The sequence below is a fragment of the Streptomyces sp. NPDC058464 genome, from assembly GCF_042721035.1.
In the GTDB taxonomy this organism is placed as follows: domain Bacteria; phylum Actinomycetota; class Actinomycetes; order Streptomycetales; family Streptomycetaceae; genus Streptomyces.
Map to the genome: position 1 here is coordinate 186,615 of NZ_JBHXMA010000012.1, position 57,504 is coordinate 244,118.

A 57,504-nucleotide genomic window follows, 5' to 3' on the forward strand; every position below is an offset into this window, starting at 1 on the left:
CATCCGAAGAACACAGGAGCCTCATGCGTTCGTCGTGCACGTCATCAGCCGGCAGCGGGGCCCCCCCAGGCGGGGGGGGGGGGGGGGGGCCGAACCCCCGCCCCCCCCGCTTCCTCGTCCCCGGACGAGCTCGTCATCTCCGGAAGAGCTCGTTCAGATCCGTCTGCGAGATCTGGTGCTCGGCGTACGAGAAGGTCCCCCGCTCCGCCAGCTCCCGCGCCGCGCCCAGCAGCTGCGCGTACATCGCCCGCGCGATACTCCCGCCCACCGTGACCCGGCGCACGCCGAGTTCACGGAGGTCGGCCAGGGACAGAGCGCCGCCCGTCAGCCCCATCACCACGTTCAACGGCCCGTCGATCTCCCTGACCAGCGTGCCGATCGTCGCCGCGTCCGCCGCGCCCGGCACGAACGCGCAGTCGGCGCCCGCCGCGAGGTAGGCGTTGGCCCGGCGCACCGCCTCGTCGAGGGGGCCGCCGGTGAGCAGCACGTCGGTCCGGCCGACCAGGGCGAACGGCTCGCCGGCCGCGTCGATCACCTCGCGCGCGGCGCGGATCCGGTCGGCCGCCAGCTTCGGGTCGTACAGCGGCTGTGCGCGGTCGCCCGTGAAGTCCTCGATGTTGCCGCCCGCGGCTCCGGCGCCGAGGGTCATCGAGATCGTCTCGGCCACGGTCTCGGGGGACTCCCCGAACCCGTCCTCCAGGTCCGCGCTCACCGGGATCCGCACCTCGGCGGCGATGTCCCGGATCCGCTCCACCATCGTCGCGCGGTCGACCCGGCCGCCGCCGTAGTCGTGGTCCGCGCGGCCCAGCGAGAAGGCGATGCCCGCGCTGGTGGTGGCCACGGCCGGGAACCCGGCCGCTTCCAGGATCCGGGCGCTTCCCGCGTCCCACGCGTTGGGGAGCAGGAAGCAGCCTTCCCGGTGCGACTCGACGAAGCGTGCGGCCAGTTCACGGCGTTGGGTGTCCACGTCGACGAGTGTGTCAGCCGGCACTGACAATCACGCGTCAGCTGCTCCCGGTGAGGTCCAGGGCGATGTCCGTGATCATGTCCTCCTGCCCGCCGACCAGCTTGCGGCGGCCCACCTCGACCAGGATGGCGCGGGTGTCGAGGCCATGGCGCCGGGCGGCGGCCTCCGCGTGCCGCAGGAAGCTGGAGTACACGCCCGCGTAGCCGAGGGTGAGGGTCTCGCGGTCCACCCGTACCTCGCGGTCCTGCAGCGGTCGTACGACGTCGTCCGCGGCGTCCATCAGCGGGAACAGTTCGCAGCCGTGCTCCCAGCCCATCAGGTCGGCGACCGCGACGAACGCCTCCAGCGGGCAGTTGCCCGCCCCGGCGCCCTGCCCGGCGAGGGAGGCGTCGACGCGGGTGACGCCGTTCTCGACGGCGACGACCGAGTTGGCCACGCCCAGGCCGAGGTTGTGGTGGGCGTGGATGCCGAGTCCGGTGGCCGGGTCGAGGACGTCCCGGTAGGCGCGGACCCGGTCGCGGACGCCGTCCATGGTCAGGCGGCCGCCGGAGTCGGTGACGTACACGCAGTGCGCGCCGTAGGACTCCATCAGCTTGGCCTGGCGGGCGAGTTCGGCGGGTTCGGCGAGGTGGGACATCATCAGGAACCCGGCCACGTCCATGCCCAGTTCCCGCGCGGCGGCGATGTGCTGGGCGGAGATGTCGGCCTCGGTGCAGTGGGTGGCGATGCGGACCGAGCGGATGCCCAGGGAGTGGGCCTGCTTCAGGTCGTGGACCGTGCCGATGCCCGGGAGGAGGAGAGTGGTGGGGATCGCCTGGTGGACGGCGCCCACGACCGCCTCGATCCACTCCCAGTCGGTGTGCGCGCCGACGCCGTAGGTGACGCTGGAGCCGGACAGGCCGTCGCCGTGGGCGACCTCGATGGCGCGGACTCCTGCGGCGTCGAGGGCGGCGGCGATGGTGCGGGCCTGGTCGACGGTGTAGCGGTGGCGGACGGCGTGCATGCCGTCCCGCAGGGTGACGTCCTGGACGTACAGGCGGGGACCGGTCATCGGGAGGCCACCTCCGGGGTGCGGTGGGCGGCCATGCGCTCCGCGGTGCGCAGCGCGGCCGAGGTCATGATGTCGAGGTTGCCGGCGTAGGCGGGCAGGTAGTGGGCGGCGCCCTCCACTTCGAGGAAGACGGAGACCTTCACGGCGTCGCCGGGAGCCAGGGTGCGCAGGGGGTCGTCGGCGGCCACCCGCTCGAACTGCACCTTCTGCTTGAGGCGGTAGCCGGGGACGTACGTCTGCACGCGCGCGACCATCTCCTCGACCGAGGCCGTGACCGCCGCGTCGTCGCAGTCGCCGACCAGGCAGTGCACGGTGTCCCGCATGATCAGGGGCGGTTCGGCCGGGTTGAGCACGATGATCGCCTTGCCGCGGGCCGCGCCGCCGACCTTCTCGATGGCGGACGCCGTGGTCTCGGTGAACTCGTCGATGTTGGCGCGGGTGCCGGGCCCGGCGGAGCGGGAGGAGATCGAGGCGACGATCTCGCCGTAGTGGACGGGTGTCACGGCGTTCACCGCGGCCACGACCGGGATGGTGGCCTGGCCGCCGCAGGTGACCATGTTGACGTTCGGGGCGTCCAGGTGGGCGTCGCCGTTGACGGGCGGGACCACGTACGGGCCGAGCGCGGCGGGGGTGAGGTCGACGACCGTACGGCCGAGGGCGCGCAGCACCTCGTCGTGACGGCGGTGGGCGCCGGCGGAGGTGGCGTCGAAGACGGTCGAGACGTCCTCGAACTCGTCCAGGCCGACCAGCCCGTCCACGCCCTCGTGGGTGGTGGCCACCTTGAGGCGGCGGGCGCGGGCCAGGCCGTCCGAGTCCGGGTCGATACCGGCCATGGCGGCGATCTCCAGGGACTCGGAGAGCCGCAGGATCTTGATCATCAGGTCGGTGCCGATGTTCCCGGACCCGATGACGGCGACCTTCGTGGTCATGCTGCTCCCTCGGTGGCGAAGGTGACCCCGACCGTGCCGAGGCCCTCGATGCGGGCGGTGAACTCGTCGCCCTCGGCGGCGACCGCCATCGGGCCGAGCGCTCCGGTCAGGACGATGTCGCCGGCCCGCAGCGGGTCGCCGAGCCCGGCCAGGGTGGCGGCGAGCCAGCGGGCGGCGGTGAGCGGGCTGCCCAGGCAGTCGGCGCCGGTGCCCTGCGAGACGGTCTCGCCGTTCTTGGCCAGGGTCATCCGGACCCCACGCAGGTCGACCCGGTCCAGCGGGACCGGTGTGCCGCCGAGGACGAACAGGCCGCTGGAGGCGTTGTCGGCGACGGTGTCGACGATGGTGATGTCCCAGTCGGCGATCCGGCTGTCCACGATCTCCAGCGCGGGCAGCGCGAAGGCGGTGGCCCGCAGCAGGTCGGCGACGGTCGGGTCGCGGTGCGGCAGGTCGGTGGCGAGGACCAGGGCGACCTCGGCCTCCACCTTGGGCTGGAGGAGCCGGCCGGCCGCGACCGGCTCGCCCTCGGCGACCGCCATGTCCGCGAAGAGGGCCCCGAAGTCGGGCTGTCCGACCCCGAGCTGCCGCTGCACGGCGGGCGAGGTCAGCCCGATCTTGCGGCCCACCAGCCGGCGGCCCGCGGCCATGCCACGCTCGACGTGCAGCCGCTGCACCGCGTAGGCGGTCTCGATGTCGTCCTCGGGGAGGAGGGCGCGCACAGGGGCGCAGGGGATGCCGGTGCGGGTGGCTTCGTCGAGGACGTCGGCCACCTTGGTGACGAGGTCAGGGCTCATGCCGACAGGTATAGGCGGGCGCCGGGAAACGAGGCAAAATATGTTCCGTGGTACGGAACAGCAATCAGGGAAACATGCTCGACAAGGCCGTGGCGGTCCTGGACTGCTACCGACCGAACGGCGGCGCGTTCCGTCTGACGGAACTGGCCGAGCGGTCCAAGCTGCCCAAGACCACCGTGTTCCGGCTCTGCGCCGAGCTGGTCCGGCTCGGCCTGCTGGAGCGGGACGCGGACACCTACCGGCTGGGCGGCGCCCTCTTCGAGCTGGGGTCGCTGGTGCCGCGCCGACAGGATCTGCGGGAGGCCGCGCTGCCGTTCCTCCAGGACCTGTTCGAGGCCACCCACGAGACCGTGCACCTCGGGGTGCGCGAGGGCCACGAGGTGGTCTACGTCGAGCGCATCCACGGCCACGACGTGCTGCGGCTGCCGTCCCGGATCGGCGGCCGGCTCCCGCTGACCTGCACCGGGGTCGGCAAGGCCCTGCTGGCGTTCTCGGGCGCCGAGCTGGTCGAGGAGGTGCTGGCGGCGCCGCTGCCGCGGTTGACGGCCCGCTCGATGACGGAGCCTGCGCGGCTGCGTACGGCAGTGGAGCAGGCGCAGGTCGCCGGGCTGGCGTACGAGGAGGAAGAGGCCGCGGAGGGGGTCAGCTGTATCGCGGCGCCGGTTTTCGACGGGCCGACGGCGGTGGCGGCACTGTCGGTGGCCGTGCCGTGCGGGCGGTTTCGGCCGGCGCAGCTGGCACCGGCGGTGCGGACCGCTGCGCTGGGCCTGTCGCGGGCGTTGCGGTCAGGTCGGTGAGTTGTTGGGGTAGGGAGACGTTCGCCTAGGGGGGTGGGGGTGTTCGCGGACGGCGGGTGCGGGTTTGTCCTTGGCTGGTCGCGCAGTTCCCCGCGCCCCTTTGGGGCGCGCCCCTGGCCGGGGTCGTAAGGTGGGTGCCGCAGCTGGTTCGCCCTGTCCGCCAGGCGGGGTGTCGTAAGAGGGAACCCGGTGTGAGTCCGGGACTGCCCCGCAGCGGTGAGTGGGAACGACCGCCGTCATACGCACTGGATCCACCGGATCCGGGAAGCGACGGCCAGTAGGGGTCTCGTACGGCCACGAGACGCGCCCGCGAGTCCGAAGACCTGCCAACTGCCCGTGTGCGAACCACTCGTGCGCGGACATCCCGGTGACCTCGTGGGCGGGTCGGCGTGCACATCGGACGGACGGTCGTATACGACCGCCGCCGTCCGGTTCGTCATCCCTTCGCGCTCTCGTCCCGTCACCGGGATCTCAGGGAATCGTCTCGCGAAGGAGATCTCCGTGACAGCCAAGTCCGCAGCCGCGGCAGCCCGGGCCACCGTGTACGGCTACCCCCGCCAGGGGCCGGCCCGGGAACTGAAGAAGGCGATCGAGAGCTACTGGCAGGGCCGGGTCACCGCCGGCGCCCTGCGGGCCACCGCCGCCGAACTGCGCCGCTCCACCTGGCGGCAGCTCGCCGAGGCCGGCCTCCACGAGGTGCCGACCGGCGACTTCTCGTACTACGACCACGTCCTCGACACCACCGTGATGGTCGGCGCCGTCCCCGAGCGGCACCGCGCCGCCGTCGAAGCCGATGCCCTGGACGGCTACTTCGCCATGGCCCGCGGCACCCAGGACAGCGCGCCGCTGGAGATGACGAAGTGGTTCGACACCAACTACCACTACCTGGTGCCGGAGTTGGGTCCCGACACCGTCTTCGCCGCGAACTCCGCCAAGCAGGTGGACGAGCTGCGGGACGCGCTGGCCCTCGGGCTCGCGGCCCGGCCGGTGCTGGTCGGCCCGGTCACCTATCTGCTGCTCGCCAAGCCGGCGCCCGGTGTGCCCGCCGGCTTCGACCCGCTCATCCTCCTCGACCGGCTGCTCCCGGTGTACGCCGAGGTACTCGCCGACCTGCGGGCGGCCGGGGCCGAGTGGGTGCAGCTCGACGAGCCCGCCCTGGTCCAGGACCGCACCCCGGGCGAGCTGGCCGCCGTCGCCCGCGCCTACCGCGACCTGGGCGCCCGCACCGACCGGCCGAAGCTCCTGGTCGCCTCCTACTTCGGCCGGCTCGGCGAGGCCCTGCCGGTGCTGGCGAAGGCCCCGGTCGAGGGGCTCGCCCTGGACTTCACCGGGGCGGCGGCCGCCAACCTGGACGCCCTGGCCGCCGTCGGGGGGCTGCCCGGCAAGCGGCTGGTCGCCGGTGTCGTCGACGGCCGCAACGTCTGGGTCAACGACCTGCCGGCGTCCCTCACCACCCTCGGCACCCTGCTGGGCCTCGCCGGCCGGGTCGACGTCGCCGCCTCCTGCTCCCTCCTCCACGTGCCACTGGACACGGCCGCCGAGCGGGACATCGCTCCGCAGGTCCTGCGCTGGCTGGCCTTCGCGAAGCAGAAGACCGCCGAGATCGTCACCCTCGCCAAGGGGCTCGCCCAGGGGCCCGACACCATCGCCGCCGAACTCGCCGCCAACCGGGCCGACCTGGCCTCCCGGGCGGGTTCACCGATCACCTGTGATCCCGCGGTCCGTGCCCGGTGCGCCGCCGTCACCCCGGCCGACGTCCGCCGCGCCCAGCCGTACCCCGACCGCGCCGCCGCCCAACGCGCCCACCTGCGGCTGCCGTTGCTGCCGACGACGACCATCGGCTCGTTCCCGCAGACCGGCGAACTGCGCACCGCACGCGCGGACCTGCGGGCGGGCCGGATCGACACGGCCGGCTACGAGGAGCGGGTCAGGTCCGAGATCCGGGAGGTGGTCGCCTTCCAGGAGAAGGCCGGCCTGGACGTCCTGGTGCACGGCGAACCCGAACGCAACGACATGGTCCAGTACTTCGCCGAGCAGTTGACGGGGTACCTGGCCACCCGGCACGGCTGGGTCCAGTCGTACGGCACCCGGTACGTGCGCCCGCCGGTCCTGGCCGGTGACATCTCCCGCCCCGAGCCGATGACGGTGCGCTGGACGTCGTACGCCCTGTCCCTCACCGACCTCCCCGTCAAGGGCATGCTGACCGGGCCGGTGACCATGCTGGCCTGGTCGTTCGTCCGCGACGACCAGCCGCTCGGCGACACCGCCCGCCAGGTCGCCCTCGCCCTGCGCGACGAGGTCGACGACCTGGAGAGGGCGGGCACTTCGGTCATCCAGGTCGACGAGCCCGCGCTGCGCGAGACCCTGCCGCTGCGGGCCGCCGACCGGGACGGGTACCTGGCGTGGGCGACCGAGGCGTTCCGCCTGACGACCGGCGGAGTCCGTCCGGAGACCCAGATCCACACGCACATGTGCTACGCCGAGTTCGGTGACATCGTCCGGGCCATCGACGACCTCGACGCGGACGTCATCAGCCTGGAGGCGGCCCGCTCGCACATGCAGGTCGCCCGCGAACTCGCCGCGCACGGCTATCCGCGCGAGGCGGGACCCGGGGTCTACGACATCCACTCGCCCCGGGTGCCGAGCCCGGCGGAGGCCGCCGACCTGGTGCGGACCGGCCTGCGGGCCATCCCCGCCGAACGGCTCTGGGTCAACCCCGACTGCGGGCTGAAGACCCGCGGTTGGCCTGAGGTCCGGGCCTCCCTGGAGAACCTCGTCGCGGCGGCACGCTCGGTGCGCGCGGAGCTCTAGCCGGGTCCTGTGGCGGGTGCCGGACGGCGTACTGTCGGGGGGCGCGGGGGACCCCCCACCCCACCGCCGGGGCCCCGCACCGCCGCCGGCGCGCGGGGGCGCCACGCTGGGGGCGCGCGGAGCGCTCGCGGGGCCCTGGGGGGGGTGCCGCCCGGCGTACTGTCGTGCGCGTCCGGCACCCGCCGTCACCACCGCCGTCACCCGTCACCGCCGCCGTCACCCGTCGCCGCCACGACCAGACACCGCCCGACATCGCCAGACTCCGCCCGACACCGATGGACGACCATGGAGGAACCGCCCCGTGACCTGCCGAGTCATCCTGATAGCCCCGGCCTTCACACCCTCGCTGCGGCGGGCCCGCTTCTACGACGGTGACTCGATCGAGAACCCCGGGAAGGTCGCGCTGTCCCTGCCGGCCGCGGGCGAGGTCGTCCACTCCCCCGGCGTGCGCTGCCGGGAGACGGCGGCCGCGCTGGGCCTGGACGCCTCGGCGGAGCCCGAGCTGTCGGGCCTGGACGCGGGCCGTTGGCGGGGCCGGGCGCTGGACGAGATCGGCGCCGCCGAACCCGACGCGCTGCTCCAGTGGCTGACCGACCCGGGCGCCGCGCCCCACGGGGGCGAGTCGGTAAGGGAGTTGTGCGCGCGGGTCACCGGCTGGCTGGACCGGACGGGCCTGACCATCGGCAGGACGATCGCCGTGGTGGAGCCGGAGGTGGTGCGGGCCATGGTGCTGCACGTGCTGGGGGCGCCCGATACCGCGTTCTGGCGCGTGGACACCCCGCCGCTGTCGGCGACGGAGATCACGGGCGGGCCCGGTCGCTGGAACCTGCGGCTCGGCCAGGTCGGCGGGTAGCACCGGAGGGGCGCCGGAAATGCGGTGGAGCGGTGCGCCCCGTCCTGCCTAGGGTCGCGCCATGACCACCCGCACCTTCCGCGTCACCGTCCGCGGCGTCTTCGACGGCCTCAGCGCCGCGCAACGCGCCGAACTGCTCTCCCGGGCCGCCGAACACGACGTACTGCGCGCGGCCTTCACGCCCGAGGGCCACCTCAGTTACGACATCGACGCCCGTCCCGCCTTCACCTTCCGCTTCCAGGACAGCGGGGAGGACGAGGAGGACATCCTGGAGGCCACCGAGCGTGCCGAGGAGGCAGCCAGGGCGTGGCTGGCCGAGCGCGGCTACGGCTACAAGAACCTCCGGTCCAGCGCGGAGGACCTCTCCCAGGCACCCCTCGGCAAGCGGCAGCGCCGGGCGGCCGCGCAGCAGCAGGGCTGACCCTTCGCGGAAACGGCCACGGCGGCCTGAAGTCGCCGTGGTTCAGGTCACGTCGGGATGTGACCTGATTGTGGAGTTCCTATGCCGGAGGCGTGGCATGCTCGGGGCCACATCGAGTTACCGACCAGTTCTACCCATCGGTAACAAAGTCGGTGTTCCTTCGCGACCCCCCACCCTCAGGACCGACCTTGCGCAGACGCACGAGGCCAGGGCATGCCCTCATGCCCGCCTTCGCCGTGACCGCCCTCATCCTCGCCGCCGGCTGCTCCTCGCCGCAGCACCAGACCTCCGCCGGCGACCACGCCCGGGAGACCGCCCGGGTCTCCGACGGGGGCCTCCGCCGCCGCCCGCACGGACGGACAGTCGCTCGCCGTCGCCGCCGCACCCGCCGCCACCGCGACCACGGCCGCCGGCTCGGCGGGTGCGGGCCGACCGGCCCACCGCACCGCGCTCACCGTCAGCTCGTACGACAGCAAGACCCGACGGGCCGTCATATCCGGCGCCACGAAGGGGAGTTCTCCGGGCAAGGGCAGTCCGGCCGCCCCGACGGTCTCCCCCACCCCCTCGCCATCGGTCTCCGCCTCGGCCGCCGCCCGCCAGGCCGCCGTCGGTGACGTCATCGCCAGCACCCCCGCGCCCGGCGCCCCGGACGGACTGCTCGCCAAGGTGACCAAGGTGCTCGGCGAGACCGACGCCGGCACCGAGGTGCAGACCGAGCCCGCCACCCTCGACGCCCTCCTCGGCGACGACACCGCCAAGGGCACCGCGCCCGTCGACCCGGCCGCCTTCGACGTCGACAAGCTGCTGCCCGACGTCAAGGTCTCCTGGTCCAAGGCCGGTGACGTACACGTCGGTCCCGAGGGCGCCCACGTGCCGCTCGGCAGCCTCCGGCTGGACGTCAGCACCGAGATACCGACCGCCGAGGGCGCCCCGGCGTCCGCAGCGGCCTCGGTCTCCGGCTTCGTCCAGGTCGCCCCGCAGGTCGACTTCGCCTACGGCGGCGCGGGCACCGGCAGCGCGCCCGGCTCCGCCTACCTCGGCGTCTCCGGCGACTGGGACTCCGGCTGGGCGGTCAAGGGGCGGGCGGCGGCCACGGCCACCCCGCTGCGCATCCCGTTCGCCAAGCTGCACGCCGACCCCGTGCTCCAGGTCGGCGCGGTCCCCGTCGTCGTCAACCTCGACCTGACCTGCTACCTCCAGGTGAGCGGCGACGGGAAGATCTCCGTCGACGTGGAGCAGAACCTGAAGGGCGACTTCAAGGCGGGCGGCACCTTCGGCACAACCCAGGGCTGGACGCCGGTCAGCAGCTCGACCATGACGAGCACGCCGGTGCGCACCTCGGTGACCACCGCGGGCGGCGTCAGGACCACGCTCGGCGCCGAGGCCTCCGTCGGCCTCTACGGCAGCGTCGGTGTCACCGCCGACCTGGCGCCGTACCTGCGCGGTGAGGCGACCGGCACGGTCACCGCCACCTCCGCGACCCCGGGCGCGGACGTCCAGGGCGACTGGAGCCTGTACGGCGGGGTCGACCTCTCCGGCACCCTGCGCCTCCAGCTGTCGGTCTTCGGCACCCCGGTGCTGGAACGGGGCATCCCACTGGGCGCCCTGCACCGCGAGTGGAAGCTGGCAGGCGGCAGCCTCTGACCCCGGGTCAGGCCGCGCCGCCCGGTCTCCAGCCCTGGCCGCGCAGCACCGCCGACACGTCCGGCGCCCGGTAGTGCTCGCCCTTGAGCACCTTGCCGTCGGCCCGGCGGGCCACCTGCCCGTCGGGCCCCAGCTTGCTCATGTTGGACCGGTGGATCTCGGCGAGGACCGCGTCCAGATCGATCCCGTGCACCAGCGCGGTGCCGTACGCCACGTAGACCACGTCCGCCAGCTCGTGCGCGAGCCGGTCGAGGGGCCCTTCGACCGCGACCTCGGCGACCTCCGCGGCCTCCTCGGCGAGCAGCTCCCCCCGGTGCGCGGCCAGTTCCGGGGACACCTCGGTCGGCGTGGTGCGGGCGTCCAGGCCGAAGGCGTGGTGGAACTCCCGGACGAGGCGGGCGGGTGAGGTACCGGTCGGGGCACCGGGGACGGAACTGGTCATGCGAACGACTCTAGCCGCCGCCACTGACAGTCCGGGGCCGCCGCCCTGCCCCCGGCCCCGGCCGCCTCCCCTGGCCAGGACCCTGCCCTGCTGGCAGGATCGCGCGCATGCCCAAGGTCTTCCCCCGTATCGGCAGGCGCCGCGCGCTCCAGGGCGCAGCCGCCTGCTTCGTCGCGTCCGGCCTGCTGCTGTGGTGGCTGCTGCCGCTGGGCGAGAAGCCGCCGACCGGGACGATCACCTTCAGCACCGGGACCCTGCGCGGCGTCTACCAGGAGTACGGCGAACGGCTGCGCACCGAGCTGGCCAGGGACATGCCCGGGCTGAAGGTGAAACTGGTGCAGAGCAACGGCTCGTACGAGAACGTGCAGCGGGTGGCGACCGGCCGGGCCGACTTCACCATCGCGGCGGCCGACGCGGTGGAGACGTACGAACTGAACGACGGAAAGGGCGCCGGAAAGCTGCGCGGGGTGGCCCGGCTCTACGACGACTACGTGCAGCTGGTCGTGCCCAGCGACTCCGGGATCACCAGCGTCGCGCAACTGCGGCACAAGAGGGTGGCGATCGGGCTGCCCGACTCGGGGGTCCGGCTGATCGCCAACCGGGTGCTCAGGGCCGCCGGGGTGGACCCGGCGAAGGACATCACCCCGGTGTCCGAGGGCATAGACACCGGCCCGGACCAGCTGCGGAAGGGCAGGATCGACGCCTTCTTCTGGTCCGGCGGACTGCCGACCAAGGGGCTGCTGGACCTGGCCGAGAAGTTCAGCTTCACGTTCGTGCCGATCAGCGGCAGCCTCGTCACCAAGCTGCACACCGAGAGCGAGGCCGCGCTCTACTACCGGGCGACCAACATGCCGGAGTCGGCGTACCCGTCGGTGCAGCAGGGCACGGCGGTGCCCACGATCGCGGTGTCCAACGTCCTGATGACCCGCAAGGACATGGACCCGCGCCTCACCGAATGGGTGACCCGCACGGTCATCAAGAGCCGCGACGACATCGGCAACCACGTCCACTCGGCCCAGCTGGTGGACCTGCGCACGGCGATCTACACGGACCCGCTGCCGCTGCAGGAGGGGGCAAGGCGGTACTACCGCTCGGTGAAGCCGTAACCGCGAAGCGCCCCACCTGCAGCGCCCCGCAGGGGCGCGGGGCTGTATCGACCTGCGGCTCCGCCGCGTGGGCGCGACCAGCCTCCACCCAACCGCACCGAACACACAACCGCAGCCCCCGCTCTCACCCACCCCGCGGCACAGACACAGTCACCCGCAACCCCCGCGGCTCACCGTGCTCGTACGACAGCGACCCCCCACCCGTCGCCAGCAACGCCCGCGTGATCGACAGCCCCAGCCCCGACCCCTTCACGTTCTGGTGCCGTCCGCTCCGCCAGAACCGGTCCCCCACGCGCACGAGCTCCTCGTCCGTCAACCCCGGTCCCGTGTCGGTCACCACGACCGTCGACACGTCACCGGCGGCGGTCACGGTCACCGTCACCTCGCCCCCCTCCGGCGAGAACTTCACCGCGTTGTCGATCACCGCGTCCAGCGCGCTGGACAGTGTGACCGGGTCGGCCCACCCGGTGGTCGGCGCGCAGTCCCCCGTCAGCCGGACCCCCTGCGCCGCGGCGGCCGGTGCCCACGCGGTGATCCGCTCCTCGGCCAGCCGTCCGATGTCGGTCAGCATCAGGGACGCCTCGGCGTGCTCGGCCAGCGCCAGGTCGAGCAGGTCGTCCAGGACCTGCGCGAGCCGCTTGCCCTCGGTGCGGACCGAGGCGATCTCCTCGTTGCCCTCGGGTAGTTCGAGGGCGAGCAGTTCGATGCGGAGCAGCAGCGCGGAGAGGGGGTTGCGCAGCTGGTGGGAGGCGTCGGCGACGAACGCCCGCTGCTGCTCCAGCACGTCCTCGACGTTGTCCGCCATCTCGTTGAACGCCCGGGCCAGCCTTCTGAGTTCCGGCGGACCGCCGGCCGCCGCGACCCGGGACTTGAGCCGGCCGCTGGCGATCGCGTGCGTGGTGGCGTCGAGCACCCGTACCGGCCGCAGCACCCACCCGGTCAGCCGCAGCGCCGCGCCGACGGCGAGCAGCATCGCCGCGCCCTCGCCGGCGCCGATGAGCAGCCAGCCCCGCAGGGTGCGGGAGCGCATCGGCCCGGTGGGCGAGTCGGTGACCACCACGGCGACGACGTCACCGTCCCGGATCACCGGCGAGGCCACCACCAGTCGGCTGCGCTGCCAGGGCCACACCTGCTCCGGGTCGTGGCTGCGCCGGCTGAGCAGGGCCTCCTCGAAGGCCTCGCGGACCTCGCCGCCGGTCGGCAGCACCCAGTCGTCGGGCGCGTTGGCCATGGAGGAGGCGTTCCGGTAGAAGACGCCCGCGCGGATGCCGTAGACGCCGTAGTAGCTGGCCAGTTCGCGGCGGAGGGTCTCCAGGCGGTCGTCCGTGCGCATGGGGCGCGCGGTGGTGGACGTGTCGGTCACGAACTGGGCGAGGGCCGCGAACCGCGCGGTGTCGTCGATGCGGTCGACGACGACCTTCTGCTGCTGCGCGGAGGCCGTGCTGACGGCGAGCGGAACGCCGAGCGCGAGCAGCACGGCCGCCATCAGGACGATGAGCAGCGGAAGGAGACGTGTGCGCACCCGTCCCCGCTACGCGGCCGGGGCGACGAGCCGGTAGCCGACGCCGCGTACGGTCTCGATGAGCGCGGGCATGCGCAGCTTCGCACGCAGGGAGGCGACGTGCACCTCCAGGGTGCGGCCGGTCCCCTCCCAGCTGGTGCGCCAGACCTCGCTGATGATCTGTTCCCGGCGGAAGACCACGCCGGGGCGCTGGGCGAGCAGTGCCAGCAGGTCGAACTCCTTGCGGGTGAGCTGGACGACCTTGCCGTCCACGCTCACCTGGCGGGTGGGCAGTTCGATGTGGACGGGGCCGAGCCGCAGCGCGCTGTCGCCGGCCGGGCCGTCCTCGTGGTGGGTGCGCCGGCTGACGGCGTGGATCCGGGCGAGGAGTTCCCCGGTGTCGTACGGCTTCACCACGTAGTCGTCGGCGCCGAGGTTGAGGCCGTGGATGCGGGAGCGGACGTCGGAGCGGGCCGTCACCATGATCACCGGGGTGCTGGTGCGCTTGCGGATCTTGCCGCAGACCTCGTAGCCGTCCTGGTCGGGCAGGCCGAGGTCGAGGAGGACGACGTCGTAGCCGTCGCTCTCGGGGACGAGGGCCCGCAGGGCCTCCTCGCCGCTGCGGGCATGCGTGACGGAGAACCCGTGCCGGGCCAGGACCGCGGAGAGCGCGGCGGCGACATGGTTGTCGTCCTCAACGAGCAGCAGTCTCATCCGTCCCCCTCCGGTTCAGCGGTCGTACGGTCGTCGTTCGTCGTCGGATCGTTCATGGAAAACCCGCGCATTATAGAAGACGCGTGCCCGCGCGGGTGCACGAGGGCAGTCACGCTGATGGACGCCGACGGCGTCAAGTGGGTTCCGGCGACGCGCGGTTTCCGTTACGCGGCCGAAACGCGGACGGCCGGTGGCGCTACGACTTGTGGCCGACTGCTACCGGATCGTGATCCTCAGATCTCGCTCAGATGTAATGACGCCGGTCATCCACGAAAAATACATTCCTCCGCAACCGAGGAGGACGGAGCCCGAAAGCGATGACCGAAGTATCGGTGGCCAAGGAGGACTTGGCCGCGGTCGACGAACTGGTCGCCCTGAAGAGCGTCAACAAGCACTTCGGCGCGTTGCACGTGCTCCAGGACATCGACCTGACGATCGCCCGCGGTGAGGTCGTCGTGGTGATCGGACCCTCCGGGTCCGGCAAATCCACCCTGTGCCGCACCATCAACCGCCTGGAGACCATCGACTCCGGAACGATCACGATCGACGGCAGGGCGCTGCCCCAGGAGGGCAGGGAGCTGGCCCGGCTGCGCGCCGACGTCGGCATGGTCTTCCAGTCCTTCAATCTCTTCGCGCACAAGACGGTGCTCGAGAACGTGATGCTCGGGCAGGTCAAGGTCCGCAAGGCGGACAAGAAGCAGGCCGGGGAGAAGGCGCGCACCCTGCTCGACCGGGTCGGCGTGGGCAGCCAGGCCGACAAGTACCCCGCGCAGCTCTCCGGCGGCCAGCAGCAGCGTGTCGCGATCGCTCGGGCGCTGGCGATGGACCCGAAGGTCATGCTCTTCGACGAGCCGACCTCGGCCCTGGACCCCGAGATGATCAACGAGGTCCTGGAGGTCATGCAGCAGCTGGCCAGGGACGGCATGACGATGATCGTCGTCACCCATGAGATGGGCTTCGCCCGCTCGGCCGCGAACCGGGTCGTCTTCATGGCCGACGGCCGGATCGTCGAACAGGCCACGCCGGACCAGTTCTTCAGCAACCCGAGCAGCGACCGGGCCAAGGACTTCCTGTCGAAGATCCTGCACCACTGATCCCTGATCCGCACAGCGATCCGCGTCGCGTCACCCGTCCCGCACGGACCTCGTCTTTCACCACGCAAAGGATGTTCATCATGCAGCTCCGCAAGGTCACCGCCGCCTCTGCCGCCGTGCTCGCGCTCGCCCTGTCCGCCACGGCGTGCGGCAGCGGCGACAAGGACGACAGCGGTTCCTCGGGCGGCGACAAGATCAAGATCGGCATCAAGTACGACCAGCCGGGTCTCGGTCTCCAGGAACCCGACGGTTCCTTCTCGGGCTTCGACGTGGACGTGGCCACCTATGTCGCCGGGCAGCTCGGCTACAAGCCGAACCAGATCGAGTTCGTGCAGACCAAGAGCGCCGACCGGGAGACCGCCCTCGCGCGCGGTGACGTGAAGTTCATCGCGGCCACCTACTCGATCAACGACGAGCGCAAGGCGAAGGTCGACTTCGCCGGCCCGTACCTGCTGGCCCACCAGGACCTGCTGGTCAAGAAGGACTCGACCATCGCCAAGGGCACGGACCTCAACGGCAAGAAGCTGTGTTCCGTGACGGGTTCGACGTCGGCGCAGAACATCCAGCAGACGATCGCCCCGAAGGCCAACCTCAAGGTGGTCAGCACCTACTCGGAGTGCATCGCCGGCCTCCAGAGCGGCTCCGTCGACGCGGTGACCACGGACGACTCGATCCTCGCGGGCTTCGCCGCACAGGACAAGTACAAGGACCAGTTCAAGCTCACCGGCCTGAAGCTGAGCAACGAGAACTACGGCATCGGCGTCAAGAAGGGCGACTCCACGACCGTCGACAAGATCAACAAGGCGCTGGAGAAGATGGTCAGCGACGGTTCCTGGCAGAAGGCCGTCGACAAGAACCTCGGCCCGGCGAACTACAAGAACGAGCCCGCTCCGAAGATCGGCGTGATCGTCAAGTAAGGCATCAGGTAAGGCGGAACCCGCGCGTATCGCACGTATCTCACGTATCGCGGAATTCCGCAGACGCAGGAATCCGGCAGGTTTTCGCACGGTTCCTCGGGCGCGCCGCCCGTCACCGCTTCCCCGGCGGCGGCGCGCCATGCCCTCCACGTACGCCACACACCCGGAAGCGCGGGAAATCGTGTTCGACTTTCTTCAAGGCTACGACGTCCTAGGGGCGTTCTGGACGACGGTGAAACTGACCGTCTTCTCCGCCGTCGGCTCCCTGGTCTGGGGCACCCTGCTGGCCGCGATGCGGGTCAGCCCGGTTCCGCTGATGCGCGGGTTCGGCACCGCCTACGTCAACATCGTCCGGAACATCCCCCTGACCGTCATCGTCATCTTCACCTCGCTCGGCCTCGCCGACATCTTCGGCGTGACGCTCGGTGCCTCCGACTTCAAGGTCCAGGGCTTCCGCCTCGCGATACTCGGCCTGACCGCCTACACCGCGGCCTTCGTCTGCGAGGCGATCCGCTCCGGAATCAACACCGTGCCCGTGGGACAGGCCGAGGCGGCCCGCGCGATCGGGCTGAACTTCACCCAGACCCTCCGGCTGATCGTGCTGCCGCAGGCCTTCCGCGCGGTGATCGGTCCGCTGGCCAACGTCCTGATCGCACTGACCAAGAACACCACGGTGGCGGCGGCGATCAGCGTCGCCGAGGCCGCCGCCCTGATGAAGACGATGATCGAGAACGAGGCCCAGACGCTGGCCATCGGCGCGGTCTTCGCCTTCGGCTTCGTGGTCCTGACCCTCCCGACCGGCCTGCTCCTGGGCTGGCTCGCCAAGCGCCTGGCGGTGAAGCGATGAGCTCCGTCCTGTACGACACACCGGGGCCCCGCGCCAAGCGGCGCAACCAGTTGCTCTCCGTCGTCTTCCTCCTGTTCCTCGCCCTGCTGGCCTGGTGGGTCTGGCAGCGGCTGGACGACAAGGGCCAGCTGAAGTGGGACCTGTGGCAGCCGTTCACCACCTCCGAGGCATGGAGCACGTATCTGCTGCCGGGCCTCGGCAACACCCTCAAGGCCGCGGCGCTCGCCATGGTGATCGCCCTTCCGCTGGGCGCGGTCTTCGGCATGGCCCGCATGTCCGACCACGCCTGGGTGCGGATCCCGGCGGGCTGGGTCGTGGAGCTCTTCCGCTCGATCCCGGTCCTGCTGCTGATGCTGTTCGCCCAGGAGTTCTACGTCCGCTCCACCGACGTCGGCAGCGACGAACGGCCGTTGTACGCGGTCGTCACCGGCCTGGTGCTCTACAACGCCTCGGTGCTGGCCGAGGTCGTACGGGCCGGCGTCCTCGCGCTTCCCAAGGGGCAGACGGAGGCGGCGTACGCCATCGGGCTGCGCAAGGGGCAGACGATGACGGGCATCCTGCTGCCGCAGGCGGTCACCGTGATGCTGCCGGCCATCGTCAGCCAGCTCGTGGTGGTCGTGAAGGACACCGCGCTGGGCGGTGTGATGCTGCAGTTCACGGAGCTGCTCACGGCACGCGGCACGCTGGCCGCCAACTACGCCAACGTCATCCCGAGCTTCGTCGTCGTGGCGGTCATCTTCATCCTGCTGAACCTCGCGCTCACCACGTTCGCCTCCTGGCTGGAGGGCCGGCTGCGGCGCAGCAAGCGGGGCACGGGCGCGATCCTCGGCCCCGACGTGGACGACATCAACGCGGGCGAGATCGCCGGCACCTTCGCCACGGGGGCGGGCGGCGCCAATCCCTGACCCCGGGTCAACCCGGATGACGGACACGGAGGCAGCGGTCGTACGGCCGCTGCCTCCCCCTTTTCACCCGGGTTCCGGGGCCCGCGCGCCCGCCATGCTGACGTGTCCCCGGGTGCGCCGCTTGACCGGGTGGCGCCCAGTCTGTTGCATACGTTCTGTGATCGTGCACCCTGCTCCACCCACCTGTTCACCCATCTCCGCCGGGACTTGCGTACGGGCAGGGGGCGCCGCGCCGTGGACCCGGTGATCATCGTCGGAGCGGGGCCCGTCGGGCTCACGCTCGCCCTGGCGCTGGCCCGCCAGGAGGTGCCGTCCGTCGTCCTCGACGAGGGTCCGGGCAAGGACGAGCCGCGCCCCGCGCGCACGGTGGTGCTCCGCGAGGACACCGCCGCCCTGCTGGCGCGGCTGAGCGGCGCGCCCCTGGACGACCTGGGCGCCCGCTGGACCGGCTGGCGGTCGATGCGGCGCCGTCAGGTGATGCGCGAGGTCGTCTTCGGCGACGCCGGCGAGCCAGCCCCGCTGCACATCGCCCAGCACGTGCTGACCAACGCCCTGCGCGCCGCGATCGCCGACGAACCGCTGGTCAGACTCGTCACTGACAGCCGCCTGGACACCGTCGAGCAGGAGCGCTCCGGAGTCACCGCGCACACCCGGGGCCCGAAGGCCACCTGGTGGCGCGGCAGCTACCTGGTGGGCTGCGACGGCCCCCGCTCGACCGTGCGCAAACTCCTGGACATCCGCTTCCCGGGCCGTACGGCGGTGGAACGGCACGCGGTCGCCGCGCTGCGCACGGAACTTCCGTGGCCGGGTCGGGCGTTGCTCCATCGGACACCGCCGTGGCGGATGACCGGGCCCTCGGCCGGGGAGGTGACCGCCCGCCCCCTCCCGGACGGCGTGTGGCGCCTGGACTGGCTGCTGCCGCCCGGCAAGGACCTGGTCACACCCGAACTGCTCGTGACCCGGATCCGCGAGACCCTCGCGGGCTGGACGGACGGCACCACCCCGCCGTACGACCTGCTCGACACCGGAGTCCACACCGTCCACCACCGCCTCGCCCGCAGGTGGCGGGTGGGCCGGGTGTTCGTCGCCGGGGACGCCGCGCACCTGCTCGGCGCGCTCGGGACACACGGGCTGGACGAGGGGCTGCGCGACGCCGACAACCTCGCCTGGAAGCTGGCCCCGGCCTGGCACCACGGCCCGCACGAGGCGCTCCTTGACAGCTACCAGACCGAGCGGCGCGCCGCGGTCGCCGGCCGGCTGCGCGCCGCCGACCAGGTGCTGCCGGTGCTGCGCGGCGGCGGCGGGCTGCGCGGGTTCGTGCCCGGCACCTCCCGGGGGCAGGACACGCTCCTCACGGATGGTCACCTGGGGCACGGCCCGCTCGGTGCGCCGGGGGCGTACGCCGACTCGCCGCTCGCCCCGCGGCACCTGGAGCACGAGATCCCGGTCGACACCCCGCCGGGGGTACCGGTCACCGATGTCCGGGTCACCGCGGAGGACGGCACCTTCGTACAGCTCCGCTCACGACTCGGGCGCTGCGCGCTGCTCGTCGTCCTGATCGCGCCGGGTACGGGCGTATGGGACCGCAAGCACTGGGTCTCCGCCGGGGTCATGCCCCGGCTCGCGGCGGCCGTGACCGCGCTGCCGCACCCCGCCGAGCTGCTGGTCGCCGAGGCCTACCCGGGCGCACCGGCGCACACCGTGCTGCTCGTGCGCCCCGACGGCCATCTGGTGACCGCCCTCAACGGGGTGCGCCCGGCCGATCTGTACGCGGCGGCCGAGGCGACGCTGGGCGGCAAGGACCAGGAGAAGAGCGAGCAGACGGAGCCGAGGACGGAGGCGGAGGCCGGTTCCCCCGCGCGGTGACCGGGCTGTCCACATTCTGACGGTGAGTTGACCGGCCCGCACCGGCATGGTGTACTCCGCATCGTGAACGACACCACTGTGCGCCTGTGGCGGAAGGTCCATGTGGACCTGGTCCGCTATGCGGGCTGCGTGTGTCTTCCGTCCTGCTGATTTCGCATTCCTCTTCTCTCCGGGCGCAGTCTGCGCCCGCTTCTGCGAACCCTCTTCAGGATCGGTGCACGTGTCTGCCTCTCTCTCGTCGTCCTCCGTTTCCCCGTCCGCCGTTGCGCCCGGCGCCGCGCCCACCCAGGCGGACCTCCTCGACTTCGTCCGGCGTACGGCCGCCGACGCCGAGCTGATCGCCTCGCTCCCGCTCGACCCCGAGGGCCGCACCTGGGTACGGCTCGACGGCCCGGCCGGCAGCGAGGCCTGGCTGATCGGCTGGCCGCCGGGCTCCGGCACCGGCTGGCACGACCACGCCGAGTCGGTCGGGGCCTTCCTCACCGCCACCGGTGAGCTGAAGGAGTACTCACTGGCCACCCGGCTGCCCACCGACGGCTGGCAGACCCTGGAACTCTCCGAGGGAGTCGACCGCGAACGCCGGCTGCCCGCGGGAAAGGGCAGGTCCTTCGGCCGCGACCACGTCCACGAGGTGCACAACGAGTCCACCGAGCACCACGCGGTCTCCGTCCACGCCTACTACCCGCCGCTGCCGCGGATCCGCCGCTACAGCCGCACCGGACAGGTGCTGCGCCTGGAGCAGGTCGAGCGCCCGGCGGACTGGCAGTGAGCGGCACGGAACCGGTGGAGGAGCGGCCGGTGGGCATCGACGAGCTGCTGGAGCGGGTGCGTACGGGCTACCGGCGCATCGAGGCGCAGGAGGCGTACGACGCGGCGCAGGCCGGCGAGGCCCTGCTCGTCGACATCCGGTACGCGGCGCTGCGCGACCGGGACGGGGTGATACCCGGTGCCCTCGTCATAGAGCGCAACGAACTGGAGTGGCGGCTGGACCCCCAGGGCAGCCACAAGACCCCGGAGGCCACCGGCCACGGCATCCGGGTCGTCGTGATCTGCAACGAGGGCTATGCCTCCAGCCTGGCCGCGGCCTCCCTGCACCAGCTGGGCCTGCACCGGGCGACGGACCTGGTCGGCGGCTTCCAGGCCTGGAAGGCGGCGGGCCTGCCGGTCACGCCCTGACCATGAAGCTTCTGCTCACCGACTCCGGCGTCAGGAACGCGAGCATACGGGCGGCCCTGGTCGATCTCCTGGGCAAACCGATCTCCGAGGCAAGCGCCCTCTGCATCCCCACCGCGGGGTACGGGGGCCCGTACGGGTATCCGGGCGGTCCCTGGCGTTTCGTCAGCGGGCGGTCCCCGAGTCCCATGACCGGGTTGGGGTGGAAGTCGGTGGGCGTGCTGGAACTCACCGCGCTGCCCGGCATCGACAGGGAACGCTGGGTCTCCTGGGTCCGAGAGGCGGACGCCCTGCTGGTGAACGGCGGCGACGCGCTGTACCTGTGCCACTGGATGCGGGAGTCCGGACTGGCCGGCCTTCTTCCGTCGCTGCACGACACGGTCTACGTGGGGCTCAGCGCCGGGAGCATGGTGCTGACTCCCCGCGTCGGGGAGCACTTCGCCGGCTGGAAGCCGCCCACCGGTGACGACAGCACGCTGGGAATCGTCGGCTTCTCCATCTTCCCGCACCTCGACAGCCCGGACTGTCCGGAGAACACCATGGCCGAGGCGGAACGGTGGGCCGCCGGGACAGCGGGTCCGGCGTACGCCATCGACACCGAGACCGCCATCAAGGTGACCGACGACTCCGTCGAGGTCGTCTCCGAGGGGCACTGGAAGCTGTTCAACCCGGCCTCATGAACGCCACCGGGGCTGTCGCCCCGTCAGAAGTCCCCGCCGTCCAGGAACTCGGTGTCCTCGCCCTCCTCCTCCAGCGCCCGCCGGACGACGCGCAGGGCCATGCCCTCGGAGTACCCCTTGCGGGCGAGCATGCCGGCGAGACGGCGGATGCGTCTGTCGCGGTCGAGGCCCCGGGTGGAGCGGAGCCTGCGGGCGACGAGTTCGCGGGCCGTGTCCTCCTCCTGCTCGGAGTCGAGCCGGCCGACGGCCTCGTCGATGAGCGTGGACTCGACGCCCTTGGTGCGCAGTTCCTGGGCGAGCGCGCGCCGTGCCAGTCCCCGGCCGTGGTGCCGGGACTCCACCCAGGCGTCCGCGAACGCGCTGTCGTCGATCAGCCCGACCTCCTCGAACCGCGACAGCACCTCCTCGGCGACGTCGTCCGGGATCTCCCGCTTGTGCAGGGCGTCCGCGAGCTGTTTCCGGGTGCGCGGGGTCCCGGTGAGCAGGCGCAGGCAGATCGCCCGCGCCCGCTCAGCCGGGTCCGCTGGAGGTTCCCCCTGCTCGGCCCTCGACGAGGAGGAGGAACCCCCGTCCTCACCGGACGGCTCCCCGAAGCCACGCCGTCGGCGTGTCCCGGGCTGCCGCGGGCCACGGCCGGGTGACCCGTGCCCGCGGGGGCCGCCCGGGGCGCCGTACGAACCGTCGTCGTACGAACCGTCGCCCCGGTACGTGCCGCCCTGGTCCGTCCCGCCCCCGTGGTTGCCGCCGCCCGTGCCGTAGGCCTCGTCGCCGTCCCGGGCGGAGCCCGAGTCGCCCCCGGTGCCCCTCCCCCGTGGGGCACCGGGGGACGTGTACTCGTGGTCGGCCCAGTCGGTTCGTCGTGTCACGGCGTCAGCTCTTGGCGGTGGCGGCCTTGGGCTTGGTGACCTTGGCGGCGGCCGGGGCGGGCACCGTCTTCGCCGCGTCGTCGGTGGCCGCGGCGGTGACCGCCGCGTCCGCGCCCGGCTCGGCGGCGGGCTGTTCCGGGCGGACGCCGACGCCCAGCTTCTCCTTGATCTTCTTCTCGATCTCGTTGGCCAGGTCGGGGTTGTCCTTGAGGAAGTTGCGCGCGTTCTCCTTGCCCTGACCGAGCTGGTCGCCCTCGTACGTGTACCAGGCGCCGGCCTTGCGGACGAAGCCGTTCTCCACGCCCATGTCGATCAGGCCGCCCTCGCGGCTGATGCCGTGGCCGTAGAGGATGTCGAACTCGGCCTGCTTGAAGGGCGGCGCGACCTTGTTCTTGACGACCTTGACCCGGGTGCGGTTGCCGACCGCCTCGGTGCCGTCCTTCAGGGTCTCGATGCGGCGGATGTCGAGTCGCACCGAGGCGTAGAACTTCAGCGCGCGGCCACCGGTCGTGGTCTCCGGGGAGCCGAACATCACGCCGATCTTCTCGCGGAGCTGGTTGATGAAGATCGCGGTGGTCTTGGACTGGTTGAGCGCGCTGGTGATCTTCCGCAGCGCCTGGCTCATCAGGCGGGCCTGGAGACCGACGTGGCTGTCGCCCATCTCGCCCTCGATCTCCGCGCGCGGGACGAGCGCGGCGACGGAGTCGATGACGATGAGGTCGAGGGCGCCGGAGCGGACCAGCATGTCCACGATCTCCAGGGCCTGCTCGCCGTTGTCGGGCTGGGAGAGGATCAGGTTGTCGATGTCGACGCCGAGCTTCTGCGCGTACTCGGGGTCGAGGGCGTGCTCCGCGTCCACGAACGCGACCTGACCGCCCGCCTTCTGCGCGTTGGCCACGGCGTGCAGGGTCAGGGTCGTCTTACCGGAGGACTCCGGTCCGTAGATCTCCACGACGCGGCCGCGCGGCAGACCACCGACACCGAGGGCGACGTCGAGCGCGGTCGACCCGGTCGAGATGACCTCGATGGGCTCCTTCGTCCGGTCGCCCATGCGCATGACCGCGCCCTTGCCGAATTGCCGTTCAATCTGTGCGAGCGCGGCGTCGAGCGCCTTCTCGCGGTCGGTTCCTGCCATGGGTTCCACCCGGTTTGCTTGAGTCGATCGCTTCACGTCAAAGACGCTAACGCCTGCCACTGACAATGCGCCCCGACGCCGGTTCGGCCTGTGGACAACTCGGGAACTTCTCCCCCGAAAACGTGTCGAACTGCCCCTGGAATCCCCACCGGGAGCCTCGCCGGAACCTCCATAAGAATGGATGTTCGATTTTCGTGTCAAGCGCACCACGCGGTACTCCCGCCACTTCCCCACAGGGTGCTCACCCACCGCCACGGAGGCGGAGCCGGGGCGCACGGGGCAGGTACGCACGGCGCGCGGGGCGGGGAAGCAGGGCGTGCGGGGCGGGGAAGCAGGGCGTGCGGGGCGGGGACGAGGGCGCTCGGGAATCGGGCGCGCGCGGCACGCGGGCGGGAGCGCGCGGCGGGCAGGGGGCGGCAGCGTGAGGCCGGACCGCGGCACGGCGATCCGCACCACCCGGCAGGGCGTTCACCCGATCGTGAGTTTCCGCATACCCGCGCCCGCCGTGCCGCGATGCTCGAAGAGGCGGCCGGGGAGCGGCGCCGCCCTGTGTGCCGTGGGTGGGAGAGCGCATGACACGTGAGACGGGACGACGCGGCCTGGACGAACAGGCCGTGCTGCTGGCGGCGGGGCTGGCCGACCTGGCGGTGAGCACGGTGGGCACCGCCTTCGGGACGTTACGGGGCCTGCTGCGCCGCTCGGACGCCGGCGCGCTGGCGGCGGAGGCCGAGCACGACCTGACCGCGCGCGGGCGCCTGGTCCTGGACCGGTACACGACCGTGCCCCCGGCCCATCTGGAGGTCCTCGCCCGGCACGCCCTCGCCCGGCGGACCGCCGGCGATGACTGACCGGTGGGATCCGGGCGCCTTCAAGGACCGCGTCGACGAGGTGCTGCGCGGGTTCGTCGCCCAGGAGGCCGACCTGTTCGCGGCGGTCGACCCGCTCCTGGGCCCGGTGGCCGAGCAGCTGGAGGCGGCGGTCGCGGACGGCAAACGGCTGCGGGCGGCGTTCTGCTACTGGGGCTGGCGTGCGGTGGGCCAACCGGACAGCGACGCGCTGGTGCGGGCGGCGGCCTCCATGGAACTCGTGCACGCCGCCGCCGTCGTGCACGACGACCTCATCGACGACAGCCCGCTGCGGCACGGGCGCCCCACCCCGCACCTCGCCCTGCGTGCCGCCGTACGGGACCGTCCGCACGCCGACGACACCGCACGGTGGCTGGCGATGCTCGTGGGCGATCTGCTGATGTCGCTGGCCGGACAGCTGTTCGCGACCTGCGGGCTGCCCGCCGCCTACCTCGCCCGGGCCCGCCCCCTGTGGTCGGTGCTGGCGCGGGAGCTGATCGCGGGCGAGTGCCTGGAGATCCTGCGCACCGGAGCCGGCCCGGACACCGCGGCCTCGCTGAAGGTGGTCCGGTACAAGACCGCCAAGTACACCGTCGAGCAGCCCCTGTTGATCGGCGGCGCCCTGGCGGGGGCCGGCGAACGGCTGAACGAGGGGTACTCCGCGTACGGGCTGCCGCTGGGCGAGGCCTTCCAGCTGCGCGACGACCTGCTCGGCCTGTTCGGGGCACCGGAGCACACCGGCAAGGCCAACGCCGACGACGTACGCGGCCACCGGCCCACCGCCCTGCTCGCGGAGACCTGGCGTCTCGCCCGGGACGACGACCGGGAGCGGCTGGGCGCGTTGCTGGGCAGCCGTGATCTGGACGCGGACGGCCTGGACGCGGTCCGCGAGGTGATGCGCCGGCTAGGGGCGCCCGACCGGATCGAGCACATGATCGGCGCACGGGTCGCGGAAGCGCTCGACGCCCTCCACGGACTGAACGTGCCGGCCCCCGCCGCCGGCGCCCTGACCTCGCTGGCCCACTCGGCCGCGGTCCGCCTGTCCTGACACCCGCCGCCTGTTTCCTGACGTCGGCCGGCGCCCCGGCCGGCGCGCCGCACGACACCCGGACGACATCCCGGACGACACCCGCGATGACAAGGAGTTTTGCCGTGACCCACACCGAGGCCTCGATGGACACCCTGCGGCACGCCGGTGACGAACTCGCCGACGCCACGGTCGCCGCACTCTTCGAGCGTGGGGAGGTCGGCACGTTCAACACCCTGATGCGCTACGTCTCCACCGCCGGCGCGCCCCTGCCGGACGGGCTGCCCGACGTCGCGCGGGAGTACCTGGAGGCCACCCGGGTGCCACCGTCCTGGGTGGACTGGGGCGAGATGGAGAAGGCCCGGCTGTTCTTCATCGACAACAACGTGCACATCTCGACCGCGCTGTCCTTCGCCTCCATGCCCGCCTGTTACGTCGTCCCGCGCGTGGCGAAGCTGCTGTCCGCCACCCACGGGCTGCGGTACCCGTCCAAGCGCATGGCGGAGACCGGTCAGTTCACCGTCTACCTCATGCGGCCCGACGCCTTCGAGGCCGGCAGCCGCTTCGTCCCGGCCGCCCAGAAGGTGCGCCTGCTGCACGCCTCCATCCGGCACCACCTGGGGCGCGAGAACCGCTGGGACACCGAGGCGCTCGGCACGCCGATCTGCCAGGAGGACATGATCGGTGGGCAGATGTTCTTCTCGCTGCTGGTCCTCGACAGCCTGCACCGGCTGGGCGTCCATCTGTCCACGGAGGGCGCGGAGGCCTACTACTACGCGTGGCGGGTGGTGGGCGCCATGCTCGGCGTCGACCAGGAGGCCGTCCCGAAGACCCTCGACGAGGCGCGCGCCTACCTCGACCTCTACATGGTCCGGTACATGGGCCCCTCCGAGGAGGGCGCGGTCCTGACCCGGCAGCTCATCGACCTCTACGAGGAGGTCGTCCCCGGCACCTTCTTCGATCCGGTCGTCTCGGCCCTGATCCGCCATCTGGTCGGCGACACCTGCGCCGACTGGCTGGAGGTGCCGCGCACCCCGTGGGACACCGTGGTCAAGGCCGTGCCGCACCTCCTCGGCGTCCTGGAGACCATCGAGGACCGCTCCCCGCTGGGCGCCTGGGCCCTGGACCGCCTCGGCCACCTCACCACCGTCCTCGAACTGTCCTCGCTGACCCGTGGCCGCGTCATGCACTACGCCATCCCCGAACACCTCAGGAAGGACTACGGCGTCCAGGGCGGCGTGCCCCGCACCCGGCGGTGGACCCCGCCGGCCGCCACGGTCTCCTGATCCCCCCGGCATCCCCCTACTCCGCACGGCGTACGGCCGCTGTCTTCGGCCGGACGACGACCACGCGGGCGGGCCCCGGAAGGCTGGGCGCATGCCCTCCTCCCTGAAGAGTCCGCCCCGAAGGCCACCCGCGAACCCGCTGACCGGGGTGCGCCCCGCCGAGCGTCTCTGTCACACGACCGGTGCGCTCCTCGTCCTCTCCGGCCTGGTGCATCTGGTGGTGTTCGCGGTGGACGGCGGCCCCTGGTACGGCCCGGTCTCCTGGCGCAAGCCCGTCACGTTCGGGCTCTCCTTCGGGCTGACGCTGATCGCGGTCACCTGGGTCACGTCGTATCTGAGGGTCGGAGAGCGGCTGCGGACCGTCCTGCTGCTCGTGTTCGCCGCCGACTGTGTGGTGGAGGTCGGCGGGATCACCCTGCAGGCGTGGCGCCGGGTGCCTTCGCACCTCGACATGGAGACGCCCTTCGACTCGGCGGTGTCGATGGCGCTCGCGGTGGGCGGCGGGGTCCTGGTGGTGCTGCTCACCGTCTTCGCGGTGGCGTCCTTCCGGCGCCGGCCGGCCGGTCCCGTGGGCATGGCGCTCGCGGTGCGCTCCGGGTTCGCGGTCCTGCTGGTGGCGCTGGCCTCGGGAGCGGCGATGATCGCGCGCGGGGTGGTGCTCGTCCGGACCGGCCACCAGGAGGCGGCGTACGCGTCGACGGCCCCGCTCAAGCCGCTGCACGGGGTCAGCCTGCACGCGGTGCTGGTCCTGCCGGCGCTGGCCTGGCTGCTGTCCCGCACCTCCTGGAGCGAACAGGTCCGGTGGCGGACGGTGGCCGTGGCGGTGGGCTGCTACGCGGCGGCCGTCGTCGCTGCCGGGGTGTGGGCCGCACTCACCTATTGATCGCGGCGCACCTGTTGATCGCGGCGCATCTGTTGGTCGCCGCTCACTTGCAGATCGCGGCTGGCCTACGGATCACGACCGGCCTGCGGATGGCGGCGACCGTCAGGCCGAGCTCCCCTCGGACTCCGGCTCCTCGGCCGGCCGCTGCCATATCAGCCGCCGCACGCGCGTGAGCAGCCCCGGGCCGTCCGGGCCGCGCCGGGGGTGCCCGTGCACCCGCGGGTCGTCCGTGACGTCGTAGCGCTTCACATAGGCGCTCAGGAAAGCCTGGAGGGTGGCGACCGCCGGGATGGCGATCAGCGCGCCGACCGCGCCGAGGAGCGCGGTGCCCGCGATGACCGAGCCGAAGGCGACCGCCGGGTGGATGTCGACCGACTTGGAGGTCAGCTTGGGCTGGAGCATGTAGTTCTCGAACTGCTGGTAGATCACGACGAACACCAGCACCCACACCGCGTACAGGGGGTTGACGGTGAACGCGATCAGCATCGGCAGCGCACCCGCGAGATAGGTGCCGATGGTGGGGATGAACTGCGAGACCAGCCCCACCCAGACGCCCAGCACCGGCGCGTACGGCACGCCCAGGGCCTCCAGCAGGATGTAGTGGGCGATGCCGGAGATCAGCGCCATCACGCCGCGCGAGTACAGATAGCCGCCGGTCTTGTCGACGGCGATCTCCCAGGCGCGCAGCACCTCGGCCTGGCGGGCGGGCGGCAGCACGGAGCACAGGGTGCGGCGCAGCCGAGGGCCGTCGGCGGCGAAGTAGAAGGCGAACAGCGTGATCGTCAGCAGCTGGAACAGGCCGCCGAGCACCTGGCCGGAGACGTCGAGCACGCCGGCCGCGCTGTTCTGCGCGTACTTGCGCAGCCAGTCGGAGTGCAGCAGGCCCTCCTGGACGTCGACCCGTCTCACATGGCTGTGGAAGGTCTCGTTGACCCAGTTGATGACCGAGTCCAGGTAGTCCGGGAAGTCTTCGACGATCTTGTTGATCTGTCCGGCCAGCATCGAGCCGAGCAGGGTGACGAAGCCCGCGACGGCGACCGCCAGGCCGAGGAAGACCAGAAAGGTCGCGAAGCCCCGGCGCATGCCGCGGGAGGCCATCCAGCCCACCGCGGGCTCGATGGCCAGCGCCAGGAAGAACGCGATGAGGATGTTGATCAGCAACCCGGTGAGCTGGTGGAAGGCCCAGCTGCCCAGCTGGAAGGCGGCGACGAGGGCGAGCGCCAGCACCATGGCGCGCGGCAGCCAGCGCGGCATGCGGGCGCCCGGCACCGCGACGCCGGCGGCCGGGGATCCGGCGCGCGGCGTCGTGTCGGCGGTGTCCACCGTGTCCACCGGGGATGCGTCCTGGGCGGTGCGCCCGTCGTCGTCAGTGAGTGCCACGGTGCAAGTCTCGCCCACGCCACTGACAACGCGTGGCCCGTATCCGATCTCCGTGCACGGTCAGTGCCTCTCCCCCGGAACGTTCATGACCGTGCAGACCACGCGCCACACGTCCTTGGCCTCCCAGCCGGAGTCCAGCGCCTCGTGCACCGTCAGTCCGCCGAGCTCCGTCATCACATGATCGCGCGCGAAGGTGTCGGCGTACCCGGAACCGAAGTGATCCGCCATCCGCTGCCAGAAGACCGTCAACCGCATGAAACCAGTATCCCGCCCCTGAGAGTGGGCCCTGCCCGGGACCGCTTTGCGAGACCGCTTTCCGCCCTACGGTCTTTCGCATGGCCGAAACCGGAGCTTCCCCACTCCCCCCTACGCCCCCGGCGCACTCCCCGCTCTCGCGCGCCGAACAGTTCGTGTGGCTCACCGCGCGCGTGCTGGAGCAGCGTCTCTTCGCATACCACTTCCTGAACGGCGGCCCCGATCCGGTGGAGGCGGCACTGGACGCCTACCGCAACGAGGACGGCGGCTACGGCCATGCGCTGGAGCCGGATCTGCGCGGCCCGGTGAGCCAGCCGCTGCACACCGGACGGGCGCTGCGGGTCCTGGACGCCGTCGAGCGGTGCGGCGGGCAGCGGGTGGAGCGCGTGTGCCGCTACCTGACGGCCGCCTCCGCGGCGGACGGGGCGCTGCCGGCGGTCCGGCCGAGCCAGCGCGGCTATCCGGCGGCACCGTTCGTCCCGGTCGTCGACAACCCCCCGAGCGAGCTCCTCGCCACCGGTCCGGTGGTGGGTCTGCTGCACCGCAACGAGGTCTGGCACGCGTGGCTGTTCCGGGCCACCGACTTCTGCTGGCAGGCGATCGACCACCTGGAGAAGTCGCACCCCTACGAGATCGAGGCCGCGGTCGCCTTCCTGGACATGGTGCCGGACCGCTCGCGCGCCGAGGCGTCCGCCGACCGGCTGGGCCGCCTGGTGCGCGGGCAGCGCCTGGCCGCGCTGGACCCGGAACACCTCGACGCGTACCGGGTCGCGCCCGGCTACGCCCCGCACGAGCACCATTTCCCGCACGACTTCGCGAAGTCTCCGGACTCGCTCGCGCGCATGTGGTTCACCGACGAGGAGATGACCCGCTCGCTCGACTTCCTCGCCGCCGAGCAGGAGGCGGACGGCGGCTGGCCGATCCGCCGGCGCCGGTGGGCGCCGGCCGCCGCCCTGGAGGCCCGCCCCGTGGTGACGATCGAGGCCCTCCACACGCTCCGGGCGTACGGCCGCTTCGTGGGATGACGGAAGCCGGAGGCCGGGTGACGGAAGCCGGAGGCCGGATGACGGACGTCTCAGCCGGTGACGGCGCGCAGTCCCGCCGTGACCAGCACGGCGACTCCGACGACGACCAGGAAGGGCGCGCGCAGCACCAGCGCCACGGCGGCCGCCCCGAGCCCCGCGGCCCGGGCGCCCAGCACGAGCACGTGCCCGTCGGCGAACGTCTGCTGGGCCGTGAGAGCCGCCAGCAGGGCCACGGGCAGCAGGGCGGCCAGCCGCCGCACCACCGGCCGCTCCAGCACGCCCGCGGGCACCAGCAGTCCGGCGAGCTTGACGGCATAGCAGCCGAGGGCGGTCGCGCCGATCGCGATCCAGAAGTTCACGGGGTCTCCTCGGATGCCTCGTCGCGGGTACGGTCGCGCCCGAAGCGGCGGCCGGAGACGAACAGGGCGGCCGGTGCCGCCAGCGCCGCCACCAGGACCGGCACCCCGGCCGGCAGCACGGGCAGCAGGCCGAGCCCCAGCAGCACCGCGAGGGCGGCGACCGCGCGGTCGGTGGTGGTCTTCAGCATGGGGGCGAGCAGGGCCAGGAAGACGGCGGGTCCGGCCGCGTCCAGGCCCCAGGCGTCGGTGTTCCCGACGGCCTTGGCGCCGAGCGCGCCGAGCAGGGTGGTGAGGTTCCACAGCACGTACAGGCTGAGCCCGGTGACGGTGAACCCGAGCCGGGCGGCGCGCCGCGTCGGCTGGGCCAGGGTGACCGCGGTGGTCTCGTCGATCACCCACTGGGCGGCGAACGGCCGCACCGCGCGCGGGAGGGCCAGCACCTGGGAGAGGCGCAGCCCGTAGAACGCGTTGCGCACGCCCAGGAAGAAGGCGCCGGCCGCCGCGGTGAGCGGGTTGCCGCCGGCCGCGAGCGCGCCCACCAGGGCGAACTGGGAGGCGCCGGTGAACACCAGGAGGCTGAGCGCGCAGGTCTGGAGCAGGCCGAGCCCGCTGCCGGCCGAGGTCACCCCGAAGGCGAACCCGGACAGTCCCACGGCGACCCCGACCCCGAGGGCGTCCCGGACGACGGCGGAGTCGGGCTTCGGCCCGCCTTCGTCGCGTATGTCTGCGAGTGCTGTCTGTTGTGCCACGGCCGTGACGCTACGGGCGGCCGTCCCGCGCGTCTTGTACGTTCTTGCGCTCGCGCTGGTAGGCGCCCGGCGGGACGCCGACGATCCGGGCGAAGTGCCGGTTGAGGTGCGGCTGGTCGGTGAAGCCCACGGCGACGGCCGCATCGGCGGGCGGCGTGCCCGCGTCCAGCAGCAGCCGGGCGCGGCGCACCCGGGCGTCGGTCAGCCAGGTGTGCGGCGGCATGCCGTAGGCGTCGCGGAACGCCCGCAGCAGCGCGAAGGGGCTGGTGCCGAGGTCGGTGGCGAGCCGCTCCAGGGTCGGCGGCTCGGCCATCCGCTCCTCCAGCACGGCACGCGCGCGTGCGGCGAGCCGGGCGCCGGCGGTGCGGACCTGCCGCTGCGGCAGCGGGCCGCCGTTCAGCCGCAGCAGCCGGGTGATCGCCACCCGCAGCAGGGTGTCGGCGGCGAGCGCGTTGCCCTCGTCGGCGGCGCGCAGCACCCGGTGCACGAGGGAGACGCTGTACGGGTCGTCGAGCACCGGGCTGACGAAGCCGGGGGTGCCGCGGATCCCGGTGGTCTCGGCGGCGATCCCCGCCACGAGGTCCGGCGCCGGGTAGACCGCCCCGTACCGCCAGCCCTCGGGCACCCCGGCCCGCCCGGTGTGCGGGGTGTCCGGGTTGACCAGTGCGAGCGCCCCCGCCCCCGCGGACACGTCGGAGCCCCGGTGGTGGAAGACCTCGACGCCGGCCGCGATGGCGGCGATCACGAAGTTCTCGTGGGTGTGCCGGACGAACGTCTTGCTGATGTACCGGGCACGCAGCAGATCGACACCGGGCAACGCCTCGTACCGCCAGTGCCGCGCCCGCTCGTCCGATGCCGTCACACGACCATTGTCGACCGCCCACCCCGCCTCTTGACTCCGTAAGGGCAGCGCCCCTGAAAGGGGCGCGGGGAACTGCGCGACAAGCCCCCACCGACCCGCACTCGAAACGACGCCCGCCCGACTCTCCTGAGCCGCTGCCCTCGCCCGACTCTCCTGAGCCGCCGCCCCGCCCGCCGCCCGCGCGCGGCCGCCGACGGCGAATCCGCCCCACCGGGGCCACCCGCACCCGGCGACGAAGCCGTCACGAGTGGTGGGGGTGGGAACACAAGGGCCGAAGGCGAAGCCGAGGTCTCTCGACCCCGGCTGTCAGTGGCCAGGTGCAGGATGGACCCATGCCGAAATCCGCGCACCGGGCCCTCGACGGCTTCTCCCCCGCGACCCGCGGCTGGTTCACGGGGGCGTTCTCCGCGCCCACCGCGGCCCAGGCGGGCGCGTGGCAGGCCATCGGCGCGGGCTCGGACGTGCTGGTGGTCGCCCCGACCGGCTCCGGCAAGACGCTGGCCGCCTTCCTCGCCGCCCTGGACCAGCTGGCCTCCACCCCGCCCCCGGCCGACCCGAAGAAGCGCTGCCGGGTGCTGTACGTGTCCCCGCTCAAGGCCCTCGCGGTCGACGTCGAGCGGAACCTCCGCAGCCCCCTGACCGGCATCCGCCAGGAGTCCGTCCGTCTCGGCCTGCCCGAGCCGGAGGTCAGGGTCGGCATCCGCTCCGGCGACACCCCGGCCGCCGAGCGCCGCGCCCTGTCCACCCGCCCTCCGGACATCCTGATCACCACCCCGGAGTCCCTGTTCCTGATGCTGACGTCGGCCACGCGCGACGCGCTGACCGGCATCGAGACGGTGATCCTGGACGAGGTGCACGCGGTCGCCGGCACCAAGCGCGGCGCGCACCTCGCGCTCTCCCTGGAGCGGCTGGACGAGCTGCTGCCGAAGCCGGCCCGCCGGATCGGCCTGTCGGCGACCGTCCGCCCGGTCGACGAGGTGGCCCGCTATCTCTCGCCGCGCCGCAAGGTGGAGATCGTCCAGCCGAAGTCGGGCAAGGAGTTCGACCTGTCCGTCGTCGTCCCGGTGGAGGACATGGGAGAGCTGGGCGGCTCCCCGGCCACCGACGGCGGTGAGGGCGCGGAGAAGCCGTCGATCTGGCCGCATGTGGAGGAGCGGATCGCCGACCTGGTGCAGGCCCACCGTTCGACGATCGTGTTCGCGAACTCCCGCCGCCTGGCGGAGCGGCTGTGCAACCGGCTGAACGAGATCGCCTACGAGCGGGCGACCGGCGAGCCCCTGGACGAGCACCACTCCCCGGCCGAGCTGATGGGCGGCTCGGGCGCGGCCCAGGGTGCCCCGCCGGTCCTCGCCCGCGCGCACCACGGCTCGGTCTCCAAGGAGCAGCGCGCCCTGGTCGAGGAGGACCTGAAGGCCGGCCGGCTGCCCGCCGTGGTGGCCACCTCCAGTCTCGAGCTGGGCATCGACATGGGCGCGGTGGACCTGGTCGTCCAGGTCGAGTCCCCGCCGTCGGTGGCCTCCGGCCTGCAGCGTGTCGGCCGCGCGGGACACCAGGTCGGCGCGGTCTCCACCGGCGTGGTCTTCCCCAAGTACCGGGGCGACCTGGTGCAGGCGGCCGTGGTCACCGAGCGGATGCGCACCGGCTCCATCGAGTCCCTGAAGGTCCCGGCCAACCCCCTCGACGTGCTGGCCCAGCAGCTGGTCGCGATGACCTCCCTGGACACCTGGCAGGTCGACGACCTGCTCGCCACCGTCCGCCGCGCGGCCCCCTTCGCCTCGCTCCCGGAGTCGGCGTTCACCGCGGTCCTCGACATGCTCGCGGGCCGCTACCCGTCGGACGCGTTCGCGGAACTGCGCCCGCGCGTGGTCTGGGACCGGGTCGCGGGAACCGTCACCGGCCGCCCGGGCGCCCAGCGGCTCGCCGTCACCTCCGGCGGCACGATCCCCGACCGGGGCCTCTTCGGCGTCTTCCTGGCCGGCGCGGACCCCAAGAAGGGCGGCGGCAGGGTCGGCGAGCTGGACGAGGAGATGGTGTACGAGTCCCGGGTGGGAGACGTCTTCACCCTGGGCACCAGCTCCTGGCGCATCGAGGACATCACCCGCGACCGCGTCCTGGTCTCCCCCGCCCCCGGCGTCCCGGGCCGTCTGCCGTTCTGGAAGGGCGACCAGCTGGGCCGCCCGCTCGAACTGGGCCGCGCGGTCGGCGCGTTCCTGCGCGAGGTCGGCTCGCTCCCCAAGGACGACGCCCGGCTGCGCCTCCTCGCGGCCGGCCTGGACGCCTGGGCGGCGGACAACGTGCTGTCGTACCTGGACGAACAGCGCGAGGCCTGCGGCCATGTCCCCGACGACCGGACGATCGTGGTGGAGCGCTTCCGCGACGAGCTGGGCGACTGGCGGGTCGTCGTCCACTCCCCCTTCGGCGCCCAGGTCCACGCCCCCTGGGCCCTCGCCCTCGGCGCCCGCCTCTCCGAGCGGTACGGCATGGACGCACAGGTCATGCACGCCGACGACGGCATCGTGCTGCGGCTGCCCGACGCCGACCTGATGGGCCTGGACCTGCTCGACCAGGCCCCGCTGAAGGCCGGTACGGAATACGACGCCGAGCAGGCGCCGGTCGGCGCGGCGGACGTCGCCTTCGACAAGGGCGAGGTCGACCAGATCGTCACCGACCAGGTCGGCGGCTCGGCCCTGTTCGCCGCCCGCTTCCGCGAGTGCGCCGCCCGCGCGCTGCTGCTCCCCCGCCGCAACCCCGGCAAGCGCACCCCGCTGTGGCAGCAGCGCCAGCGCGCCGCCCAGCTGCTCCAGGTGGCGAGCGAGTTCGGGTCGTTCCCGATCGTCCTGGAGGCCGTCCGCGAGTGCCTCCAGGACGTCTTCGACGTCCCGGGCCTGGTCGAGCTGATGGGCGACCTGGAGTCCCGCAAGGTCCGCCTGGTCGAGGTCACGACCCCCGAGCCCTCCCCGTTCGCCCGCTCCCTCCTCTTCGGCTACGTCGCGCAGTTCCTGTACGAGGGTGACTCCCCGCTCGCCGAGCGCCGCGCGGCCGCGCTGTCCCTGGACTCCCGGCTGCTGGCCGAGCTGCTGGGCCAGGCGGAGCTGCGGGAGCTGCTCGACGCGGAGGTGCTGACCGAGCTGGAGCGGGAGCTGCAGTGGCTGGCCGAGGACCGCCGGATCAAGGACCCCGAGGGCGTGGCGGACGTCCTGCGGCTGCTCGGGCCGCTCACGGACGCCGAGTTGGCGGAGCGGGGCGCCAAGCCGCAGTGGGCCGCGGAGCTGGCGGGCGCCCGGCGGGCCATCAAGGTGCGGATCGCCGGTGCCGAGTACTGGGCGGCGATCGAGGACGCGGGCCGGTTGCGCGACGCCCTCGGCACCGCCCTGCCCGTCGGCGTCCCCGAGGCCTTCACCGAGCCCGTGAAGGACCCGCTCGGCGACCTCCTCGCGCGGTACGCGCGCACCCACGGCCCGTTCACGTCGACCACCGCGGCCGTCCGCTTCGGGCTCGGGGTGGCGGTCACGGAGGGCGCGTTGCAGCGGCTGGCGGCGAGCGGGCGGGTCGTCCAGGGCGAGTTCCATCCGGCGGGCATCGGCCAGGAGTGGTGCGACGCGGCGGTGCTGCGCAGGCTGCGGCGCCGTTCGCTGGCCGCGCTCCGGCACGAGCTGGAGCCGGTGGCACCGGCCGCGCTCGCCCAGTTCCTGCCGCAGTGGCAGCACATCGGCAAGGGGCACGGGCTGCGCGGCGTCGACGGACTGGTGCGCGCCGTGGAGCAGTTGCAGGGCGCGTCGGTGCCTGCGTCGGCCCTGGAGAAGCTGGTCCTGCCGTCCCGGGTGGCGAACTACTCGCCCGCGATGCTCGACGAACTCACCGCGGCGGGCGAGATCGTGTGGGCCGGCGCGGGCGCCCTGCCGGGCAAGGACGGCTGGGTCTCCCTGTACATGGCGGACGCGGCCCCCGTGCTCCTCGCGCCGCCGCACCCGCTGGAGCTCACCGCCCTGCACCAGTCCGTCCTGGACGCCCTCTCCGGGGGCTACGGCCTGTTCTTCCGCCAGATCGCCGACCAGGTCCGCGCCACCACGCACCCCGACGCCACCGATCCCCAACTGGCCGACGCCGTCTGGGACCTGGCCTGGTCCGGTCGGCTCACCAACGACACGCTGGCCCCGATGCGCTCCCTGCTGGGCTCGGGCCGTACCGCGGGCTCCACCGCCCACCGTGCCAAGCGGGCCGTTCCGCGCGGCCGCTACGGTTCCCTGACGGCCGCCGCCCGCCCGGCCTCCCGTACCGGCCCGCCGACCGTCGCCGGCCGCTGGTCCCTGCTGCCGCAGCGCGAGCCGGACACCACCGTGCGCGCCCACGCCCTGGCCCGCACCCTCCTCGACCGGCACGGCGTGGTGACGCGGGGCGCGGTCGCGGCGGAGGGCGTCGAGGGCGGCTTCTCGGCGGTGTACCGGATCCTGTCGGCGTTCGAGGAGAGCGGCCAGGCGCGCCGGGGTTACGTCGTGGAGGGCCTGGGCGCGGCCCAGTTCGCGATGGACGGCGCGGTCGACCGGCTGCGCGCGGTGTCCAACGCCCGCGAGCGGGGCGAGAGCCTGCCGGGTACCGGCTTCGGCGGCGCCGGAGCCCCCGGCGCCACCGCGTTCACCGACCCGAACGGCGGCCACGGCACTCCCGCCACCGACCCACTCGCCTCCCTGGACCCGCTCGGCCCTTTCGACGCGGCCGAATTCCCCGACCTGGACGGCGACTTCACCTGGCCGCCCGAGCCATCCACCGCCCCCGGCGACTACGTCTCCCCCAAGGACCGCGCCCCCGCCGACCCGTTCACCGCCCCCGGCTACGGCGGCCCCCGGGGCGGCAGCCCCGCGAACCCGTACGGCCCGAATCCCTACGCTCCGAACTCCTACGGCCCGAACCCCTACGCCTACGGCAACCACCGCACCCGCACTCCCGCCACCCCCGACCCCAGAGCCGTGCTCCTCGCCGCCGCCGACCCGGCGAACGCCTACGGCGCCGCCCTCCCCTGGCCCGAACCCCCTACCGGCGCCGGGCACAAACCGGGCCGCAAGGCGGGCTCGCTGGTGGTCCTGGTCGACGGCGAGCTGACGCTCTACATGGAGCGCGGCGGCAAGACCCTGCTGGCCTGGCCCTCCGCCCCGGACACGGCCGCCACCGACGACACCCGGCTCCGTACGGCGGCCGAGGCCCTCGCGGCGGCCGCCCGCGCGGGCACCCTCGGCACGGTGACGGTGGAGCGCGTCAACGGCGCCTCGGCCCTGACCTCCCCGCTGGGCACCGTCCTGGAGGGAGCGGGCTTCATCGCGACCCCGCGCGGCCTGCGGCTACGGGCGTGAGCCCCTGTGCGAACCCCGCCTCTCGTCCCCCCGTGCCACCCTTGACCCATGCCCGAAGGTGACACGGTCTGGCAGGCCGCGAGGCGCCTGCACGACGCGCTCGCCGGCCGGGTACTGACCCGCAGCGACTTCCGGGTGCCCAAGTACGCCACGGTCGACCTCACCGGCCGTACGGTCCTCGGCACCACCCCGCGCGGCAAGCACCTGCTCACCCGCTTCGAGGGCGGCCTCACCCTGCACACGCACCTGCGGATGGAGGGCGCCTGGAAGGTCTACGGCAGTGCCGAGCGCTGGAAGGGCGGTCCCGCGCACCAGATCCGGGCGATCCTCGGCACCGCAGACCGCACGGCCGTCGGGTACCGCCTGCAGGTCCTGGAGTTCCTGCGCACCGGCGAGGAGGAACGCGCCGTGGGCCACCTCGGCCCCGACCTCCTGGGCCCCGACTGGAACCCCGGCCGCGCCCTCGCCAACCTCCTCGCGGACCCGGCCCGCCCGCTCGGCGAGGCCCTGCTCGACCAGCGCAACCTCGCCGGGATCGGCAACATCTACAAGAGCGAGCTCTGCTTCCTGATCGGCGCGACGCCCTGGCTCCCGGTCGGCGCGCTGCCCGCCGACCGCGCCGCGATGCTCCCCGGCCTCGCCCAGCGCCTGCTGGCGGCCAACCGCGACCGCCCGGTGCGCCGGACCACCGGCCTGCGCGACCACGACCTCTTCGTCTACGGCCGCGCGCCCCGCCCCTGCCTGCGCTGCGGGACTCCGATCCGCCTCGCCGACCAGGGCGACGGCTCCCGGGAGCGCCCCACCTACTGGTGCCCCGCCTGCCAGACCGGCCCGGCCCCCGCCCCGGGTTCCCGGCGCGTGCCCGGAGTCCGCCCCCGCCCGAGTAATTGACGACCCGTCAGAAATGCTCGTACCGTCCCTTCATGCCCCTCAAGGCGTACGACCTCACCGGACGCACCGCATTCGTCACCGGCGCCGCCGGCGGTATCGGCCGGGCCTCCGCGGTCCTGCTCGCCGAGGCGGGCGCGACCGTGCACTGTGCCGACCGGGACGCGGACGGCCTGCACGAGACGGCGACGCTGATCAAGGACCGGGGCGGCAACGCCCGCATCCACACCCTCGACGTCACCGACCGGGCCCGGCTCGGGGAGGCCGTGCGGTCCTGCGAGCGGCTGGACGTCATGGCGGCGATCGCCGGGATCATGCACCGCAGTCCGGTCCTGGAGACCAGGGACGAGGACCTCGACCGGGTGCTGGGCGTCAACTTCAAGGGCGTGCTGTACGCCTGCCAGGAGGCGGCGCGGCTGATGCTGGCGAGGGGGGCCGGGGGCAGCATCATCACGATGGCCTCCGGCGCGATCGACACCGGCGGCCCCGGCCTGCTCTGCTACGGCGCGGCGAAGGCGGCCGTGGTCCAGCTGACCAAGACGCTCGCCAACGAGGTCGGCCGGCAGGGCATCCGCGTCAACGCGGTCGCCCCGGGCTGGACCCGCACCCCCATGACCGACCGCGACGACCGTGCCGAGCAGCAGCGGACGGAGGACCGGATGGCCCGGATGTCACCGCTGGGCCGGGTCGGCGAGGCCGAGGACGTCGCGCACGCCGTGCTCTATCTGGCGTCCGACGCCTCCTCGTTCACGACGGGCCAGATCCTGCGCCCGAACGGAGGGGTGGCGATGCCCTGGTAGCGCCCTGCGTACGCCAGGCCGTCCGCCAGCGCGCCGGCCCCAGGGCCCCGGCCGCCCGGGACCTCGGCACACAGTTCACCGGCAGCAGGCTCAGCCCCCACCCGCCGGCGGCCACGGTCCCTTCCAGCGCCCCGGCGCCGTCGGTGAGCGCGATCCGCAGTACCGCCCACCACCACACCGCCGCGAACCCCAGGGCAACCCCCCAGCGCACTATCCGCCCCACCATGGCCGCCACCTCCAGCCGGACGCTAGAACGCCACCCGGCCCGCCGGGGAGGCGCACCGAGGGCTCACCGATGCAACGGCCGTGGACGGGCATCGGCCTCTGCTACGCGTTCTCCGCCTGGAACATCCAGTGATGCTTCTCCAGATCCGCCGTGATCCCGATGAAGAGGTCCTGGGACACCGGATCGGCCTCCGCGGTCTCCGTGACCCGCTCCCGCATCCGGGTGATCACCGCGCCCAACCCGTCCACCAGGGCCGACACCGCGTCCGAGTCCTTGACCCAGCCGCCGGGGACCGGCCCGATGCCGCTGCCGGCGGCCACGGTGGCGGCGCGCCCGTCCGGCGAGACGCCCAGCGCCGACGCCCGCTCCGCGACCGTGTCGGAGTGCGCCCGGGCCGTGTCCACGACCTCGTCGAGCTGGAGGTGGACGGTACGGAAGCGGGGCCCGACCACGTTCCAGTGGACCTGTTTGGCGGCCAGCGCCAGATCCACCAGGTCGACGAGGGCGCCCTGCAGCGCCTCCGCCACGGTCTTCAGGTCCGCGTCGGACAGCGGGCTCTTCACGACGTACATGCGTTCCCTCTCCGGTCGTTCGCCCCCTGCCACGTCCCTCCACCATGACCGGACCACCGGACACCGGCAAATGGACGCATACGGTCCGCAGACAATCCGCGGATAAATCGGCAGAAAGTCCGCAGACGCACGAAAGCCCCGGCCGCACCTCCCCAGGTCTCCCTGGGAAGGCCCCGGCCAGGGCCTCGCGCACTTCTTCGACGCCAGGTCGGCGCCGCGTCGGTCTACACCCGCGCAGGCGTCACGCGGCGACCACGTCCACCGCCTCGGCGGGCGCCTTGATGGTCACCCGTTCCGGTGGCACACCGGTCACCGAGACGGTACCCAGCATCGGGCGAACCGGCGTGGGCACGGGCTCGGTGGCCCGGGCGGACTGGGCCAGCTCGGCGAGGGCGAGCTCGTCGCTCACTTCTCGCATGAGCTCGGACATCCGTACGTCCAGCGCGTCGCAGATGGCGGCGAGCAGTTCGGAGGAAGCCTCCTTCTGCCCCCGCTCCACCTCGGAGAGATAGCCGAGTGAGACTCGGGCGGACGAGGAGACTTCGCGCAGAGTACGGCCCTGGCGCTGGCGCTGCCGACGCAGCACGTCACCCAGCAGGCGACGGAGCAGAATCATCGGTGGCTCCCTCCTCGGACCGCGTAGCCGCATCCTTCACGCCCCACCGTACCGCCTTGCGCCGCGGCCGTGCGGGGAGCGATGTCGTGTTCACTCAGGGCTGCAAACATCAAAACCCCCCGTTCTGTTCCGTATCCTGTGTCCGCTCATTCCCGGTCTGTTCGCTCGCAAGCTCCCTCAGAAGGAGTGCGAGTACGCTCCGTACACTCTCTCTACGAATTTCCGCGCGGTCGCCGTTCAACCGCAGGGCCTCCACTTTTCCGCCAGCGGCAGAACCGGAACCAGGGCCGAACGGCCCGTCCACGGCCACGAAAACCGTCCCGACCGGCCGGCCGTCCTGTGGTTCCGGGCCGGCGACTCCGGTGGTCGCGAGGCCCCAGTCGGCGCCCAGCGCCTTGCGTACTCCGGCGGCCATCTGGGCCGCGACCTGCGGATCCACCGCTCCGTGCTGGGCCAGCAGGGTGGCGTCGACGTCCAGCAGGTCGTGCTTCAGCTCGGTGGCGTAGGCGGTGACGGAGCCCCGGAACGCCTTGGACGCCCCCGGGACCGTCGTGATCTCCGCCGCAACCAGGCCGCCGGTCAGCGACTCGGCGACAGCGAGGGTCTGCCCTCTCACCGTCAGTAGTCGCACCAGTTCGGCGGCCGTGGAACTCACGCTTCCGTCTCCTCCAACGCTGCTGCGCGCTCGGCGATTCCCTGCCGCCGCAGCACAATGGCTTGTCTCACATAGTCGAGGCCGGTGACGACGGTCAGCACGACGGCCGCGGCCATCACCCAGAACCTCAGGGTGGCCAGCCACCCCGTCAGTGCCAGCACGTACATCCCCACGGCCACGCCCTGGGTGAGCGTCTTGAGCTTGCCGCCGCGGCTGGCCGGGATCACGCCGTAGCGGATGACCACGAAACGCATCAGCGTGATGCCGAGTTCCCGGGCGAGGATCACGATCGTCACCCACCAGGGCAGATCGCCCAGCCCGGAGAGACAGATCAGCGCCGCTCCCATGATCGCCTTGTCGGCGATGGGGTCGGCGATCTTCCCGAAGTCGGTGACCAGGTTGTAGGTGCGTGCCAGATGCCCGTCGAACAGGTCGGTGATCATGGCGATGGCGAAGGCCGCCCAGGCGAGCGAGCGCCACGCCGGGTCGTATCCGCCGCCGGCCAGCATCAGGGCGACGAAGCCGGGCACCAGGACCAGCCGGAGCATGGTCAGCAGATTGGCGACGTTCCACAGGCTCGCCTGGTTGACGGCGGCAGCGGCGATCTTCCCGCCGCGCACCGGCCGCTCGCCGTCATGGGAACCGTTGCCGTGAGCACCGTTGCCGTGAGCACCGGAATCACGGGAACCGGAACCCGGGGCGGCACCGGAGGTGGCGGCGGAGCCCGGGACGCCGTGCGCGCCGGGGGAGCCGCCCGCGGCGGACGCCGGGACTCCGGTCATCTGCCGGCCTCCTCACTCCATGCGGGCGAGCCCTGCAGCGGCTCGGCCACCAGGTCGACACCTTCCGTACCGACCACCTTCGCCTCGACCATACGACCCACGGACAGACCCGCGCCGCTCGTGAGCAGTACCTGTCCGTCCGTCTCGGGCGCCTGGTGGGCCGCGCGGCCGTAGACGCCGTCCTCGTCGTCCACGGACTCCACGAGGACGTGCACGGTCTCGCCGACGCGTTCCTCGGCCCGCTGCGAGACGAGCTCCTCGGCGAGCCGGGAGATGTGCGCGAGGCGGTCGGCGACGACCTCCTCGGCGAGCTTGTTCTCGTACGTCGCCGCCTCGGTGCCCTCCTCGTCGGAGTACCCGAAGACGCCGATGGCGTCCAGCCGCGCGCCGTTCAGGAAGCGCTCCAGCTCGGCCAGGTCGGACTCGGACTCGCCGGGGAAGCCGACGATGAAGTTGGAGCGGACGCCGGCCTGCGGAGCCTTGCCGCGGATGGTGTCGAGCAGCTCCAGGAAGCGGTCGGTGTCGCCGAAGCGGCGCATCGCCCGCAGCACGCCGGGCGCGGAGTGCTGGAAGGACAGGTCGAAGTACGGGACGACCTTCGGGGTGGAGGTCAGCACGTCGACCAGGCCGGGGCGCATCTCGGCGGGCTGAAGGTAGCTGACGCGCACCCGCTCGATGCCGTCCACCTCGGCCAGCTCCGGCAGCAGGGACTCCAGGAGGCGGATGTCGCCCAGGTCCTTGCCGTAGGAGGTGTTGTTCTCGGAGACCAGCATGATCTCCGTCACGCCCTGTTCGGCCAGCCATCGGGTCTCGTTCAGCACGTCGCTGGGCCGGCGTGAGATGAAGGAGCCGCGGAAGGACGGGATGGCGCAGAAGGAGCAGCGCCGGTCGCAGCCGGAGGCGAGCTTGACCGAGGCCACCGGGGACCCGTCCAGGCGGCGACGCAGGGGCGCACGCGGGCCGGAGGCGGGCGCGACGCCCTCCGGGAGGTCGGTCGGTCCGTGTCCCGGGAGAGCCACCTCGGCGGCCGAGTCCTGCCGCTCGGCGGGGCTGATGGGCAGCAGCTTGCGCCGGTCGCGCGGGGTGTGCGAGGCGTGGATGCCGCCGTTGAGGATGGTCTGCAGCCGGTCGGAGATGTCGGCGTAGTCGTCGAAGCCGAGCACGCCGTCCGCCTCGGGCAGCGCCTCGGCGAGTTCCTTGCCGTACCGCTCGGCCATGCAGCCCACCGCCACGACGGCCTGGGTTCTGCCGTGCCCCTTGAGATCGTTGGCCTCGAGGAGGGCGTCGACGGAGTCCTTCTTGGCGGCCTCGACGAAGCCGCAGGTGTTGACCACGGCGACGTCGGCGGCCGAGGCGTCCTCGACGAGCTGCCAGCCGTCCGCCTCCAAACGGCCTGCGAGCTCCTCCGAGTCCACCTCGTTACGGGCGCAGCCGAGAGTGACAAGTGCGACGGTACGGCGTTCAGGCATGGGCTCAAGACTACTTTGTCTCACTGACAGCCCACGTCGAAGGGGCTGGCCGATCATGGCCAACCCCTTGTGTACGTGCGTGATCCGAACGGTTATCCGACTTCCGGGTCGCCCTTGGTGTACGTCAGACGCTCCACCGCGCCGGGCTGGAACTGGTCCTCGATCTTCTTGCCGTTGACGTAGAGCTGGATGGCTCCGGCGTCGCCCAGGATCAGGTTGATCTTGGAGCTGTCCTGGAAGGTCTTGGAGTCGCCCTTCTTCAGGAGCCCGTCGAAGAGCATCCGGCCGTTGTGGTCCTTGGCCGAGATCCAGCTGCGTCCGTTGACCGCGCTGACCTGGACGGTGACCTTGTCCTGGGGCGCGGCGGCGATCGCACTGTCGGAGGGCTCGGGGGTCTTGTCGGGCTTGCTCTCCTTCGGGGTCGGCGAGACCGGCTTGCTGGTCGACGGGGCGGGGCCCTCGGCGACCGACTGCTTGGCGTCGTCGCCGTCGCCGCCCTTGAAGGCGGTGAAGCCGACGAAACCGATCACGACGACGATCGCGGCGACCATGGCCGCCGTCCAGTTGGGTCCGCGCCGCTCGGGACGGATGCGTTCCGCCTCGAACAACGGTGCGGCGGGCGTCGGCGCGGGCCGCCCACCACCGTGCTCCGCCGCGAACTGCGCGAGCAGCGGCTCGGGGTCGAGGCCGACGGCCTTGGCCAGGGTCCGGATGTGCCCGCGGGCGTAGACGTCGCCGCCGCAGGGGGCGAAGTCGTCGGCCTCGATCGCGTGCACGATCGCGATACGGACCCGGGTGCTCCCGCTGATGTCGTCGACGGTCAGCCCGGCGGCGATGCGGGCCTGTTTGAGGGCTCGGCCTACGGAGGGGCGGTTTTCCTCGGACACGTCTGAGAACGGACGCTCGTCCTCAGGGGAGTTGCTGCCGATGGACACGGGGGCGCCTTTCGAGCGTGTAGCCACCTGTGCTGGAGGTTCAGTCTAGGGGGGGTGCGAAAGGGTGAGGCAACCGGGCGGTACGACTTTGTACGCCATCGGTATGGCCGGACATCCCGATGACGGGTCAGGTGTGCGCCCCAGGATGGAGTACACACCTTTCCTCTCGCTCAACTTGACGTGCGTCAAAGGGAAACGGTTGCCCGACGATCCCTAACGGGTGGATCACGACAATGACTCCGCCCGGTGTACAGGCACCCGTGGCCCTGGGATACACCTACCCCGCGGACTCCCCGCGGATCACAGCAAGCACCCCATCCAGCTCATCGGGTTTCACCAGAACGTCACGCGCCTTGGACCCCTCGCTCGGCCCGACCACGCCGCGCGACTCCATGAGGTCCATGAGCCGGCCGGCCTTGGCGAAGCCGACGCGCAGCTTGCGCTGGAGCATGGACGTGGAGCCGAACTGCGTGGAGACGACCAGTTCGGCCGCCTGGCACAGCAGGTCGAGGTCGTCGCCGATGTCCTCGTCGATCTCCTTCTTCTGCTTGGTGCCCACCACGACGTCGTCCCGGAAGACCGGCGTCATCTGGTCCTTGCAGTGCTGGACGATCACCGCGACCTCCTCCTCGGTGACGAACGCGCCCTGCATGCGGGTCGGCTTGTTCGCCCCCATCGGCAGGAAGAGGCCGTCGCCCTTGCCGATGAGTTTCTCGGCGCCGGGCTGGTCGAGGATGACGCGGCTGTCGGCGAGCGAGGAGGTGGCGAAGGCGAGCCGGGAGGGCACGTTCGCCTTGATGAGACCGGTGACCACGTCGACCGAGGGTCGCTGGGTGGCGAGCACCAGGTGGATGCCGGCCGCGCGCGCGAGCTGCGTGATGCGCACGATCGAGTCCTCGACGTCGCGCGGGGCGACCATCATCAGGTCGGCGAGCTCGTCGACGATCACCAGCAGGTACGGGTACGGATGGAGCTCGCGCTCGCTGCCCTCGGGCGTCTTGAGCTTGCCGTCGCGGATGGCCTTGTTGAAGTCGTCGATGTGCCGGTACCCGAACGCGGCCAGGTCGTCGTAGCGCAGGTCCATCTCGCGGACGACCCACTGGAGCGCCTCGGCGGCCCGCTTCGGGTTGGTGATGATCGGCGTGATCAGGTGCGGGATGCCCTCGTAGGCGGTCAGCTCGACCCGCTTGGGGTCGACGAGGACCATCCGCACGTCCTCCGGGGTCGCCCGCATCATCACCGAGGTGATCAGGCAGTTGATGCAGGACGACTTGCCGGAGCCGGTGGCGCCGGCGACGAGCATGTGCGGCATCTTCGCCAGCGAGTGCATGACGTAGCCGCCCTCGACGTCCTTGCCGAAGGCGACCAGCATCGGGTCGTCGTCCTCGGCGGACTCGGCGAGCCGCAGCACGTCCCCGAGGTTGACCATCTCGCGGTCGGTGTTGGGGATCTCGATGCCGACCGCGGACTTGCCGGGGATCGGGCTGATGATCCGCACGTCCGGGCTGGCGACGGCATACGCGATGTTCTTGGTCAGCGCGGTGATCCGCTCGACCTTCACGGCCGGGCCGAGTTCGACCTCGTAGCGGGTGACCGTCGGGCCGCGGGTGAAGCCGGTGACGGCCGCGTCGACCTTGAACTCCGAGAAGACGTTGGTGAGCGAGGCGACCACCCGGTCGTTGGCCTCGCTGCGCGCCTTGCCGGGGCCGCCGCGGGTGAGCAGGTCGAGGGACGGCAGCGAGTAGGTGATGTCGCCGGAGAGCTGGAGCTGCTCGGCGCGCGGCGGCAGGTCGCGGGGCTCCTCGGGCGCCGGTTTGGTCAGGTCCGCGACGACCGGTTCGACCTTGAGCCGCTCCTGCTTGGGCCGCGCGGCCGGCACCGGACTCGGACTCGGGCTCGGCGCCGGCACAGGGGTCGGCGTGGTGTCCTCGCGGTCGCCGACGCTGACGCCCTGGGTGAGGTCGGCGACGAGCGGGGAGGGCGGCATGCCGTGCAGGACGGCGCCGTCGAGCGCGGCCGCGGCGGCCGCCGCGACGTCCACGGCGTCCATCCGGCGGCCCAGCTCGGGCTGCGGCACGGCGGAGCGCCGCGGGCGGCCCCGGCGCTTGGCGAGGGCCTCCTGCTCGGCGCCGTCGGGGTCGTACTCCTGGGGGGCGCCGGGGCGCCTGCGGGAGCGCGGGGGCAGCGCCTGGCGCCACTGCTCGTCGTAGCGCTCGTCGTCCTCGCCGTACTCCGGGTACTCGTCGGGTTCGGGGTCGTGCAGCAGCCCGAGGCGCACGCCGAGCGCCCGCAGCCGCTGCGGGATGGCGTTCACCGGGGTCGCGGTGACGACGAGCAGTCCGAAGATCGTGAGCAGCACCAGCAGGGGTACGGCGAGGACCTCGGTCATGGTGTACGTCAGCGGGGTCGCCGCCGCCCAGCCGATGAGGCCGCCGGCGTCCCTTATGCCCTGCATGCCGTCGCTGCGGGCGGGCGATCCGCAGGCGATGTGGACCTGGCCGAGCACTCCGATGACCAGCGAGGACAGGCCGATCACGATCCGGCCGTTGGCCTCCGTCTGCTCGGGGTGGCGCATGAACCGCACGGCGATCATCGCGAGCAGTATCGGCACCAGCAGGTCGAGACGGCCGAAGGCGCCGGTGACGAGGATCTCGACCAGGTCGCCGACCGGACCGCGCAGGTCGGCCCAGGTGCCGGCGGCGACGATCAGGGCGGTGCCGAGCAGCAGAAGGGCCACGCCGTCCTTGCGGTGCGCGGGGTCCAGGTTCTTGGCTCCCTGTCCTATGCCGCGGAAGACGGCGCCGACGGCGTGCGCGACGCCGAGCCAGAGGGCGCGCACCAGGCGGTACACGCCCCCGGTGGGGCTGGGCGCCGGCTTGGGTGCCGGCGCGGACTTCTTCGCCGCGCCCCTCTTGGCGGGCGCCTTCTTGGCCGGGGCTTTCTGCGCGGCGGCCTTCTTCACCGGAGCCTTCGAGGGAGCGGCCTTCTTCGCGGGCTGCTTCTTGGCTGCCGAGGGACGTGAGGCCATGGGTGTGAGGTTACCGGGGGAGACGGCAGGGGACACGCGTGCCCGCTGCTTCACCCGTTCGTGTCGCCTTTGCCAAGGCACGAAACTGACGCGCGCTCATGGGCAACTGTGTCCGCCGTCGCGGTCAGTTCTGCGACGGCAACGCTGCCGTGCCACCGCTCGTGCCCGGTTCCAGGGCGTCGAGCGCCCGGCGCAGACCGGTGAGTTTGCGCTCCAGATGAGCCGCCGTGGCCACCGCGGCCGCGTCCGCGGACTCGTCGTCCAGCTGCTTGGAGAGCGCCTCGGCCTGCTCCTCGACGGCCGCGAGCCGGGCGGACAGCTCGGCGAGCAGCCCCGCGGACTCCTTGCCGGCGACCGCGCCCTTGCCGCCGCCCTCCAACTGGAGCCGCAGCAGCGCCGCCTGCTCACGCAGCTGGCAGTTCTTCATGTACAGCTCGACGAAGACCGAGACCTTGGCGCGCAGCACCCACGGGTCGAAGGGCTTGGAGATGTAGTCGACCGCGCCCGCGGCGTAGCCCCGGAAGGTGTGGTGCGGACCGTGGTTGATGGCCGTGAGGAAGATGATCGGGATGTCCCGGGTCCGCTCCCGCCGCTTGATGTGCGCCGCGGTCTCGAAACCGTCCATGCCCGGCATCTGCACGTCCAACAGAATGACCGCGAAGTCGTCCGTGAGCAGTGCCTTGAGCGCTTCCTCCCCGGACGATGCCCGCACCAGTGTCTGATCGAGCGCAGAGAGGATGGCCTCCAGCGCCAGCAGATTCTCCGGCCGGTCATCGACCAGGAGGATCTTGGCCTTCTGCACCATGGCCCGCCCTCCTCGCCCCGGATGTGCACCGGGCGCCGCCCCAGGGGACGACTCCCTTTCGCCGCCCGTCCTTGTGCCGGTCATGGTAGCCGCACCCCGCCTGTCGCCACACCCTGTCACCGCGATGTCACTGTGCACGTAGCAGAAACGCAGCCGGAGACCAGAAGGTTCCCCCAATCCCGCACTTCTACACGGGCTCCGCCACCGTGAGTCAGCAACTCCCCGTGCACACGGAAGGTTCCCGAAACGTTCACATCACACAGGGCCGTTCCGGTCACTCCTCGCGCATCCACTGCTCCATCACCGCCAGAAGGTGATCGGGGTCGACCGGCTTGGTGACGTAGTCGGAGGCGCCCGACTCGATGGCCTTCTCCCGGTCGCCCTTCATCGCCTTCGCGGTGAGCGCGATGATCGGCAGCCCGGCGAACTGCGGCATCCGGCGGATCGCCGAGGTGGTCGCGTAGCCGTCCATCTCGGGCATCATGATGTCCATCAGGACGACCGCGACGTCGTCGTGCTGTTCCAGGACCTCGATGCCCTCCCGGCCGTTCTCGGCGTACAGCACCGACAGGCCGTGCTGCTCCAGGACGCTGGTGAGCGCGAAGACGTTGCGGATGTCGTCGTCGACGATCAGCACCTTCTCGCCGCCGAACCGCATGCCCCGGCGCGGCTGCGGCGACATCGCCTCCTGCTCGGCCAGCACCGGCCAGGCCTCGGCCACCGGAGCCCCGCGGCGCCGGCGCCGGAAGAGCGCTGCGGCGCCGTTCTGGGTCTCCTGGTACGACTTCACCTCGGCCGGCGTCTCGATCTCCGCGCCGGACAGCTCCCGGCCGTGGTTCTGGGAGGCCACCAGGTCGCCGGCCTCCAGCGCGGGCATGGACTGCTGGTAGCCCTGCGGCGGCAGCTCACTGGGGTGCAGCGGCAGGTACAGCGTGAACGTGGAGCCGCGGCCCGGCTCGCTCTGCGCGTGGATCTCACCGCCGAGCAACTGCGCGATCTCCCGCGAGATCGACAGTCCGAGGCCCGTACCGCCGTACTTGCGGCTGGTCGTGCCGTCGGCCTGCTTGAACGCCTCGAAGATCACCCGCATCTTGCTGGCCGCGATGCCGATGCCGGTGTCGGTCACCGAGAACGCGATCAGCGGCGCGTCCGGATCACTGAGCGAACCGGCCTCCAGGAGCTGTTCCCTGATCCCCACCGGCACCGCGCTGCCGGCCGGCCGGATCACCAGCTCCACCGAACCGGAGTCGGTGAACTTCACCGCGTTCGACAGCAGGTTGCGCAGCACCTGAAGGAGCCGCTGTTCGTCGGTGTGCAGGGTGGCGGGCAGCTCCGGCGAGACCCGGACCGACAGGTCGAGGCCCTTCTCCGCGGTCAGCGGCCGGAAGGTGGCCTCCACGTAGTCCACGAGCTGGACGAGCGCGATACGCGTCGGGGAGACGTCCATCTTGCCCGCCTCGACCTTCGACAGGTCGAGGATGTCGTTGATCAGCTGGAGCAGGTCGGAGCCTGCGCCGTGGATGGTCTCGGCGAACTCCACCTGCTTCGGCGAGAGGTTGCCCTCGGCGTTGTCGGCGAGCAGCTTGGCCAGGATCAGCAACGAGTTGAGCGGGGTGCGCAGCTCGTGCGACATGTTGGCGAGGAACTCGCTCTTGTAGCGCATGGAGACGGCGAGTTGCTCGGCTCGCTCCTCCAGGACCTGCCGGGCCTCCTCGATCTCGGTGTTCTTCACCTCGATGTCCCGGTTCTGCTGCGCCAGCAGCTCGGCCTTCTCCTCCAGTTCGGCGTTGGACGCCTGGAGGGCCTTCTGCCGGTTCTCCAGCTCGGCCGACCGCTCCTGGAGCTGCTCGGTCAGCTCCTGCGACTGCTTCAGCAGCACCTCGGTCTTGGTGTTGACGGAGATGGTGTTGACGCTGGTCGCGATCATCTCGGCGATCTGGTTGAGGAAGTCCTTCTGGATCTGCGTGAACGGCGTGAACGACGCCAGCTCGATCACGCCGAGCACCTTGCCCTCGAACAGCACCGGCAGCACGATCACCTGCGCCGGCGGAGCCTCGCCGAGCCCGGAGGAGATCTTCAGATAGCCGGTGGGCGCCTTGTCCACCAGGATCGTGCGCTTCTCCTTGGCCGCCGTGCCGATCAGGGCCTCGCCGGGCCGGAACGACGTCGGCATGGAGCCCATCGAGTAGCCGTACGACCCGAGCATCCGCAGCTCGTAGGCGTCCTCGGCCTCGGCGTTCGCGTCCTTGCCGTCGACCAGGGGCATCCCGAAGAAGAACGCGCCGTGCTGCGCGGAGACCACCGGCGTCAGCTCGCTCATGATCAGCGAGGCCACGTCCGCCAGGTCGCGGCGGCCCTGCATCAGCGCGGAGATACGCGCCAGGTTGCCCTTGAGCCAGTCCTGCTCCTGGTTGGCGACCGTGGTGTCGCGCAGGTTGGCGATCATCTTGTTGATGTAGTCCTGGAGTTCCTGGATCTCGCCGGCCGCGTCCACGTCGATCTTCAGGTTCAGGTCGCCGCGGGTCACCGCGGTCGCCACCCGCGCGATGGCACGCACCTGCCGGGTCAGGTTCCCGGCCATCTCGTTCACGGACTCGGTGAGGTCCCGCCAGGTGCCGTCGACGTCACGCACGCGTGCCTGGCCGCCCAGCTGCCCCTCGGTGCCCACCTCGCGGGCGACCCGGGTGACCTCCTCGGCGAAACTCGACAGCTGGTCGACCATCGTGTTGATCGTCGTCTTGAGTTCGAGGATCTCACCACGGGCGTCAATGTCGATCTTCTTGGTCAGGTCGCCCTTCGCGATGGCCGTGGTGACCATCGCGATGTTGCGCACCTGGCCGGTCAGGTTGGACGCCATCTGGTTCACCGACTCGGTGAGGTCCTTCCACGTCCCCGCCACACCCGGCACGTGCGCCTGGCCGCCCAGGATGCCGTCCGTACCCACCTCACGGGCCACCTTGGTGACCTGGTCGGCGAACGAACTCAGCGTCCTCACCATCTGGTTGATGGTGTCGGCGAGCTGGGCCACCTCACCGCTCGCCTCGATGGTGACCAGCCGCGTCAGGTCGCCGTTGGCGACCGCCGCCGAGACCTGGGAGATGTTCCGCACCTGCGTGGTCAGGTTGTTGGCCATCAGGTTCACGTTGTTGCTGAGGTCCTTCCAGATACCCGTGATACCCGGAACGTGCGCCTGGCCGCCCAGGATGCCCTCGGTGCCCACCTCACGGGCCACCCGGGTCACCTGCTCGGCGAAACTCGACAGCTGGTCGACCATGGTGTTGACCGTCGTGACGAGTTCGAGGATCTCGCCCTTCGCGTCAACAGTGATCTTCTTCGACAGGTCGCCCTTGGCGACCGCGGTCGTGACCTCGGCGATGTTGCGCACCTGGATGGTCAGGTTGTTCGCCATGAAGTTGACGGACTGGGTGAGGTCCTTCCAGGTGCCCGCGACCCCCTGCACCTCGGCCTGGCCGCCGAGGATGCCCTCGGTGCCCACCTCGCGCGCCACACGCGTGACCTCCTGGGCGAACGACGACAGCTGGTCGACCATCGTGTTCAGGGTGTTCTTCAGCTCCTGGATCTCACCGCGCGCGTCCACGGTGATCTTCTGGGAGAGGTCACCGCGCGCCACCGCGGTGGCGACCTGGGCGATGTTGCGCACCTGGGCCGTCAGGTTGCCGGCCATGCCGTTCACGGAGTCCGTCAGGTCCCGCCACACACCGGCCACACCGGGCACCTGCGCCTGACCGCCCAGCCGTCCTTCCGTACCCACCTCACGGGCCACCTTGGTGACCTGGTCGGCGAAGGCGGACAGTTGATCGACCATCGTGTTGATCGTGTTCTTCAGCTCGAGGATCTCGCCGCGCGCGTCGACGTCGATCTTCTGGGACAGGTCGCCCCGCGCCACCGCCGTCGTCACCTGGGCGATCTGCCGCACCTGCGAGGTCAGGTTGCCCGCCATGAAGTTGACGGAGTCCGTCAGCTCCTTCCAGGTGCCCGAGACGCCGTCCACGCGCGCCTGACCGCCCAGCCGGCCCTCGGTGCCCACGTCCCTGGCCATCCGCGTCACCTGGTCGGCGAAACTCGACAGCTGGTCCACCATCGTGTTCACGGTGTTCTTCAGCTTCAGCATCTCGCCGGAGACGTCGACCGTGACCTTCTGCGACAGGTCGCCGTTGGCCACCGCCGTCGTCACCTGGGCGATGTTGCGGACCTGGCCGGTGAGGTTGCGGAATGCAGTGTTGACGGAGTCCGTCAAGTCCTTCCAGGTACCGGCGGCTCCGGGCACCTGCGCCTGACCGCCCAGCTCACCCTCGACACCGATCTCCCGGGCCACGCGGGTGACCTCGGCACCGAACGACGACAGTTGATCAACCATGCCGTTGACGGTGTTCTTCAACTCCAGCATCTCGCCGGCCACGTCGACCGTGACCTTCTGCGACAGATCACCGTTGGCCACGGCCGTCGTCACGGCGGCGATGTCGCGCACCTGGGTGGTCAGGTTCCGGAAGACCGTGTTGACGGAGTCCGTCAGGTCCTTCCAGGTACCCGCCGCGCCCGGCACGTTCGCCTGCCCGCCGAGCCGCCCCTCGCCACCGACCTCGTTGGCCACGCGGGTGACCTCGTCCGCGAAGATCCGCAGCGTCTCGGTCATCTGGTTGATCGTCTCGGCGAGCTGCGCGACCTCACCACGGGCCGGGACGGTCACCTTGCGCGACAGGTCACCGTTGGCGACCGCCGTGGTCACCTCGGAGATCCCGCGGACCTGCGCCGTCAGGTTGCCCGCCATGGTGTTGACGGAGTCGGTGAGTTCCTTCCACGTACCGGCGACACCGGGCACGTTCGCCTGGCCGCCCAGGATGCCGTCGGTGCCCACCTCGCGGGCGACCCGGGTCACCTCGGAGGAGAACGCCGACAGCTGGTCCACCATCGTGTTGACGGTTTCCTTCAGCTCCAGCATCTCGCCGGCGACCTGAACCGTGACCTTCCGCGACAGATCACCCTTGGCGACCGCCGTCGTCACCAGCGCGATGTCCCGCACCTGCGCGGTCAGCCGGTACGCCATCGTGTTCACCGAGTCCGTGAGGTCTCGCCACGAACCAGACATACCTCGCACTCGGGCCTGCCCGCCCAACTTGCCCTCGGTGCCCACCTCGCTGGCCACGCGCGTGACCTCGTCGGTGAACGTCGACAGCTGGTCGACCAGGTTGTTGACGGTCCGCCCGACCTTCAGGAACTCACCGCGCAGCGGATGCCCGGCCCCGTCCGCCGACGGCGACCGCAGCTCCATGCGCGGCGACAGATCGCCCTCGGCCACCGCCGTGAGCACCCGGCCCACTTCGGAGACCGGCCGCACCAGGTCGTCGACGAGCGCGTTGGAGTTGTCGATGGCAGCCGCCCAGGAGCCCTCGCAGGCGCCCGTCTCCAGCCGTTCCGTGAGCTTTCCCTCACGTCCGACGACACGTCGTACCCGCGACAGCTCACCCGTGAGGTGGAGATTTCGGTCGGCCACCTCGTTGAAGACCGCCGCGATCTCCGACATCACGCCGTCCCCGGACACCGTGAGCCGCTTGCGGAAGTTGCCGTCCCGCATCGCCACGAGCGCCACCAGCAACCGGTTCAGGGACGCCGTGTCCACCGCGGTGGTCCCGTCACCGCCCCGCTGCCTGCTCAGGGACGGTCCGCCCTTCGCGCGCGCCTTAGTGCCCCGCGCCGCTGCGCCAGACTCCACTGTGTCCCTCCCGCAGGGGTCGACCGTTACTGCTGTGCTCGGACACCGCCATACTCGGCGTACCGCTTACTTCGGCGTACCAGTTACTGCTGCGTAGTTCTGCCAGACGAGAACCGGCCACACCAGGGGCTGTTGCCCGCCGTACACGGAATGCACTCAGGCTGACCGGACCTTCATCAGAAGCTTGCCCAGTGTTTCACCCTGGCCGAACCAGGCCATAACAGTTCGGCAGCTTCGCACATCGTCCGCACACCCTGGGGGCGTAAACACTGGCGACCGGCATCCGCTCGGACGGCGAAGGTAAGTAACCTTGCATGCGGCTGTCCAGCCGCACCGGTCCGTCCGGCCTGGGCGGTGGCACGAGAACGAGCGGGCATTCGGAGGGGCGGCCGCAGACCATGACCACCGGAGTGATCCCCGGGGGACACAACCCGGAGCCACGGCCCACGGGCGAGCGCATGCCGCACCAACGGCACCAGCCCGGCCAGGCAGGCCCGCATGTCGAGACCCGGACGGGGAGTTCTGTGATCACCGCGCGCGCGGCCGCCAGCTTCGAGCCCGTCGGGCGATCGGTCGCGACCGCCCGGTCCTTCGTCCGCGACACGCTCCAGGGCTGGGGCTTCGCGGACGTCGTCGACGACGCCGTGGTCCTCACCAGCGAACTGGTGACCAACGCGGTGGTGCACGCCGGCACCCACGCCGACGTGCTGTGCCTGCGCACGGACGACGGGGTGCGCATCGAGGTCTCCGACCGCTACCCGGAACGCGAGGTCCCGCTCCAGGGCTCCCCCGTCAACATGGGCAGCCCCGACCGCGAGGGCGGCCGCGGACTCCAGCTCTGCGCGGCCCTCGCCACCCGCTGGGGTGTCGAATACACGTCCACGCACAAAAATGTCTGGTTCCAGCTCGATCTCCCCGAACGCCCGGTGGGCACCCGCGCCGCGGGACCGTCCCTCCCGGCCGACCTGCTGCCGCTCGCCGACGGCCGGGTCCGGGTCGCGGTCGTCCAGATCGACCGCAAGGGCTCCATCTCGGCCTGGAACGAGGACGCCGAGGAGATCTTCGGCCACACCTCGGGCGAGGTCACCGGCAAGCCCCTCACCGACCTCGCCGCCTGGCCGCACACCCCCGGCACCGGCACCGGGATCGCCGAGGCCCTCCAGCTCTCCCGCTGGGAGGGCAGCTACGGCATCCGCGGCGCCGACGGCCGCGTGACCCCCGTCTACGCCTCGCACCTGAGAGTCCGCGACACCGGCGGCGAGCCCTCCACGGTCTGCCTGCTCGTCCGCGACCACGAACGGGCCGTCCTGCAGACCCCGTTGCGCGTGCCCGCCTCCGACGCCGGCGGCGCCTCCGACGGCCAGAGCAGCGACCCCTTCGAGGTGTTCATCGGCTCCCCGGCCCCGGACGACCTCGACGGCCTCCTCCAGCGCACGGTCGAGCGCGCCCGGGACATGCTCGACGGCGACTCCGCGTTCCTGCTCCTCGCCACCGACGACGAGACCGAGCTGGAGGTCCGCGCCTCCACCGGGCTCCCGTCCGCCCGTCAGCGCTTCGCGCGCGTGCCCGTGGAAGCCGGCCCCGGCCGCTACGGATCGGCCCGTATGCCGGCCGTACACGACGATCTGGCGGCCGTTCCGGGCGCGGTCCCCCTCCTGGCCGGCACCGGCATGCGATCGGTCGTCACCGTGCCGCTGAAGGTCGAGGGCCGCCTGACCGGCTCCCTGGGCGTCGCCGCCGAGGCACCGGACAGATACTCCAACGAGGAGGCGCTGCGCCTCCAGTTCGCCGCCGACCGCATCGCCCTGGCCGTCGAGTCGGCCCGCCTGGGCGAGCTGGAGCGGCTGCGCCGCGGCTCGCTCAGCTTCCTCGTCGAGGCCTCCGACCTGCTCGCCGGCACCCTGGACCGGGACCAGACCCTCGCCCTGATGGCCCAGATGACGGTCCCGACCCTCGCCACCTGGTGCGCTGTCTACACCATCGCCGACCAGGCCTCCGACCCGTACCTGTCGTACGTCCTGCACGAGGACGAGGAACTCATCGACGGCATCAAGTCGTTGCTCTCCAAGGTGCCCCCGCCGGACCCGGTACCCACGCCCGGCGCCCGCATCTGGACCGCCCCCGGCGAGCACGCCCACCAGGCCGCCCTGCGCAGCTCCATGCGCAGCCTCGGCCTGACCGGCGGCCCCACCCGCCAGGTCTCCTCCGGCATCGGCCCGACACTCGCCACGGCCTCCGCCGTGGGCGGCGAGACCGTGGTCCTCCCCCTGGTCGCCCGCAACCGCGTCATCGGCATGCTCACCCTCGGCAAGCCCACCGACGAGCACTTCCGCCAGGAGATCCTCGAACTGGCCGAGGACCTCTCCCGCCGGGCCGCCCTGGCCCTGGACAACGCCCGCCTGTACTCGGAGCGCACGGCCATCAGCCAGGCCCTCCAGCGCAGCCTCCTGCCCCCGGGCACCCCGCACATCGAGGGCATGGAGGTCGAGGTCATCTACCGCGCGGCCGGCGAGGGCAACGAGGTCGGCGGCGACTTCTACGACGTCTTCCCGATCTCCGACAACGCGTACGGCTTCGCCATCGGCGACGTCTGCGGTACGGGCCCGAACGCGGCCGCCGTGACCGGCCTCGCCCGGCACGCGCTCCGCCTGCTGGCCCGCGAGGGCCTCAGCGGCCCGGCCGTGCTGGAGCGCCTCAACTCGGCCATCCTGGACGAGGGAGCCCGCAGCCGCTTCCTGACCCTCCTGTACGGCGAGATGCGCCCCCAGGAGGACGGCAGCGCGGAGATGAAGGTGGTCTGCGCCGGCCACCCGCTCCCCCTCCGGCTGCGCCAGGACGGCACCGTGGAGGCGGCCGCCGAGCCGCAGCCCCTCCTCGGCGTCATCGAGGACCTGGAGCTGTACGAGCAGACGGTCACCCTCGACCCGGGCGACGTCCTCCTCTGCGTCACGGACGGCGTGACGGAACGCAGGGAGGGCACGCGCATGCTGGGCGACGACGGCCTCGCGGACGTCCTCACGACGTGCACGGGTCTCACGGCTGGCGCGGTCGCCGCACGCATCATGCGCGCGGTGGAACGCTTCGCGTCGGACGCCCCGTCGGACGACATGGCCATCCTGGCGATGCGAGTCCCCGGCCTCCAGAAGGACTGAGGGGGACGGGGAAAGAGGGCATGAAAAAGGCCTCGCCCTTATGGGCGAGGCCTTTCGATCGGAGCCCCCAAACGGAATCGAACCGTTGACCTTCTCCTTACCATGGAGACGCTCTGCCGACTGAGCTATGGGGGCCTGTTGCCTTTTCGAGGTTTCCCCCGCCGCAACGGAATAGATCATACCCCGAACAGGCCCGAGTTCCCAAACTCGTTCAGAAGGCGGGCTGAAGCAGTCCGCCGAGGGCATTGCAGGCGGACACGATCCGCTGCATCTCCCGCTTCGTCAACGAGGCGTCGACGGGGAGCGCCAGTGTCTC

Annotated in this window: 48 protein-coding genes, 1 tRNA gene, 1 pseudogene and 1 riboswitch (1 of these 51 cut by a window edge); of the genes and pseudogenes, 24 read left to right on the top strand and 26 right to left on the bottom strand. The window is 71.9% G+C overall.

Translation table 11 applies throughout. The features are described 5' to 3' along the window. Positions 1–133 precede the first annotated feature (133 nt). From ACFWPQ_RS18425 to mhpD, 4 genes are read right to left on the bottom strand one after another with little or no spacing between them, the layout of a single operon-like run. Positions 134–967 (bottom strand): isocitrate lyase/phosphoenolpyruvate mutase family protein, encoded by an 834-nt coding sequence (locus tag ACFWPQ_RS18425; RefSeq protein WP_361298825.1) that lies wholly within the window; start codon positions 965–967, stop codon positions 134–136. 37 nt (positions 968–1,004) lie between these two features. Next, positions 1,005–2,018: a 4-hydroxy-2-oxovalerate aldolase gene (gene dmpG, locus ACFWPQ_RS18430; RefSeq protein WP_384035275.1), complete on the bottom strand. Its 1,014-nt coding sequence runs from the start codon at positions 2,016–2,018 to the stop codon at positions 1,005–1,007. Next, positions 2,015–2,947, bottom strand: coding sequence for an acetaldehyde dehydrogenase (acetylating) (locus tag ACFWPQ_RS18435; RefSeq protein ID WP_384035278.1), 933 nt, complete (start codon positions 2,945–2,947; stop codon positions 2,015–2,017). The genes dmpG and ACFWPQ_RS18435 overlap by 4 nt, the downstream gene beginning before the upstream one ends. Beyond that, positions 2,944–3,741 (bottom strand): 2-keto-4-pentenoate hydratase, encoded by a 798-nt coding sequence (mhpD, locus tag ACFWPQ_RS18440; RefSeq protein WP_384035281.1) that lies wholly within the window; start codon positions 3,739–3,741, stop codon positions 2,944–2,946. Before mhpD ends, ACFWPQ_RS18435 begins: the two co-directional genes overlap by 4 nt. A 74-nt stretch (positions 3,742–3,815) precedes the next feature. On the opposite strand from mhpD, the gene ACFWPQ_RS18445 reads away from it, so the two are divergent. The 4 genes from ACFWPQ_RS18445 to ACFWPQ_RS18460 all read left to right on the top strand — a co-directional run bounded on the left by ACFWPQ_RS18445 (position 3,816) and on the right by ACFWPQ_RS18460 (position 8,623). Beyond that, a complete protein-coding gene (locus tag ACFWPQ_RS18445) occupies positions 3,816–4,538 on the top strand; it encodes an IclR family transcriptional regulator (RefSeq protein WP_384035284.1) in 723 nt (240 codons plus the stop codon). 127 nt (positions 4,539–4,665) lie between these two features. Next, a riboswitch (cobalamin riboswitch) is annotated at positions 4,666–4,884 on the top strand. A gap of 155 nt (positions 4,885–5,039) precedes the next feature. Next, positions 5,040–7,349: a 5-methyltetrahydropteroyltriglutamate--homocysteine S-methyltransferase gene (metE, locus tag ACFWPQ_RS18450; protein ID WP_384035287.1), complete on the top strand. Its 2,310-nt coding sequence runs from the start codon at positions 5,040–5,042 to the stop codon at positions 7,347–7,349. Positions 7,350–7,650: 301 nt separating this feature from the next. Further along, a complete protein-coding gene (locus ACFWPQ_RS18455; RefSeq protein ID WP_384035290.1) occupies positions 7,651–8,202 on the top strand; it encodes a histidine phosphatase family protein in 552 nt (183 codons plus the stop codon). Between the two features lie 61 nt (positions 8,203–8,263). Continuing rightward, on the top strand, positions 8,264–8,623 hold the full coding sequence (locus ACFWPQ_RS18460) for a DUF6204 family protein (RefSeq protein WP_384035292.1): 360 nt from the start codon (positions 8,264–8,266) through the stop codon (positions 8,621–8,623). A 176-nt stretch (positions 8,624–8,799) separates the two neighbouring features. Here ACFWPQ_RS18460 and ACFWPQ_RS18465 read toward each other — a convergent pair whose 3' ends face one another. Then, entirely contained in the window at positions 8,800–9,288 is a 489-nt protein-coding gene (locus ACFWPQ_RS18465) for a hypothetical protein (RefSeq protein ID WP_384035294.1), read from the bottom strand. A gap of 1 nt (position 9,289) precedes the next feature. On the opposite strand from ACFWPQ_RS18465, the gene ACFWPQ_RS18470 reads away from it, so the two are divergent. Beyond that, positions 9,290–10,267: a hypothetical protein gene (locus ACFWPQ_RS18470; protein ID WP_384035297.1), complete on the top strand. Its 978-nt coding sequence runs from the start codon at positions 9,290–9,292 to the stop codon at positions 10,265–10,267. A gap of 7 nt (positions 10,268–10,274) precedes the next feature. Here ACFWPQ_RS18470 and ACFWPQ_RS18475 read toward each other — a convergent pair whose 3' ends face one another. Next, on the bottom strand, positions 10,275–10,709 hold the full coding sequence (locus tag ACFWPQ_RS18475) for a MazG nucleotide pyrophosphohydrolase domain-containing protein (protein WP_384035300.1): 435 nt from the start codon (positions 10,707–10,709) through the stop codon (positions 10,275–10,277). Positions 10,710–10,816: 107 nt separating this feature from the next. Between ACFWPQ_RS18475 and ACFWPQ_RS18480 the strand changes: the two genes are divergently transcribed. After that, positions 10,817–11,815 (top strand): TAXI family TRAP transporter solute-binding subunit, encoded by a 999-nt coding sequence (locus ACFWPQ_RS18480; protein ID WP_384035303.1) that lies wholly within the window; start codon positions 10,817–10,819, stop codon positions 11,813–11,815. 124 nt (positions 11,816–11,939) lie between these two features. On the opposite strand, the gene ACFWPQ_RS18485 is transcribed toward ACFWPQ_RS18480, so the two are convergent. Together ACFWPQ_RS18485 and ACFWPQ_RS18490 are read right to left on the bottom strand one after the other, a co-directional pair. Continuing rightward, the gene (locus ACFWPQ_RS18485) at positions 11,940–13,337 is read right to left on the bottom strand and encodes an ATP-binding protein (protein ID WP_384035306.1); all 1,398 of its coding nucleotides are present in this window, start codon (positions 13,335–13,337) and stop codon (positions 11,940–11,942) included. Between the two features lie 9 nt (positions 13,338–13,346). After that, the gene (locus ACFWPQ_RS18490) at positions 13,347–14,030 is read right to left on the bottom strand and encodes a response regulator transcription factor (protein ID WP_361298857.1); all 684 of its coding nucleotides are present in this window, start codon (positions 14,028–14,030) and stop codon (positions 13,347–13,349) included. A gap of 317 nt (positions 14,031–14,347) precedes the next feature. Between ACFWPQ_RS18490 and ACFWPQ_RS18495 the strand changes: the two genes are divergently transcribed. The 9 genes from ACFWPQ_RS18495 (at position 14,348) to ACFWPQ_RS18535 (ending at position 21,512) form a co-directional block, all read left to right on the top strand. After that, positions 14,348–15,124: an amino acid ABC transporter ATP-binding protein gene (locus ACFWPQ_RS18495; RefSeq protein ID WP_384035311.1), complete on the top strand. Its 777-nt coding sequence runs from the start codon at positions 14,348–14,350 to the stop codon at positions 15,122–15,124. Positions 15,125–15,204: 80 nt separating this feature from the next. Next, entirely contained in the window at positions 15,205–16,041 is an 837-nt protein-coding gene (locus ACFWPQ_RS18500; RefSeq protein ID WP_384035314.1) for a glutamate ABC transporter substrate-binding protein, read from the top strand. A 181-nt stretch (positions 16,042–16,222) separates the two neighbouring features. Beyond that, complete coding sequence (locus ACFWPQ_RS18505; protein ID WP_384035317.1) at positions 16,223–16,888, top strand: amino acid ABC transporter permease; 666 nt, start codon at positions 16,223–16,225, stop codon at positions 16,886–16,888. Next, positions 16,885–17,793, top strand: coding sequence for an amino acid ABC transporter permease (locus tag ACFWPQ_RS18510; RefSeq protein WP_384035320.1), 909 nt, complete (start codon positions 16,885–16,887; stop codon positions 17,791–17,793). Before ACFWPQ_RS18505 ends, ACFWPQ_RS18510 begins: the two co-directional genes overlap by 4 nt. A gap of 234 nt (positions 17,794–18,027) precedes the next feature. Further along, entirely contained in the window at positions 18,028–19,659 is a 1,632-nt protein-coding gene (locus ACFWPQ_RS18515) for an FAD-dependent monooxygenase (protein WP_384035323.1), read from the top strand. 78 nt (positions 19,660–19,737) lie between these two features. Beyond that, the gene (locus ACFWPQ_RS18520) at positions 19,738–19,809 is read left to right on the top strand and encodes a putative leader peptide (protein ID WP_311737274.1); all 72 of its coding nucleotides are present in this window, start codon (positions 19,738–19,740) and stop codon (positions 19,807–19,809) included. Positions 19,810–19,879: 70 nt separating this feature from the next. Further along, positions 19,880–20,428 carry a cysteine dioxygenase gene (locus ACFWPQ_RS18525; protein WP_384035326.1) on the top strand — a complete coding sequence of 183 codons (549 nt, stop codon included), beginning with the start codon at positions 19,880–19,882 and terminating at the stop codon, positions 20,426–20,428. Then, positions 20,419–20,835: a rhodanese-like domain-containing protein gene (locus ACFWPQ_RS18530; protein WP_384035410.1), complete on the top strand. Its 417-nt coding sequence runs from the start codon at positions 20,419–20,421 to the stop codon at positions 20,833–20,835. The genes ACFWPQ_RS18525 and ACFWPQ_RS18530 overlap by 10 nt, the downstream gene beginning before the upstream one ends. Positions 20,836–20,837: 2 nt before the next feature. Beyond that, positions 20,838–21,512, top strand: coding sequence for a Type 1 glutamine amidotransferase-like domain-containing protein (locus ACFWPQ_RS18535; protein WP_384035329.1), 675 nt, complete (start codon positions 20,838–20,840; stop codon positions 21,510–21,512). Between the two features lie 23 nt (positions 21,513–21,535). Here ACFWPQ_RS18535 and recX read toward each other — a convergent pair whose 3' ends face one another. Continuing rightward, positions 21,536–22,378 (bottom strand): recombination regulator RecX, encoded by an 843-nt coding sequence (gene recX, locus ACFWPQ_RS18540; protein WP_384035332.1) that lies wholly within the window; start codon positions 22,376–22,378, stop codon positions 21,536–21,538. Positions 22,379–22,382: 4 nt separating this feature from the next. Continuing rightward, complete coding sequence (gene recA / locus ACFWPQ_RS18545) at positions 22,383–23,513, bottom strand: recombinase RecA (RefSeq protein WP_384035334.1); 1,131 nt, start codon at positions 23,511–23,513, stop codon at positions 22,383–22,385. Positions 23,514–24,085: 572 nt separating this feature from the next. On the opposite strand from recA, the gene ACFWPQ_RS18550 reads away from it, so the two are divergent. The 4 genes from ACFWPQ_RS18550 to ACFWPQ_RS18565 all read left to right on the top strand — a co-directional run bounded on the left by ACFWPQ_RS18550 (position 24,086) and on the right by ACFWPQ_RS18565 (position 27,554). Continuing rightward, positions 24,086–24,361: a polyprenyl synthetase gene (locus ACFWPQ_RS18550; RefSeq protein WP_384035337.1), complete on the top strand. Its 276-nt coding sequence runs from the start codon at positions 24,086–24,088 to the stop codon at positions 24,359–24,361. Continuing rightward, entirely contained in the window at positions 24,354–25,406 is a 1,053-nt protein-coding gene (locus ACFWPQ_RS18555; protein ID WP_384035339.1) for a polyprenyl synthetase family protein, read from the top strand. Before ACFWPQ_RS18550 ends, ACFWPQ_RS18555 begins: the two co-directional genes overlap by 8 nt. Before the next feature lie 104 nt (positions 25,407–25,510). After that, positions 25,511–26,671 carry an oxygenase MpaB family protein gene (locus tag ACFWPQ_RS18560; protein WP_384035342.1) on the top strand — a complete coding sequence of 387 codons (1,161 nt, stop codon included), beginning with the start codon at positions 25,511–25,513 and terminating at the stop codon, positions 26,669–26,671. A 91-nt stretch (positions 26,672–26,762) separates the two neighbouring features. Continuing rightward, positions 26,763–27,554 (top strand): hypothetical protein, encoded by a 792-nt coding sequence (locus ACFWPQ_RS18565; protein ID WP_384035344.1) that lies wholly within the window; start codon positions 26,763–26,765, stop codon positions 27,552–27,554. Positions 27,555–27,656: 102 nt separating this feature from the next. On the opposite strand, the gene ACFWPQ_RS18570 is transcribed toward ACFWPQ_RS18565, so the two are convergent. Both ACFWPQ_RS18570 and ACFWPQ_RS18575 read right to left on the bottom strand, forming a co-directional pair. Beyond that, a complete protein-coding gene (locus tag ACFWPQ_RS18570) occupies positions 27,657–28,934 on the bottom strand; it encodes an AI-2E family transporter (protein ID WP_384035347.1) in 1,278 nt (425 codons plus the stop codon). 60 nt (positions 28,935–28,994) lie between these two features. Further along, positions 28,995–29,189, bottom strand: coding sequence for a DUF3046 domain-containing protein (locus tag ACFWPQ_RS18575; RefSeq protein ID WP_384035350.1), 195 nt, complete (start codon positions 29,187–29,189; stop codon positions 28,995–28,997). Positions 29,190–29,269: 80 nt separating this feature from the next. On the opposite strand from ACFWPQ_RS18575, the gene ACFWPQ_RS18580 reads away from it, so the two are divergent. Then, on the top strand, positions 29,270–30,214 hold the full coding sequence (locus tag ACFWPQ_RS18580) for a hypothetical protein (RefSeq protein ID WP_384035353.1): 945 nt from the start codon (positions 29,270–29,272) through the stop codon (positions 30,212–30,214). Between the two features lie 50 nt (positions 30,215–30,264). Here ACFWPQ_RS18580 and ACFWPQ_RS18585 read toward each other — a convergent pair whose 3' ends face one another. The 3 genes and pseudogenes from ACFWPQ_RS18585 to ACFWPQ_RS18595 form a co-directional block, all read right to left on the bottom strand. Then, positions 30,265–30,573, bottom strand: a complete 309-nt coding sequence (locus ACFWPQ_RS18585; protein WP_384035356.1) for an AzlD domain-containing protein — start codon at positions 30,571–30,573, stop codon at positions 30,265–30,267. Next, entirely contained in the window at positions 30,570–31,322 is a 753-nt protein-coding gene (locus ACFWPQ_RS18590) for an AzlC family ABC transporter permease (protein ID WP_384035358.1), read from the bottom strand. Before ACFWPQ_RS18590 ends, ACFWPQ_RS18585 begins: the two co-directional genes overlap by 4 nt. 28 nt (positions 31,323–31,350) lie before the next feature. Beyond that, positions 31,351–32,184: pseudogene (locus ACFWPQ_RS18595) on the bottom strand (AraC family transcriptional regulator); the annotation flags it as partial. 332 nt (positions 32,185–32,516) lie between these two features. Between ACFWPQ_RS18595 and ACFWPQ_RS18600 the strand changes: the two are divergent. Genes ACFWPQ_RS18600 through ACFWPQ_RS18610 form a run of 3 tightly spaced genes read left to right on the top strand, consistent with a single transcriptional unit; the run spans position 32,517 to position 39,217 of the window. Continuing rightward, positions 32,517–37,529 (top strand): ATP-dependent helicase, encoded by a 5,013-nt coding sequence (locus ACFWPQ_RS18600; RefSeq protein ID WP_384035361.1) that lies wholly within the window; start codon positions 32,517–32,519, stop codon positions 37,527–37,529. A gap of 48 nt (positions 37,530–37,577) precedes the next feature. Further along, positions 37,578–38,420 carry an Fpg/Nei family DNA glycosylase gene (locus tag ACFWPQ_RS18605; RefSeq protein WP_384035364.1) on the top strand — a complete coding sequence of 281 codons (843 nt, stop codon included), beginning with the start codon at positions 37,578–37,580 and terminating at the stop codon, positions 38,418–38,420. A 32-nt stretch (positions 38,421–38,452) separates the two neighbouring features. Then, complete coding sequence (locus tag ACFWPQ_RS18610) at positions 38,453–39,217, top strand: SDR family NAD(P)-dependent oxidoreductase (protein WP_384035367.1); 765 nt, start codon at positions 38,453–38,455, stop codon at positions 39,215–39,217. A gap of 327 nt (positions 39,218–39,544) precedes the next feature. On the opposite strand, the gene ACFWPQ_RS18615 is transcribed toward ACFWPQ_RS18610, so the two are convergent. The 9 genes from ACFWPQ_RS18615 to ACFWPQ_RS18655 form a co-directional block, all read right to left on the bottom strand. After that, on the bottom strand, positions 39,545–40,015 hold the full coding sequence (locus tag ACFWPQ_RS18615; RefSeq protein WP_361298930.1) for a DNA starvation/stationary phase protection protein: 471 nt from the start codon (positions 40,013–40,015) through the stop codon (positions 39,545–39,547). 241 nt (positions 40,016–40,256) lie between these two features. Next, positions 40,257–40,631 (bottom strand): helix-turn-helix domain-containing protein, encoded by a 375-nt coding sequence (locus ACFWPQ_RS18620; protein ID WP_089104432.1) that lies wholly within the window; start codon positions 40,629–40,631, stop codon positions 40,257–40,259. A 109-nt stretch (positions 40,632–40,740) separates the two neighbouring features. Next, on the bottom strand, positions 40,741–41,286 hold the full coding sequence (locus ACFWPQ_RS18625; protein ID WP_384035371.1) for a CinA family protein: 546 nt from the start codon (positions 41,284–41,286) through the stop codon (positions 40,741–40,743). Next, a complete protein-coding gene (gene pgsA / locus ACFWPQ_RS18630; protein WP_384035374.1) occupies positions 41,283–42,068 on the bottom strand; it encodes a CDP-diacylglycerol--glycerol-3-phosphate 3-phosphatidyltransferase in 786 nt (261 codons plus the stop codon). The genes ACFWPQ_RS18625 and pgsA overlap by 4 nt, the downstream gene beginning before the upstream one ends. After that, positions 42,065–43,537, bottom strand: coding sequence for a 30S ribosomal protein S12 methylthiotransferase RimO (rimO, locus tag ACFWPQ_RS18635; protein ID WP_384035377.1), 1,473 nt, complete (start codon positions 43,535–43,537; stop codon positions 42,065–42,067). The genes pgsA and rimO overlap by 4 nt, the downstream gene beginning before the upstream one ends. Positions 43,538–43,629: 92 nt before the next feature. After that, positions 43,630–44,472: a RodZ domain-containing protein gene (locus ACFWPQ_RS18640; RefSeq protein ID WP_361298942.1), complete on the bottom strand. Its 843-nt coding sequence runs from the start codon at positions 44,470–44,472 to the stop codon at positions 43,630–43,632. A gap of 277 nt (positions 44,473–44,749) precedes the next feature. After that, on the bottom strand, positions 44,750–47,500 hold the full coding sequence (locus tag ACFWPQ_RS18645; RefSeq protein ID WP_384035380.1) for a DNA translocase FtsK: 2,751 nt from the start codon (positions 47,498–47,500) through the stop codon (positions 44,750–44,752). Between the two features lie 124 nt (positions 47,501–47,624). Then, entirely contained in the window at positions 47,625–48,305 is a 681-nt protein-coding gene (locus tag ACFWPQ_RS18650) for a two-component system response regulator (protein WP_384035383.1), read from the bottom strand. Between the two features lie 274 nt (positions 48,306–48,579). Beyond that, complete coding sequence (locus ACFWPQ_RS18655; RefSeq protein WP_384035385.1) at positions 48,580–54,036, bottom strand: HAMP domain-containing protein; 5,457 nt, start codon at positions 54,034–54,036, stop codon at positions 48,580–48,582. Between the two features lie 398 nt (positions 54,037–54,434). Here ACFWPQ_RS18655 and ACFWPQ_RS18660 point away from each other — a divergent pair, with 398 nt between their 5' ends. Beyond that, positions 54,435–57,188 (top strand): SpoIIE family protein phosphatase, encoded by a 2,754-nt coding sequence (locus tag ACFWPQ_RS18660; RefSeq protein ID WP_384035389.1) that lies wholly within the window; start codon positions 54,435–54,437, stop codon positions 57,186–57,188. Between the two features lie 62 nt (positions 57,189–57,250). On the opposite strand, the gene ACFWPQ_RS18665 is transcribed toward ACFWPQ_RS18660, so the two are convergent. Both ACFWPQ_RS18665 and ACFWPQ_RS18670 read right to left on the bottom strand, forming a co-directional pair. Further along, positions 57,251–57,323: transfer RNA gene (locus ACFWPQ_RS18665), tRNA-Thr, on the bottom strand. A 76-nt stretch (positions 57,324–57,399) separates the two neighbouring features. Further along, positions 57,400–57,504, bottom strand: the 3' portion of a protein-coding gene (locus ACFWPQ_RS18670; RefSeq protein WP_384035413.1) for a DegT/DnrJ/EryC1/StrS family aminotransferase. It continues 558 nt past the right edge of the window; only the last 105 of its 663 coding nucleotides appear in the window; its start codon lies off the right edge, out of view; the stop codon is at positions 57,400–57,402.

Coding starts and splice junctions, on each gene's coding strand:
- ACFWPQ_RS18480 (WP_384035303.1), top strand. CDS start 10,817: ATGCCCAAGGTCTTCCCCCGTATCGGCAGGCGCCGCGCGCTCCAGGGC.
- ACFWPQ_RS18660 (WP_384035389.1), top strand. CDS start 54,435: ATGACCACCGGAGTGATCCCCGGGGGACACAACCCGGAGCCACGGCCC.
- ACFWPQ_RS18620 (WP_089104432.1), bottom strand. CDS start 40,631: ATGATTCTGCTCCGTCGCCTGCTGGGTGACGTGCTGCGTCGGCAGCGC.
- ACFWPQ_RS18475 (WP_384035300.1), bottom strand. CDS start 10,709: ATGACCAGTTCCGTCCCCGGTGCCCCGACCGGTACCTCACCCGCCCGC.
- ACFWPQ_RS18600 (WP_384035361.1), top strand. CDS start 32,517: ATGCCGAAATCCGCGCACCGGGCCCTCGACGGCTTCTCCCCCGCGACC.
- ACFWPQ_RS18555 (WP_384035339.1), top strand. CDS start 24,354: ATGACTGACCGGTGGGATCCGGGCGCCTTCAAGGACCGCGTCGACGAG.
- pgsA (WP_384035374.1), bottom strand. CDS start 42,068: ATGACCGGAGTCCCGGCGTCCGCCGCGGGCGGCTCCCCCGGCGCGCAC.
- ACFWPQ_RS18500 (WP_384035314.1), top strand. CDS start 15,205: ATGCAGCTCCGCAAGGTCACCGCCGCCTCTGCCGCCGTGCTCGCGCTC.
- ACFWPQ_RS18435 (WP_384035278.1), bottom strand. CDS start 2,947: ATGACCACGAAGGTCGCCGTCATCGGGTCCGGGAACATCGGCACCGAC.
- mhpD (WP_384035281.1), bottom strand. CDS start 3,741: ATGAGCCCTGACCTCGTCACCAAGGTGGCCGACGTCCTCGACGAAGCC.
- ACFWPQ_RS18575 (WP_384035350.1), bottom strand. CDS start 29,189: ATGCGGTTGACGGTCTTCTGGCAGCGGATGGCGGATCACTTCGGTTCC.
- recA (WP_384035334.1), bottom strand. CDS start 23,513: ATGGCAGGAACCGACCGCGAGAAGGCGCTCGACGCCGCGCTCGCACAG.
- ACFWPQ_RS18605 (WP_384035364.1), top strand. CDS start 37,578: ATGCCCGAAGGTGACACGGTCTGGCAGGCCGCGAGGCGCCTGCACGAC.
- rimO (WP_384035377.1), bottom strand. CDS start 43,537: ATGCCTGAACGCCGTACCGTCGCACTTGTCACTCTCGGCTGCGCCCGT.
- ACFWPQ_RS18565 (WP_384035344.1), top strand. CDS start 26,763: ATGCCCTCCTCCCTGAAGAGTCCGCCCCGAAGGCCACCCGCGAACCCG.
- ACFWPQ_RS18650 (WP_384035383.1), bottom strand. CDS start 48,305: ATGGTGCAGAAGGCCAAGATCCTCCTGGTCGATGACCGGCCGGAGAAT.
- ACFWPQ_RS18610 (WP_384035367.1), top strand. CDS start 38,453: ATGCCCCTCAAGGCGTACGACCTCACCGGACGCACCGCATTCGTCACC.
- ACFWPQ_RS18495 (WP_384035311.1), top strand. CDS start 14,348: ATGACCGAAGTATCGGTGGCCAAGGAGGACTTGGCCGCGGTCGACGAA.
- ACFWPQ_RS18615 (WP_361298930.1), bottom strand. CDS start 40,015: ATGTACGTCGTGAAGAGCCCGCTGTCCGACGCGGACCTGAAGACCGTG.
- dmpG (WP_384035275.1), bottom strand. CDS start 2,018: ATGACCGGTCCCCGCCTGTACGTCCAGGACGTCACCCTGCGGGACGGC.
- ACFWPQ_RS18580 (WP_384035353.1), top strand. CDS start 29,270: ATGGCCGAAACCGGAGCTTCCCCACTCCCCCCTACGCCCCCGGCGCAC.
- ACFWPQ_RS18550 (WP_384035337.1), top strand. CDS start 24,086: ATGACACGTGAGACGGGACGACGCGGCCTGGACGAACAGGCCGTGCTG.
- ACFWPQ_RS18645 (WP_384035380.1), bottom strand. CDS start 47,500: ATGGCCTCACGTCCCTCGGCAGCCAAGAAGCAGCCCGCGAAGAAGGCC.
- ACFWPQ_RS18445 (WP_384035284.1), top strand. CDS start 3,816: ATGCTCGACAAGGCCGTGGCGGTCCTGGACTGCTACCGACCGAACGGC.
- ACFWPQ_RS18510 (WP_384035320.1), top strand. CDS start 16,885: ATGAGCTCCGTCCTGTACGACACACCGGGGCCCCGCGCCAAGCGGCGC.
- ACFWPQ_RS18460 (WP_384035292.1), top strand. CDS start 8,264: ATGACCACCCGCACCTTCCGCGTCACCGTCCGCGGCGTCTTCGACGGC.
- ACFWPQ_RS18535 (WP_384035329.1), top strand. CDS start 20,838: ATGAAGCTTCTGCTCACCGACTCCGGCGTCAGGAACGCGAGCATACGG.
- ACFWPQ_RS18490 (WP_361298857.1), bottom strand. CDS start 14,030: ATGAGACTGCTGCTCGTTGAGGACGACAACCATGTCGCCGCCGCGCTC.